Origin of the sequence: Pseudozobellia sp. WGM2 (genome assembly GCF_017810075.1) — a bacterium.
Taxonomy (GTDB): Bacteria; Bacteroidota; Bacteroidia; order Flavobacteriales; family Flavobacteriaceae; genus JADNYK01.
Genome location: NZ_JADNYK010000012.1, coordinates 1 through 57,671, shown reverse-complemented (window position 1 = coordinate 57,671; position 57,671 = coordinate 1). Strand labels below are relative to the sequence as shown.

Annotated in this window: 48 protein-coding genes (1 of these 48 running past the window's edge); 15 read left to right on the top strand and 33 right to left on the bottom strand. The window is 39.4% G+C overall.

From position 1 onward, the window contains the following. The 4 genes in view from alaS to IV512_RS19260 are tightly spaced (at most 17 nt apart) and all read left to right on the top strand, a layout consistent with a single transcriptional unit that may run on beyond the window. On the top strand, positions 1-825 hold the end of the coding sequence (gene alaS / locus IV512_RS19275) for an alanine--tRNA ligase (RefSeq protein WP_209406328.1). The gene continues 1,791 nt to the left of window position 1, outside the view; the window shows 825 of its 2,616 coding nt (coding positions 1,792-2,616); its start codon lies beyond the left edge, outside the window; the stop codon is at positions 823-825. 17 nt (positions 826-842) lie between these two features. Further along, positions 843-1,712, top strand: a complete 870-nt coding sequence (locus tag IV512_RS19270) for a tetratricopeptide repeat protein (RefSeq protein WP_209406326.1) — start codon at positions 843-845, stop codon at positions 1,710-1,712. Between the two features lie 7 nt (positions 1,713-1,719). After that, positions 1,720-2,709: a GSCFA domain-containing protein gene (locus tag IV512_RS19265; protein ID WP_209406324.1), complete on the top strand. Its 990-nt coding sequence runs from the start codon at positions 1,720-1,722 to the stop codon at positions 2,707-2,709. Further along, entirely contained in the window at positions 2,706-3,320 is a 615-nt protein-coding gene (locus tag IV512_RS19260; RefSeq protein WP_209406322.1) for a DUF4230 domain-containing protein, read from the top strand. The genes IV512_RS19265 and IV512_RS19260 overlap by 4 nt, the downstream gene beginning before the upstream one ends. 3 nt (positions 3,321-3,323) lie before the next feature. Here IV512_RS19260 and IV512_RS19255 read toward each other — a convergent pair whose 3' ends face one another. The 4 genes from IV512_RS19255 to IV512_RS19240 all read right to left on the bottom strand — a co-directional run bounded on the left by IV512_RS19255 (position 3,324) and on the right by IV512_RS19240 (position 7,333). Further along, the gene (locus IV512_RS19255) at positions 3,324-4,586 is read right to left on the bottom strand and encodes an acetylxylan esterase (protein WP_245224971.1); all 1,263 of its coding nucleotides are present in this window, start codon (positions 4,584-4,586) and stop codon (positions 3,324-3,326) included. 52 nt (positions 4,587-4,638) lie between these two features. Beyond that, the gene (locus IV512_RS19250; protein ID WP_209406320.1) at positions 4,639-6,405 is read right to left on the bottom strand and encodes an aromatic amino acid hydroxylase; all 1,767 of its coding nucleotides are present in this window, start codon (positions 6,403-6,405) and stop codon (positions 4,639-4,641) included. A gap of 131 nt (positions 6,406-6,536) precedes the next feature. Continuing rightward, complete coding sequence (locus tag IV512_RS19245) at positions 6,537-7,106, bottom strand: DUF4136 domain-containing protein (protein WP_100869556.1); 570 nt, start codon at positions 7,104-7,106, stop codon at positions 6,537-6,539. A 71-nt stretch (positions 7,107-7,177) separates the two neighbouring features. Further along, on the bottom strand, positions 7,178-7,333 hold the full coding sequence (locus IV512_RS19240) for a DUF5522 domain-containing protein (RefSeq protein ID WP_209406318.1): 156 nt from the start codon (positions 7,331-7,333) through the stop codon (positions 7,178-7,180). A gap of 280 nt (positions 7,334-7,613) precedes the next feature. On the opposite strand from IV512_RS19240, the gene IV512_RS19235 reads away from it, so the two are divergent. The 4 genes from IV512_RS19235 to hemL are packed head-to-tail and all read left to right on the top strand — an operon-like array spanning position 7,614 to position 11,037. Further along, a complete protein-coding gene (locus tag IV512_RS19235) occupies positions 7,614-7,955 on the top strand; it encodes a hypothetical protein (protein WP_209406316.1) in 342 nt (113 codons plus the stop codon). After that, positions 7,956-8,861, top strand: coding sequence for a 1-aminocyclopropane-1-carboxylate deaminase/D-cysteine desulfhydrase (locus tag IV512_RS19230; RefSeq protein ID WP_209406314.1), 906 nt, complete (start codon positions 7,956-7,958; stop codon positions 8,859-8,861). After that, positions 8,852-9,709, top strand: a complete 858-nt coding sequence (locus tag IV512_RS19225) for a glucosaminidase domain-containing protein (protein WP_209406312.1) — start codon at positions 8,852-8,854, stop codon at positions 9,707-9,709. Before IV512_RS19230 ends, IV512_RS19225 begins: the two co-directional genes overlap by 10 nt. 47 nt (positions 9,710-9,756) lie before the next feature. Beyond that, a complete protein-coding gene (gene hemL, locus IV512_RS19220) occupies positions 9,757-11,037 on the top strand; it encodes a glutamate-1-semialdehyde 2,1-aminomutase (RefSeq protein ID WP_209406310.1) in 1,281 nt (426 codons plus the stop codon). Positions 11,038-11,046: 9 nt separating this feature from the next. On the opposite strand, the gene IV512_RS19215 is transcribed toward hemL, so the two are convergent. The 11 genes from IV512_RS19215 to IV512_RS19165 all read right to left on the bottom strand — a co-directional run bounded on the left by IV512_RS19215 (position 11,047) and on the right by IV512_RS19165 (position 21,950). Beyond that, a complete protein-coding gene (locus IV512_RS19215) occupies positions 11,047-12,213 on the bottom strand; it encodes a S9 family peptidase (protein WP_209406308.1) in 1,167 nt (388 codons plus the stop codon). Positions 12,214-12,217: 4 nt separating this feature from the next. Then, positions 12,218-13,720 carry a PD40 domain-containing protein gene (locus IV512_RS19210; RefSeq protein ID WP_209406306.1) on the bottom strand — a complete coding sequence of 501 codons (1,503 nt, stop codon included), beginning with the start codon at positions 13,718-13,720 and terminating at the stop codon, positions 12,218-12,220. Positions 13,721-13,967: 247 nt separating this feature from the next. After that, positions 13,968-15,014 carry an ACR3 family arsenite efflux transporter gene (gene arsB / locus IV512_RS19205; RefSeq protein ID WP_209406304.1) on the bottom strand — a complete coding sequence of 349 codons (1,047 nt, stop codon included), beginning with the start codon at positions 15,012-15,014 and terminating at the stop codon, positions 13,968-13,970. Positions 15,015-15,016: 2 nt separating this feature from the next. Continuing rightward, positions 15,017-15,634, bottom strand: coding sequence for a low molecular weight phosphatase family protein (locus IV512_RS19200; protein ID WP_209406302.1), 618 nt, complete (start codon positions 15,632-15,634; stop codon positions 15,017-15,019). Positions 15,635-15,654: 20 nt separating this feature from the next. Continuing rightward, complete coding sequence (locus IV512_RS19195; RefSeq protein ID WP_209406300.1) at positions 15,655-16,119, bottom strand: DUF6428 family protein; 465 nt, start codon at positions 16,117-16,119, stop codon at positions 15,655-15,657. A 61-nt stretch (positions 16,120-16,180) separates the two neighbouring features. Further along, on the bottom strand, positions 16,181-16,513 hold the full coding sequence (locus IV512_RS19190) for a helix-turn-helix transcriptional regulator (RefSeq protein ID WP_100869546.1): 333 nt from the start codon (positions 16,511-16,513) through the stop codon (positions 16,181-16,183). Positions 16,514-16,868: 355 nt separating this feature from the next. Beyond that, entirely contained in the window at positions 16,869-17,288 is a 420-nt protein-coding gene (locus IV512_RS19185; protein WP_209406298.1) for an META domain-containing protein, read from the bottom strand. A 121-nt stretch (positions 17,289-17,409) separates the two neighbouring features. Then, positions 17,410-18,282, bottom strand: coding sequence for a polysaccharide deacetylase family protein (locus IV512_RS19180; protein ID WP_209406296.1), 873 nt, complete (start codon positions 18,280-18,282; stop codon positions 17,410-17,412). A 154-nt stretch (positions 18,283-18,436) separates the two neighbouring features. Further along, on the bottom strand, positions 18,437-18,886 hold the full coding sequence (locus IV512_RS19175; RefSeq protein WP_209406294.1) for a hypothetical protein: 450 nt from the start codon (positions 18,884-18,886) through the stop codon (positions 18,437-18,439). A 167-nt stretch (positions 18,887-19,053) separates the two neighbouring features. Then, complete coding sequence (locus tag IV512_RS19170) at positions 19,054-19,206, bottom strand: hypothetical protein (RefSeq protein WP_157813154.1); 153 nt, start codon at positions 19,204-19,206, stop codon at positions 19,054-19,056. A gap of 254 nt (positions 19,207-19,460) precedes the next feature. Further along, positions 19,461-21,950, bottom strand: a complete 2,490-nt coding sequence (locus IV512_RS19165; protein ID WP_209406292.1) for a zinc-dependent metalloprotease — start codon at positions 21,948-21,950, stop codon at positions 19,461-19,463. A 571-nt stretch (positions 21,951-22,521) separates the two neighbouring features. On the opposite strand from IV512_RS19165, the gene IV512_RS19160 reads away from it, so the two are divergent. Continuing rightward, positions 22,522-22,926, top strand: coding sequence for a hypothetical protein (locus IV512_RS19160; protein WP_209406290.1), 405 nt, complete (start codon positions 22,522-22,524; stop codon positions 22,924-22,926). Between the two features lie 78 nt (positions 22,927-23,004). On the opposite strand, the gene IV512_RS19155 is transcribed toward IV512_RS19160, so the two are convergent. The 10 genes from IV512_RS19155 to IV512_RS19110 all read right to left on the bottom strand — a co-directional run bounded on the left by IV512_RS19155 (position 23,005) and on the right by IV512_RS19110 (position 42,247). Beyond that, complete coding sequence (locus IV512_RS19155) at positions 23,005-24,435, bottom strand: DASS family sodium-coupled anion symporter (protein ID WP_209406288.1); 1,431 nt, start codon at positions 24,433-24,435, stop codon at positions 23,005-23,007. Between the two features lie 78 nt (positions 24,436-24,513). Continuing rightward, positions 24,514-25,908: a c-type cytochrome domain-containing protein gene (locus tag IV512_RS19150; protein WP_245224969.1), complete on the bottom strand. Its 1,395-nt coding sequence runs from the start codon at positions 25,906-25,908 to the stop codon at positions 24,514-24,516. Further along, complete coding sequence (locus IV512_RS19145; RefSeq protein WP_209406287.1) at positions 25,905-26,795, bottom strand: sugar phosphate isomerase/epimerase; 891 nt, start codon at positions 26,793-26,795, stop codon at positions 25,905-25,907. Before IV512_RS19145 ends, IV512_RS19150 begins: the two co-directional genes overlap by 4 nt. A gap of 24 nt (positions 26,796-26,819) precedes the next feature. Next, positions 26,820-28,352: a DUF1501 domain-containing protein gene (locus tag IV512_RS19140; protein WP_371743327.1), complete on the bottom strand. Its 1,533-nt coding sequence runs from the start codon at positions 28,350-28,352 to the stop codon at positions 26,820-26,822. An 11-nt stretch (positions 28,353-28,363) separates the two neighbouring features. After that, a complete protein-coding gene (locus IV512_RS19135; protein ID WP_209406285.1) occupies positions 28,364-31,108 on the bottom strand; it encodes a PSD1 and planctomycete cytochrome C domain-containing protein in 2,745 nt (914 codons plus the stop codon). A gap of 118 nt (positions 31,109-31,226) precedes the next feature. Next, complete coding sequence (locus tag IV512_RS19130) at positions 31,227-34,604, bottom strand: VCBS repeat-containing protein (RefSeq protein WP_209406283.1); 3,378 nt, start codon at positions 34,602-34,604, stop codon at positions 31,227-31,229. Between the two features lie 112 nt (positions 34,605-34,716). Beyond that, positions 34,717-36,243 carry a RagB/SusD family nutrient uptake outer membrane protein gene (locus IV512_RS19125; RefSeq protein WP_209406281.1) on the bottom strand — a complete coding sequence of 509 codons (1,527 nt, stop codon included), beginning with the start codon at positions 36,241-36,243 and terminating at the stop codon, positions 34,717-34,719. Positions 36,244-36,274: 31 nt separating this feature from the next. Next, positions 36,275-39,337: a TonB-dependent receptor gene (locus IV512_RS19120; protein ID WP_209406279.1), complete on the bottom strand. Its 3,063-nt coding sequence runs from the start codon at positions 39,335-39,337 to the stop codon at positions 36,275-36,277. Between the two features lie 432 nt (positions 39,338-39,769). Beyond that, entirely contained in the window at positions 39,770-41,461 is a 1,692-nt protein-coding gene (lysS, locus tag IV512_RS19115; protein WP_209406277.1) for a lysine--tRNA ligase, read from the bottom strand. Between the two features lie 39 nt (positions 41,462-41,500). After that, positions 41,501-42,247, bottom strand: coding sequence for an SGNH/GDSL hydrolase family protein (locus tag IV512_RS19110; protein ID WP_209406275.1), 747 nt, complete (start codon positions 42,245-42,247; stop codon positions 41,501-41,503). Positions 42,248-42,377: 130 nt separating this feature from the next. On the opposite strand from IV512_RS19110, the gene IV512_RS19105 reads away from it, so the two are divergent. Genes IV512_RS19105 through lipB form a run of 3 tightly spaced genes read left to right on the top strand, consistent with a single transcriptional unit; the run spans position 42,378 to position 44,026 of the window. After that, entirely contained in the window at positions 42,378-42,533 is a 156-nt protein-coding gene (locus IV512_RS19105) for a YqaE/Pmp3 family membrane protein (protein ID WP_100869533.1), read from the top strand. 11 nt (positions 42,534-42,544) lie between these two features. Next, positions 42,545-43,282 carry a hypothetical protein gene (locus IV512_RS19100; protein WP_209406273.1) on the top strand — a complete coding sequence of 246 codons (738 nt, stop codon included), beginning with the start codon at positions 42,545-42,547 and terminating at the stop codon, positions 43,280-43,282. Between the two features lie 27 nt (positions 43,283-43,309). Next, complete coding sequence (gene lipB, locus IV512_RS19095) at positions 43,310-44,026, top strand: lipoyl(octanoyl) transferase LipB (protein WP_209406271.1); 717 nt, start codon at positions 43,310-43,312, stop codon at positions 44,024-44,026. A gap of 22 nt (positions 44,027-44,048) precedes the next feature. On the opposite strand, the gene IV512_RS19090 is transcribed toward lipB, so the two are convergent. The 3 genes from IV512_RS19090 to IV512_RS19080 all read right to left on the bottom strand — a co-directional run bounded on the left by IV512_RS19090 (position 44,049) and on the right by IV512_RS19080 (position 46,745). Next, on the bottom strand, positions 44,049-45,359 hold the full coding sequence (locus IV512_RS19090) for a kelch repeat-containing protein (RefSeq protein ID WP_209406270.1): 1,311 nt from the start codon (positions 45,357-45,359) through the stop codon (positions 44,049-44,051). A 189-nt stretch (positions 45,360-45,548) separates the two neighbouring features. Beyond that, positions 45,549-45,914, bottom strand: a complete 366-nt coding sequence (locus IV512_RS19085) for a hypothetical protein (RefSeq protein WP_209406268.1) — start codon at positions 45,912-45,914, stop codon at positions 45,549-45,551. A gap of 144 nt (positions 45,915-46,058) precedes the next feature. Continuing rightward, positions 46,059-46,745 (bottom strand): collagen-like protein, encoded by a 687-nt coding sequence (locus IV512_RS19080; RefSeq protein WP_209406266.1) that lies wholly within the window; start codon positions 46,743-46,745, stop codon positions 46,059-46,061. Positions 46,746-47,219: 474 nt separating this feature from the next. On the opposite strand from IV512_RS19080, the gene IV512_RS19075 reads away from it, so the two are divergent. Continuing rightward, positions 47,220-47,789 (top strand): RNA polymerase sigma factor, encoded by a 570-nt coding sequence (locus IV512_RS19075; protein ID WP_209406264.1) that lies wholly within the window; start codon positions 47,220-47,222, stop codon positions 47,787-47,789. Positions 47,790-47,791: 2 nt separating this feature from the next. Continuing rightward, positions 47,792-48,529 carry a tol-pal system YbgF family protein gene (locus IV512_RS19070; RefSeq protein ID WP_209406262.1) on the top strand — a complete coding sequence of 246 codons (738 nt, stop codon included), beginning with the start codon at positions 47,792-47,794 and terminating at the stop codon, positions 48,527-48,529. On the opposite strand, the gene IV512_RS19065 is transcribed toward IV512_RS19070, so the two are convergent. From IV512_RS19065 to IV512_RS19045, 5 genes are all read right to left on the bottom strand, one after another. Next, entirely contained in the window at positions 48,521-51,304 is a 2,784-nt protein-coding gene (locus IV512_RS19065; protein ID WP_209406260.1) for a CHAT domain-containing protein, read from the bottom strand. The two genes, IV512_RS19070 and IV512_RS19065, sit on opposite strands and share 9 nt — an antisense overlap. Before the next feature lie 60 nt (positions 51,305-51,364). Further along, positions 51,365-51,985, bottom strand: a complete 621-nt coding sequence (locus tag IV512_RS19060) for a hypothetical protein (RefSeq protein ID WP_209406258.1) — start codon at positions 51,983-51,985, stop codon at positions 51,365-51,367. Between the two features lie 35 nt (positions 51,986-52,020). Then, positions 52,021-52,713, bottom strand: a complete 693-nt coding sequence (locus tag IV512_RS19055; protein ID WP_209406256.1) for a hypothetical protein — start codon at positions 52,711-52,713, stop codon at positions 52,021-52,023. A 40-nt stretch (positions 52,714-52,753) separates the two neighbouring features. Then, positions 52,754-54,106 (bottom strand): OmpA family protein, encoded by a 1,353-nt coding sequence (locus IV512_RS19050; RefSeq protein WP_209406254.1) that lies wholly within the window; start codon positions 54,104-54,106, stop codon positions 52,754-52,756. A gap of 237 nt (positions 54,107-54,343) precedes the next feature. Then, the gene (locus tag IV512_RS19045) at positions 54,344-54,943 is read right to left on the bottom strand and encodes a ribonuclease HII (protein ID WP_209406252.1); all 600 of its coding nucleotides are present in this window, start codon (positions 54,941-54,943) and stop codon (positions 54,344-54,346) included. Between the two features lie 138 nt (positions 54,944-55,081). On the opposite strand from IV512_RS19045, the gene IV512_RS19040 reads away from it, so the two are divergent. Then, positions 55,082-57,082, top strand: a complete 2,001-nt coding sequence (locus IV512_RS19040; RefSeq protein ID WP_209406250.1) for a putative porin — start codon at positions 55,082-55,084, stop codon at positions 57,080-57,082. The last annotated feature ends 589 nt before the right edge of the window (positions 57,083-57,671 follow it).

Sequence of the window (57,671 nt, the reverse complement as noted above, 5' to 3'; positions counted from 1 at the left end):
TCGCATTTTTCTAAATTAACCGTCGACGAACTACATGAAGTAGAAAATTTTGTCAATGCAAGAATCGAAGGGCAGTTGCCATTTGTTGAAAACCGGAGCGTGCCCATGCAAAAAGCACTTGAAGAAGGCGCAATGGCATTGTTTGGTGAGAAATATGGTGACACGGTACGAACGGTGAGATTCGGACAATCTATGGAACTTTGCGGAGGTACCCATGTCAAGAACACAGGTGATATATGGCATTTCAAAATTAAATCAGAAGGGGCCGTCGCGGCAGGTATTCGAAGAATTGAAGCTATTACTTCAGATGCGGTAAAAGATTTTTTCGAGGAAAATAATAAGACCTTACTTGAAATAAAAGAGGTGCTGAACAATGCGCAAGACCCCGTAAAATCTGTGTCCTCTTTGCAGGAGGAAAATGCTAAACTGAAAAAGGAAGTTGAAAACTTGCTCAAGGAAAAGGCTAAAAATCTAAAAGGCGATTTACAGAACGAACTACAAGAGGTAAACGGAGTTCAGTTTTTGGCCAAGAAAATTGATTTGGATGCCGCGGGAATCAAAGACCTTTCCTTTGAAATGGGACAGAACCAAGACAATCTCTTTCTTCTCTTTGGTACGGAACAAAACGGAAAAGCATTATTGTCTTGCTACATTTCTAAAGAGCTAGTGGCTTCAAAAGATTTGAATGCAGGAACCATTGTGAGGGAGCTGGGGAAATTCATTCAAGGCGGTGGTGGTGGCCAACCTTTTTTCGCTACCGCCGGTGGCAAGAACCCGAGTGGTATAGTTGAAGCACTTGAAAAGGCCAAGGGTTATATTTCGTAAACAACTAAACAAAAAACATGATGAAAAAGCTGATTTTAATCTTATTGGTTTTTTCATCATGTGTGGATAGATTCACGAAGACTGAAAATCTATCTAAGACCACTGAACCGCAACCAAGGACCGAACTGACCCAACTCGAAAAAAATAAGATTGATAGCCTCTGGAAGAGAGCAAATAGGGTAGGGTTACATTCCGTTGAAAGGCAGTTGATATTAGACTCTATTCTTCAAATCAAGCCAGACTCCGCCTATTTCTGGCAACAAAAGGCAATGCCGCTTTATAAGGCAAGAAAATACTCTTTGGGGAAGCCTTTTTTAGAGAAAGCCGTAAAATATGATTCTGCAAGGTATTTGCCTTACAGCGCTTTTATGAAATGCTTGTTCTCCAAAGAATACGAAGAGTCCATCGCCGAATTTAATGAAGTGAAAAGAAAGTTCGGTGATAGCTATGTAATGGATCATACCTATAACTTTTATATGGGTCTTGACTATCTTCAGCTTAATCAATTTTCAAAAGCAAAGGAATTTTTGGAAAAAAGTAAAAATCAGCAATTCGAAGATTTTCCTAATGATCCACCCCATGAAGCCTGCCATTATATGGATTGGTTCTATTTGGGAATCGCAGAATTTGAACTTAAGAATTACCGAAAAGCAATTGCTTGTTTCGACGAATCGCTAAAAGTATATGAAAAATTTGCAGATGCAAAGTATTACAAAGCCATATGTCTTTATCAGCTTGGTGAAGAAGATGAAGCCAAAGACTTGGTGAAAATAGCCCGTTCAGAGGCTAGCAATACGATAAATGAAGACCAAGTGATATATGAGATATATCCGTATCAAATTTTTCATAGGTTGAGTCGGCATTCTCGAATAGACCCGGAAAACTAAAGAACGAATGAAACTTCAGACTCAAATACCATTAAAAAAAACTGAAAACCCAATCGATTATAAGAGTCGATTATTGCTATTGGGTTCTTGTTTTTCGGATAATATGGGAAGCAAGTTTGATTATTTTAAATTTCAACAGCTTCAAAACCCTTTCGGGATTTTATTTCATCCAGTGGCCATTGAAAATTTACTAGACCGTACGATTCACAAAAAAGGCTATACCGAAGAAGAAATATTCTTTCTAAACGACCGCTGGCAATGCTTTGATGCCCATTCTGATTTAAATAGTGACGACCCTGCTTCTTTGTTGAAGAAATTGAACCAAGGGTTGAAATCTACCTATGAAAATCTTCAAAATACAAGTCATATTTTTATAACATTGGGTACGGCTTGGGTGTACCATAATCTTGGTGCCGATAGGGTAGTGGCCAACTGCCATAAAGTACCTCAATCAGAATTTTCAAAACACTTGCTAAGCGTTGACAAAGTTTCTCAATGTTTAAGACGAATACTTCAGCTTGTTCAATCGGTCAACCCAAATGCGAAAGTAATTTTTACCGTTTCCCCGGTGCGTCATTTAAAGAATGGATTTGTAGAGAACCAAAGAAGTAAAGCGCATTTGATTTCGGCGGTACACGATATTTTGCATGAAGGTGCTCTGTATTTTCCATCGTACGAAATACAGATGGATGAGCTGAGGGATTACCGCTTTTATAAAGAAGATATGGTACACCCGAATCAATTGGCCATAGATTATATTTGGGAAAAGTTTAAGGAAGTTTATATTTCTGAGGATGTCTTCAAGATAATGGATGAAGTTGATTCCATTCAAAAAGGACTACTGCATCGGCCCTTTCAACCCGATTCGGAACAGCACCGTAAATTCTTGAGAAATTTAGGAAACAAGATAGAGCGGCTACAAAATCAGTTTCCATTTATGAGTTTTTGGGCGTCTGCGTTTTTGATTATTATTTTCTATTGTAACTTCATCTTATGAAAAAAATCTTCTTAGGAGTTGTTATAACATTGGCTGCCGTTTTCATTTTTCGTTCTTGCACCGAAGATAAAAAAGAGCGTTCCATCCTTCAGGAAAACTCGATGCTGATACAGCAGCAGATAGATAATGTTTCAAAGCTAGTCGTTACAGAAGGTCACTTTGCCGAGGTATATAATTACAAAGATTCTAAAATGCTCTTTGGGCCTTTAATTTCAGCACAGAAAAAAGCTTTGGTAGTGGTGAATGCCGATGTAACAGTGGCTTATGACTTAAGCCAGATTGAATTTGAGGTCGATGAAGAAACGAAGACTTTGCGTATAAAAAGTATTCCCGAGCCAGAGGTGAAAATCAATCCAGATTTTGAGTATTATGATGTGACCTCCGATTATTTGAATATGTTCGAAGCATCCGACTATAACAAAATAAAGAAGAACGTAACGGCCTCGCTTATGAAAAAGGTCGAAGCTTCGTCTTTAAAGGCTAATGCCCAAAACCGATTGTTGAGCGAGTTGCAAAAGTTCTACATTCTCACAAACTCTATGGGCTGGACTTTAATCTACAAAAACGAGGTAATCGACCAAAACCTGCCAGAGGTGCTTCTCAAAGATTAAATTTTATTTGGTGAATGTTTTTGCCCAAACAATATATTGCTCCCAATCGTAATCGGTAACATCGTGTTTGCCATTTCGTATGTGGTAGGCCACGGTTTTTTGAATGGGTTGTTCAACATCAGGCATGTTCGTTGCGGTGACCCCTTCTTTACCGTATAACTCATATACTTTTGATGCATAGTGCGTGGACAAAAATTCGCCTTTTGGGTCGGCCCATTGGTCTTCAACAGCACTTGCTACGTACAAAGGTCGTGGAGCCATTAAGGCCAATAACTGATGTTGATCCACCGGTAATGTGCGTTCGTTGTCATTGTATTTTTTAAAGCTGTCGGCAAACCAATGCGGGAAGGAAGTGTTGATGCGCTCTACAGTTTCACCGAACTTTCTTTTCGACAGGGCTGCCCCGCCGCAACCAGAATCGTTACTTATTACGCCCGCAAACCTTTTATCGGTAGCACCGGCCCACAATGCCGCTTTGCCCAAGCGTGAATGCCCGAATACGATTACATCTGAGATATTACCATCATTTTCAAGATAGTCCATGGCCTTGCTTAAACCGAAGGCCCATGCGGCAATGCTTCCCCATTCATTGGTTTTAGGTTTATCTTGCCCTTCTTGGTAAAAAAGTTGGTGTACACCATCTGAAAAATCATTTTTGTCTGGGTCAACCTCTCCATAATATATAGTGGCAAGTCCGTAACCATTGTCCAACATTTTTTCTATGGCCCAACGGTGGGTTCTTACACTTCTCGTGTTTTCGCTGGCTTTGTTGTCGGTAATTCCGAAGGTTTTGTTATTTGACACCCAAGCTTCCGTAATCGGTACTTTAGGGTCTGTGGTTACCGTGTGGTTTCCATAAAAGTTATACCCTAAAAATACGGGAGCCGTGGGGTTGCCTTTGGGTAAGTAAATGAGCATATTATAGGTGATGGTACGCTTGTTTTTCTTCAAACTTATAGCGACCTGTTTCCGCCGGGCCTTGCCCCCATAGGCATCGTTGCTCTCTTCTAGAAGTTTAAAAGAGTATTCATCTAAGCGATCGGGTACTTTGCCATAAACCTGTTTTTCAAAGAATTGAAGTATTTCAAACCTTCGGTTTTCTTCCCACTGCTGTTGGGTTTCTATTGCGTTCCCACTAAAGGAGGTCAATAGGTCGGGCAGTTGAAATTTGGGCACTTTAGTTTCGTCGTAATTGTAACTTTCTTCTGGTTGGGCAAGGGCCATGGCGCTGAGGAATAAGAGGGCGAAAAAAAAATGGTTTTTCATGGTGTTCGGTTTGGCAATTTGATTTCCTTTAAATCTGGTCTATACTTCTCGGTCATTCTATTTGCTCAGCTTGAAATACTTCATTCGCTAAGTTCAGGCCATCATCGATGAGGTGACCTAATTTTGGACTGTTTAATTTCACGGTTTCTAGATGCTCGGCTATATCTTTGGCAAAACCATCATCTCCGTTAATTCGTGCCAATTCATAGAGTTCTATCGATAAGAGCCAGTCTTTTGGGTAGTGTTCCCGTACCGCGTCAAACACTTTATGTCGAGAAATAGTGGTGTTTTTGCCTTCCCTAAAATGTCGTATTTGCTCGTAGTATTGTTCTAATAGAGACTGTTCTATCATTTTATCGGCTTTTTCGGAGGAGTCCGAAATCGAATGGGAGACCAGGTCAAAACTGTTAAGGTCAGCTATGCCATGAAATGCCGATACTATTTCTTGGCCCACGGCCATACTATACAGTTCTTCATTTTTAGATTCGAACAGTATATTTTCTTTATGCGTAACCACACAATTTTTAAAGGTAACCAGAATAATTTCTCCTTGAAGATTACGGGTTCCAGTAATAATCTCACCTGATATCTTAATATGGCCTACAAACTCTAAGGATACTGTTTGACCTTCGAATATATTATAAGCCTTTAAATCTCTAGGGCTCATGTCTTCGATAGCAATGTTGATGCCTTTGAGCTTTCCTAGAGGGGAGCCAAAGCCATTAGCGTGTCGGTTGGTACTATGCCCAACCAATTCTTTCTCATGAAAGGCTAAAGCTGTTTTTCCCTTAGTTTGAAAATACACGGGTTTGCCCTCATGTTCAATCACGCTTTCAAAATTACCTGAAATTTGCAAACCGGTACTGAGTTCAATAGTGCCCAGCTCTTTAGATTCAATTAGTTTTTTGATGCCGCTCAGGCCTCCCGTTCTTAATGCCATAGTATTGGCGAAATCTTCTAAAACCTGACTTAAAAATGCAAAATCGGGGGTGACAAAAAGTTGAGGTTGGGGTTTGGTAATATCGAAGGGAGTATAGGCAGCTTCAATGCTGTAAGGTACCTTTTTCACCTTGTCGGTCATGCACCAAGCACTTTCTCCGATAGATGATAGAAGTCCGGCACCATAGATTTTCGGCTTATCAGTAGTGCCGATTAATCCGTATTCAACAGTCCACCAATGCAAATTACGAATCAGGGCAATCTCACTGGGTTCGCCCATATTTTGCTGTAATTCTTCAATTCGTTTCTCTGCCTCTTCAATTTCCGTTTGAGGTGTTCCCGATGCTTCTTTGATGATAGACAGATGTCTTACCGCTTCATAAAGTTCAAAGTCTTTGGCATTGGAAATGGCCTTGCATCCTATTTCTCCGAACCTTCTTAAATATTCTGCGTATTCCGGATTGGCAATTATAGGCGCGTGCCCTGCACCTTCATGAATAATATCCGGTGCTGGTGTGTATTCGATATTTTCAAGCTGTCGAATATCCGAAGCAATGACCAAAACATTATAGGCTTGAAACTCCATAAAAGCGGAAGGAGGTATGAACCCATCAACAGCGACGGCTGCCCAACCGATTTCTTTGAGAATACGGTTCATGCCATACATATTCGGAATATGGTCAATGGAGATGCCCGTTTTTTTCAATCCCTCTAGATAAGAGTTATGAGCTACTTTACTAAGGTAGTCCACATTCTTTCGCATAACGTAGCGCCACACGGCTTGGTTTATTGCCGTGTAGTTGCCATAATTCTGTGGTTTAATGTATTGCCTTAAATGTTTAGGCAATTTATCTAAAACAGGATTACTTTCGTATGACATAAAAAGGGTCTTTCTACAAAGTTACAAAATGCGGTTTAGTCGGTAAGTTAGGCTGAAATTTACTATTGATGTTACAAAAAAAAGCCCTTCTTTATATTAAGAAAGGCTTTATGTTTTTCAAGGCTGCAAAATTATCGGGCAGCCATAGTATTTGGTGGATATTGCATTAATATCTCAGAAACAAATTCTTTTATACGCGCTTCTTTCTTTTCGATATTGCTAATATTACCAAGGTTGCCAACACCTTTACCTTGCCATACCAATTCTTTGCTATTGGCATCGATAAGGTCTATGTACAATGAACCTTCGGTACGGGTAGAAACATTGTTGCCTCCCCAGCCTGGGCCCCAACCGGCACCCCAATAGTATGGGCTCCAGCCCCAACCGAAACCTCCGCCCCAGTAATTATTATAAATATCGACCTGTTCTTTTTCTTTAGTGAATATGCTTACGAGAATATCGGGGTTTTCAGATTTGACAAAGCCTCTTTTGCCCATTTCAGATTCAATGGCGCGAAGAATTCGCTTTTTGTCCAAATCTGAAATTTGCGCCTTATCGATACCTGTTTTATAAAAAGCATACGAATTATAGGTGTTGAAATCGGCTTCTTTATCGTAATCGGAAAGTACTTGTACAGACGAACAAGAGCTTAGGAAGAGTAGAATAAGCATCGGGACCGCCAAAATTTTAATCTTTTTCATATTTTTTTATTTGGAGTTAAGAAATGTATGTTTAAAATAGTCTCAAATATCGTGCCGAAGGCCTTGGTTTATCAGATGCCTTTCTTGATGTCGAAACCATAGGGGCAGTGTCTGCAGCCGCTTTCACAGCAATAGCCTCTTTTGAGCAAGTACTGTGCCGTAAAAACTTTGTATCCTTGTTCAGAAAAATAATAGTCGCCCTCTTCTAAGGGAATGATTTTTTTCATCCTTCGATTTTCTTTTCAATAGCACTGTTATTATAATCAAATAAAAAGTTATTTCATTGGTTCTGTGGCCACAACCCAGCTTTTGGTTAGCTGCATAATTACCTTTGAAGTTACTTCAAATTGTTAATAACAGCCAAAGTTAGTTGTAAAAAACATACATTTTATAGTTGTTTATGGTGTTTTTAACGAGTAAATGCAATTGTTGGCAACAAATTTGAGTTAAGAGGCATGGCGGTGTATTAACAATTAAATTTGTTTACCTCCGTTTAAACCTTAGATTATGATCTTAGTTTTTAAACATTTTTTTTATAAGAACTATGTAGGGCTTTCCCTATGGCCCTTTATCTTTCTAAAGCACGATAGATTGAAAGAAGACATTGTTTTAATCAATCATGAGCGTATACACCTTAAACAGCAGCAAGAACTGTTGATTGTTTTCTTCTATATTTTTTATATCGCCGAGTGGCTCGTACGTACGGTTTTATATTTCGATAGCTACAAAGCCTATCAGAACATAAGTTTTGAGCGAGAGGCGTATGAGAATGAAAAGAACCTTGATTATACTACACAGCGTAGACCTTTGGCCTTTATTAAATATCTTTGGGGCACAGAATATGCCTAGTTGAAAGCCATTACCGATAAAATACCACTTTCTATTGCTGAGAAAAAAAAGGTCTCTTTGTTTCTACGTCGAGAAGACTTGCTACATCCACAGATTTCTGGTAATAAGTTTAGAAAACTCAAATACAATTTAGAGGCGGCCAAGGCGAAAGGCCACGAAACTTTATTAACGTTCGGTGGAGCCTTTTCGAATCATATTGCTGCCACGGCCTATGCGGGCAAGTTTCATAACTTGAAGACTATTGGTGTTATTCGCGGGGAAGAATTGTTGGAAAATTGGCATGAAAATCAAACATTAGAACTGGCCCATGAACAGGGCATGCAATTTAAGTTTGTTACCAGAGAGGCTTATCGAAAGAAAAACGATGTTTCATTTATCGATGGTCTAAAATCAGAGTTGGGTGAATTTTACTTGCTTCCCGAAGGTGGTACTAATTCACTTGCCGTTAAAGGATGTGAAGAAATATTGAACGTTGAAGATAAAAACTTTGATTATGTCGCCTGTGCTGTCGGAACTGGAGGTACTATTGCCGGAATCAGTAATTCAGCTGTTGATACTCAAAAGGTTTTGGGATTTCCTGCACTTAAAGGAGATTTTTTAAAAGAAGATATTTGTAAATTTGCCACAAAGGAAAACTGGAGTCTGTGTTCAGATTACCATTTTGGTGGTTATGCCAAGGTGACTACTCAGTTAATCAATTTTATTAATGAGTTTAAAAAGGCAACCTCAATTCCTTTAGATCCTATATATACTGGCAAAATGATGTTTGGTATATTAGATTTGATTAAACTGGACTATTTCCCTCCTGGCTCTAAAATTTTAGCCATTCACACAGGCGGTTTACAGGGTGTAAAGGGAATGAACGAGAACTTGAAAAAGAAAAATCTTCCATTGATATGCGTGTAGCACGTAGACTTCTACTATTGTCCGTTCTGGGCATTTTTTTTATAGGATGTAAAACAAAACGCACGGTTTCTCAGAACAGAGAACGTGAACGACCCAAACCTATGGTCGTTGAGACCAAAGAGGAGGTAAGGAAGGTAGATGACGGACTTTACATTATGCCCGAGGATACGGGAGAATTTATACGATTTGATATTTCTTCCCCAGAAGAGTATGTTCGTACGTTTTCTGAAATTGCCCAAATGGAAATGAAAGCTTACGGTATTCCTGCTAGTATCACGTTGGCACAAGGGCTTTTAGAAAGTGGTATTGGTAAAGGAGCGCTTGCATTAAAGACCAATAACCATTTTGGCATTAAATGCCATACCGGTTGGCAAGGCGATTACGATTTTCATGATGATGATGAAAAAGGGGAATGTTTTCGTAAATACAATCATCCGATGTATTCTTATCGTGACCATAGCATTTTCTTGAAAAACCGCTCTCGATATGCATTTTTGTTCGATTACCCCTCAGATGATTATAAACGATGGGCAAAAGGCCTCAGGCAGGCCGGTTACGCGACCGATAAGCGCTATCCCCAAAAATTGATAGCATTGATAGAACGCCATGAACTATATCGGTATGATAAGGCTGTGCTCGGTGAAGGCTATGGCAAACAAAGCCATGAATCAGTTGTAGTAAAAGCAGCACCTGACTTTCACATTGTACAACAAGGTGATACTCTATATTCGCTTTCCAAGAAATATGCTGTTTCCGTTGATGAACTGATGCGGTGGAACTATATGTACGACACCAATATTTCCGTTGGTCAAAAACTTACCGTTAAAACTGAGAACTATAACAAGTGACCGGCCCAGTGATCACTTTTAGTTAACTAACAAACAAAATTTTATCTATGATTTATAAGAGAAGTAGTGCCCTTTTTGCAGAGGCCCAAAAATATATTCCTGGTGGTGTAAATTCACCCGTACGTGCATTTAAGGCTGTTGGTGGTGATCCAATTTTTGTAAAGGAAGCAAAAGGAGCATACCTCTATGATGAAGATGGTAACCGTTTAATCGATTATATCGCTTCTTGGGGTCCACTGATTTTGGGTCATGCCTACGAACCCGTCATAAATGCGGTAATCGAAAAGGCTAAAAAGGGAACTTCTTTCGGGATGCCTACGGAAATAGAAACCGAATTAGCGAAACTGGCAGTGTCTATGGTACCGAATATCGATAAGATTCGTTTCGTGAATAGTGGTACGGAGGCCTGTATGAGTGCTATTCGTTTGGCTCGAGGTTATACCGGTAAAGATAAAATCATCAAGTTTGCAGGTTGCTATCACGGCCATTCTGATTCGTTCTTGATTCAGGCGGGTAGTGGAGCCGTCACTTTTGGCAGCCCGAACAGCCCAGGGGTTACTCAAGGTACGGCAAAAGATACTTTGTTGGCCAAGTATAATGATTTGCAGAGTGTTCGTGAGTTGGTCAGAGCCAATGATGGTGAGATCGCTGCAATTATAATTGAACCTGTAGCGGGCAATATGGGTTGTATAATTCCTAAGGATGAGTTTATAAACGGACTTCGTCAGATTTGTACCGAAGAGGGAATTCTATTGATTTTTGATGAGGTGATGACTGGTTTCCGATTAGGGAAGGGCGGTGCACAAGAAGCGTTAGGGGTCGATGCCGATATTCTTTGTTTTGGTAAAGTAATTGGGGGCGGATTACCCGTTGGTGCTTTCGCTGCCCGAGCCGATATCATGTCGCACTTGGCACCTGAAGGCCCCGTTTATCAAGCCGGTACTTTAAGCGGAAACCCATTGGCCATGGCCGCCGGGCTGGCCATGTTGACAGAACTCAACGGTACCCCTGAAGTATTCGAAAGCCTTGATAAAAAAACAGCTTATCTGCACGAAGGCTTTGATACGGTACTAAAAGAAAAAGGGTTGCCTTACCAAATCAACCGATTCGGCAGCATGATTTCAGTGCATTTTACCGAAGATCCAGTAGTAGATTTTGAAACTTCGGCAAAAGGAAACAACGACACTTTCAAGAAGTATTTTCATGGTATGCTTGAGCAAGGCATTTACTTGCCACCAAGTGCTTTCGAAAGCTATTTCTTGAATGATGCAATAAGCTATTCCGATTTAGACGTTACCATTGATGCACTAAAGAAACTAGATTTGTAAAAGCTGTTGCTAAGGTTGAATTTTCAAATAATCCATAACGGCGTCGTTACCATTTAATGCCGTATCGGGCATAGGGTTTTTTGAAGTGAAAACCTTGAGTTCTTCGGCAGGTAATATGGTGACGAAATCTTCTTGGTATCCTTCAGCGTAAGGTATGTTTCCCATACTTAAATTCAGGTGGTGACCAAAGAAGTTATATGCTGCCGTTCGCTTAGAGTAGCCATAATCATGTTTCTCGGTCGGAAGATGAACATTTTCCACCTTATGCTCCGCGTCGTACAAAGCGTATACTTTTTGAATGTATGGGTATTCGACTCGAGGGGTATTACGAGTCCAATCTGCACCATCGGAAACCAGTAACATTGGGCGTGGTGCGCAAAGGGCGGCTATTTCAACATTACTGGTCTGATGGTTTTTACTTTTATGGATGGGCATTCCGCTTTCACAAACACATCCTCCAAAGAAATGCGCCGAAACCTGAACGACCGGGGCAGAAGCTTTAATGCGGTCATCGATGGCGGTAAGTACAAAGGTTTGGGTGCCACCGCCAGAACCACCGGTCATGCCAATTCTATCGGCATCGATATCGGGTCTTGATAGCAAATAATCCAAAACCCTTTGGCTGTTATACGTTTGTAGTAAAAGAGCTATTGGCATTTTGTGCTCTACCTGTTTGCTTTCTCCATAACCGACCATGTCGTAGGCAAAAACAATGGCCCCCATTCGGGCCAGTACCGCCGCCCTTTTTTGAATATAGTGCGTAAATCGTTTATCGGGAAAGTGACCATGCGGAGAGAGTATGCCGGCAAATGTGCTCTTATCTGAAATTGGCCGATAAAGATTACCTGTTACATAGAAACCCGGAAAACTTTCAATTGCAATATTCTCTACGGTATACCCGTCCATTTCCCTTTTGTTATTTATAATTGTATTAAGGTTTCCTTCTACTTTTGGCATTTTATCTAACTGTAGCCCCTCGATGATACCTGATTTTATTTGGGCGGCACGAGTTTCCCAAGTGGTAAGGTCGTTCCATTCAGAAGCAAACTTTTTAAGCATCAGGTTGCCTTCATCCTCGGTCCAATAGCGACCCATACAAAGCATATTTTCTTGGGCATAAAAACTTCCCGTAAAGAGAAAAAGAAAGGTTAGCGCTATAGTAAACTTGATTTTCATAAGGCTATTCAACTTTAGTATTACTTACAAATGCAATGTGTTTACCGTCTGGTGACCAGCTGGGTACATTAATGGTTCCTTGACCTCCGTACAGATAGGCAATTACTTTTATACGCCCACCATCAACTGGCATTGTTCTTAAATAAACTTGTTTGTAAAAGGGGTGGGCACTTGCATCTACTTCTGGTAAGTAGGATAGAAAAACAATCGATTTGCCATCGGGCGAAATATGTGGGAACCAATTTTGAAGGTGGTCGTCGGTCAGCTGCTCTTGTTCGCTACCATCGGGTTTCATCCGCCAAAGTTCCATAGAACCGGTTCTGGCTGAGTTAAAATAAATGTATTTGCCATCAGGGCTGTATTCCGAACCGTCATCTAACGTAGATTCATTGGTCAATTTTATTTCTTCGCTACCACCGTCGGAAGCAATTTTGTAAATATCGTAAACGCTATTTCTTCCTCCCGTAAAAGTGAGCCACTTCCCGTCAGGTGACCAGCCGTGCAAATAACTTGGGCCTGTAGGGGTTATTCTTTTTGGCTTTCCCCCATCTACAGGCAAGGTATAAATTAAAGACCCATATTCTTCTTCTCCGCTGGCACTACTGATGCCGAGCATTTTTCCGTCAAAAGAAAGTACATGGTCATTATTGTTGCTTTGAACGAAATCGGTATTCAGTTGGACTACTTTTCCGTTCGCTAAATCATAGTTGAAGATGAGCCCTTCACTATTGTAAATTAGGGTTTTGTTATCTGGAGTCCAATTCGGAGCTTGAATGGAATTGGTAACCGTGTGAAGTATTTTTCGTGTACCCGTGGCAACGTCCATCCGTTCTAAATGGCTTCCGAGATAATCTTGATAGGGAATAAGGTCAGTAGGTGCCGGTAGAACAATACGTACATTTTCAAAGTTGGCTTTCTCGACTACATCTGCATTATGTGAGCAAACGAAAAGACCCGAATACACCTCTTCGGGAAATTCAAAGTGCGGAATTTCGACCGTCCAAAATGGGTCACCATATTTAGCAACACTTAATAGAAAGGAACTTTCTCTTCTTTCCAACTGAATAATATCGGGCATTTTAACGGGCGAAGTGACCTCTTCCACTTGTTTACCATTTTCTTTGCGAAACTGAATGGAGGTGAGACCATCACCATGTACGGTTGCACAGACCATTGCAGAACCAGTATCAAGACCGGTACGCACCATCCAACCCAATTTTCGATGAGGGTCTACACCATGACCGATGAATTTCGCCCGGGTTCGTAGAATGAAATCTCCGTTAAGTTTTTTATAAGCGTAGTGAAATTCATCTTTGTCAAACCAGATGTTGGCTCCAGAACCTGAAAGTTCATAGGTTCGCGATTCACTATCATAGGTAGTTGATCCCTTATGTTTAACGGCACCCACATCACCGGTGTTATTAAAAATACCTGAGATATTTTGTGCATTGACAAATACGGCCATACAACAAAAAAGTATGGTCTGAAGCGATTTCTTGGTATGCATTTTCCCTTTAGTTTAGTGGTTGAGTACAAGGTAGCATGGTAATTATGCAGAACCTCAGTGTGTTAAGTAACAACTAAAGATAAGGGATTGTAGTTAAAGTTTTGGTATAAAATATTTTCAGTCCGGTCGAGCTTGTGCCCAACCATACTATTAGTATGTGGCCTTTAAGTTGACTTGGGTTAAGATTTTCAAAATAAAAAAGGGCAGATCTTTACGACCTGCCCAATTCTGTTCTCCATAAAATGAATTATACTATCACATTTTTATAATATTTTTTTCGCAACCAGAATGAAACCTTTACCAAAAGAATAAGCGCTGGAACTTCTACTAACGGACCTATTACACCGGCAAAGGCCTGACCTGAATTAAGCCCGAAAACAGCTATGGCTACTGCAATTGCGAGTTCAAAATTGTTGCCTGCCGCGGTAAATGCAACTGACGCTGTTTTATCATACTCGGTGCCTGTAGCCTTGGTAACAAAGAACCCAATGATGAACATTAACGTAAAATAAATCAATAGTGGAACTGCTATGATCAAAACATCAAGAGGAATCTGAACAATAAGCTCCCCTTTGAGCGAGAACATGATTACAATAGTGAAAAGCAAGGCTATAAGGGTCATAGGTGAAACCGCAGGAATAAATTTAGTCGTGTACCATTCTTCACCTTTAAGCTTGACCAAAATTAACCTACTTAGAATGCCCAGTAGAAAAGGTAAACCTAGATAGATGGCCACACTTTCGGCAATTGTTCCTATGGAAATGTCAACAATAGCTCCTTCGAACCCAAAATAAGGTGGAAGTACGGTAATAAAAATGTAGGCATAAAAGCTATAGGCAAATACTTGAAAAATGCTGTTCAAGGCCACCAGACCTGCACCATATTCACTACTGCCTTCAGCAAGGTCGTTCCACACCAAGACCATGGCTATGCAACGGGCCAAACCTATTAAGATTAGACCGACCATATATTCCGGGTAATCCCTAAGAAAAGTGATGGCCAAAAGAAACATGAGTACTGGCCCTATAATCCAATTTAGCAATAAGGAAATGGATAAGATTTTGGTGTTCCGAAAAACTTTAGGAAGTAAGGCGTAATTCACCTTAGCCAATGGCGGGTACATCATTAATATCAGCCCTATGGCTATAGGTATATTCGTCGATCCACTACTAAATGAATTAATAAATTCGGGAAACGTTGGAGAAAAATACCCGATACCAACACCAACAGCCATGGCGAAAAATATCCATAAAGTTAGATTTCTATCGAGAAAACTCAATTTTTTTTCAGCCATAGTTACGATTGAATTTGAGAGAATACATAAAACAACTCCGTAGCAATTTGAATACTTCGTTCTTCATACTTCTCAGCCTGTTGGGGAGTGTTGTCGAAAGCCTTAGGGTCTTCAAATGTTATTGGAATTCGCTTTTCTGCCCCTGCAATAAATGGACAGCCACCATCGGCCTGCGAACAAGTCATAATAGCTGCAAATTGAGAAGTAGGATTGAATTCACTATCCAATTTTTTTGAAAAACCTATAACAGGATGTTCATTCTCTGAATATTTAATGCTATAAATAGGATTTTCGGTTTCTGAAATTTTAGAAACCTCAAAACCGGTATTCGCAAGCGTTTTGGCTACCATAGGAAAAAGAGCTGTACTTTCAGTTCCACCAGAATAGCAAAAAACATTTCGAACATCGAAGTGATAGGCTAAAGTCTGTGCCCAAATTTGTGATAGATGACTTCTGCGAGAGTTGTGGGTACAGATGAAATTAATGCGAATATCTTCTTTCGTGTCTACTTTTTGTTGAATGAATTCAACAAGCGGTTGTAGTGTTTTTTTACGTTCTTCAGAGATGGTTTCAACGTTCAAAGCTGAAATGGTGTTCTCTATATTTTGATATAATGACATCTAAATAATTGTATTATTGATTAGCAGCATCCACTGCCTGGAGTACAAGTATTGGCAGCCTGTGTTTCGATAACTTTCAACTCAGGTTGTTCGGGAATGCCACAGTTTTCTTTTGCCAAGCAGTCGGTTTGCTTGGTGGTCAAAAGAAAGTTTGTGCCGTCAAAATCCAACCCGAATTTTTCAATGGTACGACCTTGGTATTCTACCTCTATCTCTAAGTCGCCAATGTTTAATTTGTTTTGAGACAATTCTATAATATCTACTAATTTTTCGGGATGAAGTCTATGATCGTAATCGTTGGCATTCCATAATTGAAAATTAACGACCTCTTCGTTTCTGACCGTACCTCCGCAGTCAATAAAGTTTTTGGTTACTTTACCTACCTCGGTTACATGAAAATGTCGGGGAACCAATTCACCGTTCGGTAATTTAAAGGCAATTTTTTCTAGCTGCTTAAGGGTTTCTTTAATTTCAGATAAATTCATAGTAGTCTTCGTTTTATTTAATCTTAATATTGCAATTTTACGATTAATGGAACCAAATTTTTTAACAACAGTTCTGATTGCTCGTAATGTCTTGATTTAAAAATTCTAACATCGTTTCCTTCATACTACTCCAATTCTCTACAGCTATACAATAACATACACTGGTACCTTCAACATTACCTTTTATAAGGCCCAAATGTTTAAGTTCTTTTAGATGTTGGGATATTGTGGGTTGGGCCAAGCCAATTTCGCTGACCAAATCTCCACAGAAACAGGTTTTGAGTTTGAACAAATATTGTAGAATTGCCACCCGGGCCGGATGCCCGAAAACCTTGGCGAACAATGCTATTTCGTTTTGTTCATCAGTGAACATTTCAGTTTTGGCTAATCCCATCTCTTTAATTATTACATTGCAATATTACGATTAAATAATATAGCATCCAAATTTGTGTTTTTTAATTAACTTTTCAGCTCTCTATTCAATGTTATACGTGGTAAAGATTCAAGGTTGAACTGCCTATCTATTTTATTCCACCAATTATAAGCGTTCTCTTTGGTCAGGGTATTTATGGCCTCTTGGGCGAACTTGTTTTTGAGGTCCGCAAGAAACTAAATAGTGATTTTTTTATAAGATAGATTCGTTTTAATCAAGATGGCTAAGCTATGAAAGACTGCTTGCTTTAGCTCGTATTATTTTATTTCTATTTCAGAGGGTGGGTTTCTTCTTCAAAATCTATGGCATATTAAAACTAGTTGGCTTTTTTAAAACGCATTACGGGTATTTCGTTCATAAGCAGTTGTAATTTACCTTCTTCATCAAAACCATAGGCATTGATTTTTTTCATCATGTTCAAAAATACTTTTTCGCCTTCACCGCAATACATCAAGGTCGAAGGGCCAGGTTCGCCAAAAGAGATGGCATTACCATTGAGGTTAAAAGGCGCCGAGTACCCGTTACAACTGCTATTGCCTACTACTGTATTATTTTCTGAATTGAAGTTTATAATAGGTTTTTTATTCGGATAAAGTGCATGAAAGGCAATACGAGGGCCCGATATATACTCAAGCTCCCATGTAGCGTTATAAAAATCTATATTGGGTATTTTGTTTTGAGATTTACATGAGAACAAAATAATGGGTATTATTAGAATTATATATTTAATCTTCATTTGAATAAATTTATAGTTGTGATTTATCATTTTATTGAACATGGAATGGGAAAAACAACAAACATGCCATGTTAGAACTATCTTAGTAACTACATACCATTAGAAGAAAGTTTATCGGAATTTAAGTGTTGTTTTGAATTAAGTATTTGATTTCTTTCCAGGTAATCAACTTTATGTCATTTTTCTTTAATAACGCACGGCTTTTTTCGGTTGTGAAAAAATCAAGGTCAATTTGACGCCACTCTGAGCCAAAATTTGGATGGTTAATGGTTACGCCTTTCATTTCATCGTCATTAAAGGCCGGGTGAATTAAAATTAAATTAACCCCATACCCCATATTTTCAATAGACTTCTTATAATAATCGTACAGTTCTCCATTCTCAAAATATTTAAATTCACCAAAGTAAGTATGGTCTATGGTGTAATCACTATCACTCAGGTTCGTCTTGGGGTCTAGACCTACCATTTGCAACAATTGTTTGTTGAGAAAAACAGGTAAATTAAATTGTTCACCTAGATTTTTATAGATTTTGAAGAATTCAGGGTGAGCCCCCACGCTGTACATATGCGAATCTAGATGGGTCGGTTCAAGTCCGAATTCAAGTGCTTTTTTTATTTGTGCCTCAAGTTCTTTAGCAATATCTGCTGCAGAAGCATTTTGTCTAAGTTTCTCCCGCGATTTATAAAAGTGACCATTTTCATCAACAAGACTGGGCACTTGGGATACAGGTAACACTGGTCCGAATTTGTAGTTTTCCCATTCACAGGTAAGGGTTAAATGAATTCCGTAATCGTATTGGGGGTTATTTTTTGCATAAAGGGCCATTTCATAATACCATGGGCAAGGTACCATAATACTATACGAATTCACAAAACCGTCTTCTAGGGTTTTAATTGTCGCCCTGTTCTCTGAGTGCGATAGCCCCGCATCGTCGGCATGAATAATGAGAAGTTTAGTGTTTTTCGGGTAACCTAATTTTTTCAATAAATCCATTTCAGTATAAGATAATGTTTGGATAGAACCAATGTTTCGAAGATACTCAAATTGAGATTTTAAACACTCGTTCCACCTAATGCATGCTGTAAAGTTTTCATAAAAAAAGCCACTCTAAATTGAGTGGCTTTTTATATTCTGCAGTTAAATAGAATTACTTTCTTGAGTGACGTTCTTTTCTTTTATCACGTCTTTTACCTGATTTTTTCTTTTTATGCATGTTCATTTTTTGCCATTTTTGATACTGCTCTTCGGAAAGCACATTTTTCATCTCGGCTTTGTGAGCTATCATCTGGTCCAATTTTTCATTTTGCATAGCATAGCGTTCATCAGCTGTCGGTTTTTTCACCTCACCTTTTTCTTTTGCAGCTTTTCGCTCTTCCATTTTGGCTTTTCTCATTTTGGCATGCTCCAAATTAAGGGCCATAACTTTAGATTGCTGATTTTTGTCAAGGTCAAGTGCCAATGTGAGCTTTTTGGTCTGTAACGTTGCGGCCTGTTCAGGACTAAGTTCTTTCATGTGACCTCTTTCTGGGTTATCACCTTTTTGAGCCATGGCGGTTACGCCAACCATACATAGTAGTATTACAATAACTTTCTTCATTTTTCTATTTTTATAAATTAACACCTATATGACCGTTCAATATCTCTTTGGTTTAATGGGCTATTTTAAATTATATATTTTTTAACAGCCTATGATTTCATTTTCGGGCACAAAAAAAGGGTGTGAAATCACACCCTAATAAGTAGGTTTGTTCGAATTTAATATTGTTAATCTATCGCCTCAACATTTGAAATTTGTTCCACATCCGCAGATGCCATTTCAGAAGCTTGGGGTGCTTCAGTGTTGGTTTCGTTATAATAAATAATCGATGCAAGAATAAATGCGGCTAAGTATATTGAACTTTTAAATCTTTCAGACATGGGACGTGTGTTTTTGATTTCTGGTACTAAAGTATATAAAACTTAAGCTCAAAAACGCGAGTTGTTGCGTAAGACGTACTTTGTGTGGTCAAACACCACTAAAATGTTGTTAGGGTATTTCTTACACCGATTGATTTTGTATTTCATCGATGAACGAACATAACCGGATATTAGTATGAGGCCTAGTTTTATAGGCGTACGTTATATCTATGAGCATATAGCGTCTAAGACATACATCTGCCTATTATACATCCTTAATTTGGATTCAAGATTAAATCTATGCGTTTCTCAACATCTTGCAAATGATACTTGCTCATGCTATCTGAAGTTCTATTGATAGCATTTTTTACCATTCGCTGTAGGATTACCAATTCAGCTCTTGCTATCGACCGAATATCAGATTGACTTGTATTTACGACCGTTGATTTTTGATAACCGTCATAGGCCGGCTGCTTTTTCTGATTTTCGGCGGTCATTAAATAGGCCAATCGATCAACGTGCGCTTTTTGTAGGTTACGCCTATAGGTATCTATAGTTTTTCCTGTATTGAGTTCAGACCAGATTCCAGTTCTAAGGTCATCCATCATTTGGGTCAGTCGATAAGCTTCGGCACCGTTGGCGGTCTCATTTTCTAGTATTCGCTGCAATTTTCCTAGGCTTAGAATATTGTCTAAGGTACGTACCTGCATGGTTCGCACCTGTTCTAAAAAACCAGAATACTGAATCTTATTAAAGATATTCTGGTCTAACAACCACTCAGGAGTACTAAAAAGCTCTTGCTGTAAGAAGCTCATACAGTTTTCTTGATGTTCTTTTGCTACAGGAATATATACGGCACCTTCTTGGTCATAGGTTTTTTGAAGCTCGTATACCCCACCGATGTTATTGGAAACATGCCCCATGTATCTGTTGAATTGCGCAATTACTTGACCGTATAGTTTTTCTAGGTCCTCATAGGTTTTTCCTTCTTCTTGGGTCCATAGAATGAGGTTGGGTACAATTCGTTTTAAGTTTTCGATACCGTAGGAGCTTGCTTTGATAGCGTCATCGCCCAGATCTTCGGTTTGGGAACTGGGGTCTACTATGTCGCCAACTTGTTGATGACCGAATCGATAAAGCGGATCACCGGCATGTTCCATAATCCATTCATCTAATACCGATTCTTCTTCTTTCGCAGATTTATCTAGAATAGGGTGGTATCCCCACTTGATGGCATATTTGTCATAGATGCCTATATCTGGCATTAGGGCAACATCACCATCTTCGGGTTGGGCTACGTAGTTGAAACGGGCATAATCCATTATAGAAGGTGCCGTACCGTACTTTTTGGTGAAAGATACAGAACGTAATGAATCGACCGGGTAGGCAACGCTGCTTCCCATATTATGGGGTAAACCTAGGGTGTGACCCACTTCATGAGCAGATACGAACCGAATCAGTCGCCCCATGATCTCATCTTTAAATGCTAATTTTTGGGCTTCAGGGTTGATAGCAGCCGTTTGAACGAAAAACCAGTTACGCAATAAGGTCATTACATTATGGTACCAGTTAATATCCGACTCCAATATTTCACCGCTTCGGGGGTCACTAACATGTGGGCCGTTCGCATTGGGAATTGGGGATGCTAAATAGCGAACCACCGAATAACGTACGTCTTCCGGTGACCATTCGGGGTCTTCTTCAGGTGTCGGGGGATCCTTCGCAAGAATGGCATTCTTAAAACCAGCTTCTTCAAAAGCAACTTGCCAATCTTCGATACCCTGCTTGATATAGGGAATCCATTTTTTAGGGGTGGCTCGGTCTACATAATATACTATCGGTTTTTTGGGCTCGACCAATTCTCCATTTTTGAATTTCTCTCTATCTTCTTCCTTAACTTCTAAACGCCATCGGTCTAGAAATTTTACCGTCTTGCTTTCTTGTACATCGAGGCCGTAATCTGTTTGTCCGCTTGTGAACCAACCGACTCGTTCGTCAAAATATCGGCGTTTCATGGGAGTTTCAGGAAGTAACACCATTGAGTTATTGATTTCAACCGATATTGAACCTAGGCTTCCGTTACTCGGTGGTTTTTTTGCCAAATAGGTTTTAACATGGCGAGCCTCTACGTTCAAGGGGTAACTTTTTATACTTTCAATATAGCTTCTGGCCTCATCTAATCGAGATACCTTATAGCGTTCTCTATATCCCTCGGGCATACCTAAGGCCATTACATCTTTCTCAAGAAAATCATTGACCTGAATAACTGTCGCCGGTTTCAGAGAATCTTTTTTAAACGCTTTAATGTCAAAAGCATGAAGCACGGGTTCAAAATTTGAATTGACGACAGCCTCATGCACGGGTAGTGAATCAGCTGCATAGACGTTATAACTTACCACGCGCAATAGAACCTTGGTCGGTTTTTTCTCCCACCGAAGCACTTTAGTGTTTATTTTACCTCCGCCAAAACCGATGCCTGTAGCAGTTTTAGAGATTCTACTTACCATCAACATTTCTTTGTTGAAGAGTGAATCTGGTATTTCGTAGAAATGATCTTCATCGACAACATGAACATCAAAGAGGCCCTTATCGGTCTTTGCTTCTTTAGTAATGACCTTTTTATAAGGTTTTATTTTGTCGTCTTTGTCCTCACCTTTTTTCTCTGATTTTTCGCTCTTGCTCTTTTTGAAAATTTGAGCTTCTACAGTTGTAAAATTAATAGTAAAAAGGAATAAAGTCAGTTTGAAGATGATGGATTTTAGCATGCCTGATTTTTGTTTGGTCTTACAATCGTGCTTAGAATAAAAGGAATTCAAAGAACTGAAAAAAACCTTTAATTTTTTGTTAACTAAATCATAAGCCGAGTTTTCTTCACAACGGTTTTCTGATTAATTAACAGATTGTAGATTTGTTTTATCATCTATGTGGTAACGAAAGTTACTTTGTTTTGTAACATCGAGTAGTTTTATTAGTCTTATATATAAATAATTATCATTTAAATTATTTGAATTAGTCGGGATAATGCCGCTGCTTGCAGCGGCATTATTTTTTTGTTTAGTGGCCAAATGACTCCTAAATACGATAAAATGGTGAAGGCTAATATGTTAATGGCTATAAGAGATTGAAAAGTTCAAATTTTTGCAAATAAAAATTGAAGCGTTTTTTTGCCAAGGTTGTACTTCTCGAAATGTTAAATTGTGAAGATGTTATATTAAATGAGCTTAAACTAAGAATTAGTCAATTTGACATATATGAGGCATCTTTCTTGTAAAATGAGAATGCAATATTGAAACTATACAGCGTTATATAGACTCATACAACAAACCTACAAATGTTATGAACACAAAGAGTTTTAAAGTAACGATGTTATTGGGTCTTAGTTTGGTAAACGCAATATTTGCATCTGACCCAGCAAGTGAACGAGACGATTTAATTATTAGTTCGGTACCTTATATAGAAGAAGATACTGAATTCGACCTCGGTTTCGATACAGCAGATTATTTGCCAGAAGATTTCAATCCCTACAAGATATATGTAGATTTAGATTCTATCGAATTTATCGAAGAAGAAAATGAACTTGATATTAAAACCCAAAAATATCTACCGGACGATTTTAATGCTTATGCGTACCCTACGGATGTTGAAGCATTTGACTATATCGATGCCGCTGATGATATTATAGATTTTGATACAAAAAAACATCTACCAGAGGGTTTTGACCCGTATATAAGGAAGAATTAATAAGCTCCCTATATTTGAATAAGCTAACCATAGGCCCCTTCTGCAAAGTTGGGGCTTTGTTATTTATGTAGGTAAAGTTTAAAAGAGTAGGGGTAGAACAAATTGAAATATCAGAACCAGTATGACAATGGCTATGATGTTGAGTATTACTCCAACACGGGCCATTTCGCTCACCTTTACATATCCGCTTGCGAAAACTATTGCATTAGGTGGCGTGGCCATAGGTAGCATAAAAGCACAACTACTGGCAATAGTTACCGGAATGAGTAAATAAAGAATAGGAAGGTCAAGACCGATGGCGATACCTGCAACTACCGGGGCGAGTACGGCAATTAGAGCCACATTGCTCATTAACTCGGTCATAAATAGCATCAAGGTTATCAATAATATGGCAGTAAACAGAATACTGATATTACTCTCACCAATTGCACCCGATACCATATCTACAATACCGCTTACCGACATTCCTTTTGCCAACGCGAGCCCCCCACCAAAAAGTATTAAGATGCCCCATGCCAGTTTTTCAGTGTCTTTCCACGTAATAATAAAATCTCCTTTTTTCATGTTATAAGGAATGGAAAACATGGCAATAGCGGCCATTATACTGATCATGGTATCGTTAAGTTTCAACGCCGGAAAAACCCCGTTGATTACCGTTCTGAAAATCCATAAAAAGACGGTCACCCCAAAAATGGAAAGTACCATCTTCTCTTTTCCGCTCATAGGGCCTAGTTTTTTAAGTTCTTCATTAATGACTTCCTTAGATGCTGCAAACTTCAATTGTTTGTTGGGATACATCCACTTTACCAGCACCAAGTAACTGATCCATATCATTAAGGCGGAAAAGGGAACGCCGAGTACCATCCATTTTAAAAATGAAATCTCGATATTATATTCATTTTCCAATAGGCCGATCATAACTGAATTGGGCGGTGTGCCGATTACTGTTGCCACGCCTCCGGCATTGGCCGAAAAAGCAATGCCCAGCATAACACTAAGAGCAAAATTTCTGTCATCTTTTGTAAACCCATCGGCATCATTTACCAACAGCCCGATGACAGACATAGCAATGGGTAACATTACTACGGTTGTTGCTGTGTTGCTGATCCACATACTTAAAGAAGCAGTGGCAATCATAAAACCCAGTACTACTTTATTCGGCGTTGTGCCCGTTATTTTAATGATATTCAGTGCAATACGTTTGTGAAGATTAACCTTCTCGAGGGCTAAGGCCAGTACAAAACCACCAAAGAACAAAAAAATGATAGGGCTACCATAATTAGCACCTACATCACCGATATCCATTATTTTTAGAATGGGAAAGAGCAGCAATGGTAACAGGGCGGTAACGGAGATGGATACCGCTTCGGTAATCCACCAGGTGACCATCCAAACTGCGATGGCGATGACACTGTCTCCCTTGTCGGAAATCATATCAAATGGTAGGCTGAGAATGGTGAAGAACAATATCGGGCCCAAGAAGAGTCCTGCTTTTTTGCTTAGCTCCATAGATGGAATTTATTTGCCCTAAACTATGTTATTTCTTTTGTATTTGAAAGCGAAGGCCCAGTTTGCAGATGATTTTTATTAATATATAATAGAATCTGAGGCTATTGCAGGTAATTGGTAATCACCGTAATCAATACTGACCTTACCGTTATTCAAACTTTTGGCCCCAGTTGGGTCCACTTGCGTTTTGTAGAGGTAGATTTTATTCAAGTTCTTGAAATTTAAGAATACGTCAAGTTTTTGTTGAAAATCGCTTCCGGTAAGGTTGATTGTTTTTAGGTGTTCGAGATTTTCTAGCAAGCTAATTTTTTCACCAGTGATCTTAGTGTAATCCAATTTTAAAATTGTAAGGTTAGGTAAGGTACCCAGCATTTCAAAAATGGCGTCGGTCACTTGGGTGCCGCCCAAATCTAAACGTGATATTTGATTTTTAATGGGAACGAGAATTTCAAAATCTCCATCACTAAAACTAGATTGGTTGATGCATGAAACACTTAAAAAGTTGGTAGACTCGCTTATAGGATCAACATAAACCCCTATGGCTTTTATAGCTTTGATACTATCTTGAGAAGCTTTGGGGATTTCGATATCAGGGTGGTCAACGTCATGTTTATTCGGAAAAAATGAGACGAACAGTTCTTTAGGTAATTTTGATTTTTGAATTGAGCCTTCAAATGGGTGTCCGGCATCTACCCAGGCACCCACTAGTTTTATTTCTTCTTTGGTGGGTTGGGTCTTACCTTCAGGCGGCATGTGATTATCATCTTCTATGGGCAGAACCATTCGTGAAAATAACTCACTATGTTCAGTATCTTGGGCAACAAGAACTTCTCCGTTTTCACCTCCGTTGATGATGGCTTCGGCGGAGTGAAGCATTAACTCTCCCTTTGCTTTTTTAGGATTATGGCAACTAACACATTTGTTGTTCAGAATGGGTTGTATAACCTCTTCATATATTAGGGCATCTTGCCAATTCTCTTCGGTAAGGGTTATTTCCTTTTCCTCAAAGGTGTCATAACCCAAGGCCGATTTGATAGAGTTGGGTAATGGTTCTACCAGGTAATCTTCTCCATGGGTAATATTTCCTCCTTGGTGGCCCGTAAATGAAATCAATACAAAAAAGATGATGGATAACCCGATAACTGGTACCTTCGAAATAAATGCAACTAGGTTCAGCTGTTTAAACTTTGCATACATTAAAAACGAAAATAAGGCCGTAGCAATACCTGACCATAAATGCCATTTCACCGTTTCAAACGAATAGCCTTCGCCAATGTATTGCAAATAACCTGTGATGCAGGCCAACGTCGCCGCAATTCCTGCACATAGATAGGTGAAGGCAATTACTTCAGAATATTGATTTTGTTTGCGATCGTACCATTGCAATAGTAAGCCCAAGATTATAAACCCAATAGGCAGATGCACGACCAAGGGGTGAAGCCGCCCTAGAAGTTGTTGCAGAACATCAATCATTTGCTAGCCAATATATTCAAGCGTTCTTTCAAAAGTTTCATCATATAGGTGTTGGCTTCCCATTGATTACCGATGGGTAGTTTTGTATAAGGTAAGGTGGGCATATAGTCAGCGGGGCCAAATTCTGTGGTAATGGTATAATAATCTTTTGTTTCCCATTTTTTCCTGATTATTTTCTCCCATATATCGAGATGTCGGTCTACAGCTTTTTTCCATTCAGGTGCTTGAGGATCGTTAACTTGTGGGCCTTCAGCATGACCAATTCTAGCATGAATGTGAGATGAACGGTCGATAATTTGTTCTAATTCTGAATCTTGTGCCTGTAATAATGACTCATGAACGACCATCCAATGACTAATATCTAAAGTAAGTTTTAATTCCGGAATGGCAGAAAGGTATTTCTGGGTGTCTGGGAGGTTGAAGCTGAAACGCCCTCTGTGTGTTTCATGGTAAATAGGAATGTCATTTTGCCGGGCAATTTTGTTCGCAGCATCGATAAAGGCCTTATTCTGCTCAAATGTGAAAAAATCGCTGCCGGTGTGACAGTTGATATAGGCCGGTTTCCAAGCGACTATATTCTTGAAGTTTTCGGAATAGGCTTTCAAACTTTCTTGAATAGGAATGGATTTGTTAGTGCCGTTTAAAAACCCCACTTGCAGATTGTACTTTTTTAATGCGGTTTTTAGGGCTGTCGCTTCCTTTTCATCCGTAGGAAACCAAGTTTCTAGACCGTCATAACCTGCTGCTTTTGTTTTTTCGCAGAAGGCATCCCAAGATATCGAACGCCCCCAATCGGTTTGAAAAAACAATAGTTTTTTCTTTTCTGATTGAGCATAAAAGTTATTGCATAACACCATTAGAATGGCGTATAGTAAGTGTTTTTTCATATGGGTTGGGTTGGTGGTTCTAGGCTAAGCTAAGATTTCTTTTATAATTTCGCCCTCAACATCGGTAAGACGAAATGGCCTGCCCTGAAATTCATAGGTAAATTCTTCATGGTCGAAACCTAAAAGATGTAAAATGGTGGCATGCACATCATGAACGGACACGCGACCATCAATACCAGAGAAACCAATATCATCAGTTAGTCCGTGAGATGCTCCTTTCTTGATGCCGCCACCGGCCATCCACATGGTAAAGGCGTCTCCGTGGTGATCACGGCCCTTATAAGCCATTTCTTTATTGCCCCGATTTTCTTGCATGGGTGTTCTACCAAATTCACCACCCCAAACAATTAGAGTATCATCTAACAGACCCCGTTGTTTTAAATCAAGAATCAGTGCGGTCATGGGTCTATCAATTTCACGGCATTTATTACGCAAGCCTAGGTCGACTGAACCTTCGCGCACATTTCCGTGGGTATCCCATCCCCAATCGAACAGCTGTACAAAACGTACTCCGTCTTCCACCAGTTTCCTGGCTAAAAGGCAATTGTTCGCAAATGATTCTTTGCCCTGTTCAACCCCGTACATTTGTTTTATGTGTTCTGGTTCGTTGTTGATGTTCATTACTTCAGGAACGGCAATCTGCATTCGATATGCCATCTCATACTGATTGATTCTGGCCAATATTTCGGGGTCGGCATATTTAACGTATTCTTCTTTATTGATTTCGTTTATAGCATCAATGGTGCTTTTCTTTAGATTTCTTGAAATACCGTCAGGATCGTCAATATAAAGCACCGGGTCACCTTTAGAACGGCACTGCACCCCTTGATAAACGGAAGGCAAGAAGCCACTGCCCCAAACGCTTTTTCCGGCATCGGGAGTGTTTCCTCCGGATGTCAAGACTACGAAACCAGGTAGATTTTGATTTTCTGATCCAAGGCCATAGGTGGCCCACGAGCCAATACTCGGCCTGCCTAACCTAGGGCTGCCCGTATGCATGAACAACTGTGCGGGCCCATGATTGAATTGGTCGGTATGCACCGCTTTCAAAAATGCAACTTCGTCGACTACACTTTTGAAGTGTGGGAGAAAATTGGAGACCCAATTGCCTGACTCGCCTTCTTGTTTAAAATCAGCTTGAGGACCCATTAATTTGGGAGTTCCTTTAATAAAAGCGAACTTTTTGCCTTCTAAGAGCGATTGCGGGCAATCTTCTCCGTCATATTTTTGAAGCTCTGGTTTGTAATCGAACATTTCTAATTGTGATGGCGCGCCCGCCATATGCAAGTAAATTACAGACTTTACCTTAGGGCCGTAATGTGGTGCTAATGTTGACAGAGGGTTCAGGTCTCTCTCTGACAAGCCACTGGCTAAGCCGCTATTCGTCTTAGGTTTTGATGGGCTCAATGGATCACATCCCATAAATATAGAACTTAAAGCCAAGCCCCCCATACCTTGGGCACAACTCTTAATGAAATGTCGGCGTGTTTTAGCCTGTGTTTCTCGTTCGAGCTTTTCTCTAAGCAATCGATTTACAATGTCTGAGTTGTGTTTCACAGTTTTGTCTATTAGGCTTTTGTAAGAAATTCATCTAAATTCATAATAGCATTGGCCACCACGGTCAAGGCACTTAGTTCAGGGGAGGGCTTGTCATCAAAATGAAGGAATAATTCCGAAGATTCAGGACTCTCTTTAAACTCCGATAGCGAACTGTTGTAAAGTTCTTTTAAAGTTTTAAGTGATGTCGATTCAATTCTTTTAAAGGTAGCTTTTAAGTATGCATTTGAAATGCTTTTATCTATATCGGAAACCACTCTCGTGTTTTTTGCCAACTGATAAGAGGCCTCTAGATACACCGGGTCATTTAAAGTCACCAAGGCCTGCAATGGGGTATTGGTGACCGTTCTTCTTATAGTACAAACCTCACGGCTTCCTGCATCAAATGTCAAGAAAGAAGGGTAGGGGCTTGTTCGTTTCAAGTAGGTATAAATACCTCTGCGGTAACGGTCTTCCCCTTTACTTTCTATCCATTTTGCACCGTTATATACAGTTTGCCAAACCCCATCGGGTTGCGGTGGCATTACCCCAGGGCCATACATTTTATCGCTTAACAACCCCGCTACGGCCAGAGCCTGGTCTCTAATTTGTTCAGCTCCCAATCTTATTCTTGGTCCACGGGCGTAAAGCTCGTTTTCAGGGTCTATGCGATACATGTCTGAGGTACTCTCGGAACTTTGCCGATAGGTGCCCGACATTGTAATTTCTTTGATTAATGTTTTAATGCTCCAATTCATCTCGTTCATGAAACGAAGCGAGAGCCAATCTAATAATGCAGGGTGTGATGGCGGCTCAGATTGGGATCCGATATCTTCAACCGTAGAAACGATTCCACGGCCAAAAATTTGATGCCATACCCGGTTGACCAAAGTCCGTGCGGTTAACGGATTTTTTTTATCTACAATCCATTTTGAGAGCCCTAAACGATTATCAGGCCAATTTTCGTCCCATGCATTAAGGCTTTTGGGAACACCCGGTTCTACGGTGTCGGTTTTTGTCAACCAACTGCCCCTGTCGAATAATTGAGTAGTACGTTTCATATACTCCGGGTTTTCCGCCATTATTGGTACCGTCAACGGATTAACATTTAGCAATTCAATAAAAGCTTCGTTTATTGCCGACCAGCCAGGCTGTTCTCTTGCAGGCAAATCAGGTATAAAACCGACCCAGTATAAATTAAGTATATTGACTTCTTCGGCAACCGCATTATTCTGGGTCTCGATATAGATATCGGTTTTTTCGGTGATTTTCTTTATTGGGAACTGAAGCGTAGTATTTTCTTTGACCTTATTAATATTAAACTCACCTAAAATAGCACCATCAGCATCACCTTTTCTAATAATCATTTTCGTACCATTATAATGAGACCGCAAGTTGAGATATACATAACTAGCCTCATCGGTATATGCATTTTCTATTATGCAATTGCCGCCATCCCAAAACACGACAGAGGCATGGTCATCATATACACTGTTCTTAAAATCTGAAAAGAAGTGAGACTTATATACCGGTTCGGTGTATTGAAGAAAGTCTTTGTATTTCTTGGTTAACTTTTCATCTGCATGTTTAGACGTCCACTCAACCACTTTATCCACTTTTTTCTGTTGTTCGGGAGTGTACATTTTCAAGACTGGAGATTCGTTGGGCGTATCTTCATCCCTTGAATTATTGAAGAAAGCCATGAGGTTATAATACTCTTTGTGCTTGAAAGGGTCATAAGGGTGGCTATGGCATTGTACACAACCCATAGTAGTACTCTGCCAAACTTCAAAGGTTGTGTTCACACGATCGATTACAGTGGCCACCCGATATTCTTCATCATCGGTACCACCTTCATCATTGTTCATGGTGTTTCTGTGAAATGCCGTTGCTATAAGTTGATCAGTTGAGGGTTGAGGTAGCAGGTCGCCGGCCAATTGTTCTGTGGTAAATTGGTCATAAGGCATGTTTGAATTGAAAGCATCAATTACCCAATCACGGTATTTCCAAATCTCGCGGCCCATGTCTTTTTCGTACCCCTTTGAATCTGCATAACGAGCCAAATCAAGCCACCAAGTCGCCCATTTTTCCCCATATGTTTGTTGAGATAAAAGTGAATCGACCAACATTTCATAAGACAGTTCATTAGCTTCAAATTTGTTGAGTAGTTCTGGGGATGGGGGCAGGCCGGTAATATCAAGGGCCAATCTTCGGGCAATAATATTCTTTTCTGCGGGAGCATTGGGTTGTAATTCGTTATCGGAAAGCTTTACAAGAATAAAGTTGTCGATATCATTCTTTAGAAATTCTGTAGATTCATTGGGTACAAAACTGGCTTCTGATATTATTTTTGGTACTTCTACTTTTTCTGGAAGCGAATATGCCCAATGTTCACCCCATTCAGCACCTTGATCAATCCAACGGGTCAGTAACTCTATCTCCTCATCAGGTAGCTTAGTACCTTCGTAGGGCATGCGTAGTTCGGGGTTTTCTTCATGAAGTCTTTTAATCATTTCACTACCTGAAGCGTTACCTTTGACAATCGCTGGTTGACCCGATTCTGTGTTTGCAAAAGCTTCCTCTTCGAAAAGCAAACTGAAGCCTCCGCTCTTTTTTATACCACCATGGCAAGAGATACATCTTTTGTTCAATATCGGCTTTATCTGAGTGCTGAAATCGACACGATTGGCATCTTGGCAGGAGTGCAGTAGGCCTATTGAAACCATAACACCCGCTGCCGTGAATATTCGAAAAATAATATTGATCCTTTTTTTCATTTGTAATAAGATAAGCAATATTCAAGCGCAAAAGCACCCCAGAAAAATAGATGGATTAAAGTTAAGAAATTATAGGCGGTTTTAAAGAGTAACTTAATCGTATAGACCTAACAATACTTTACTTTGATGAAGGATACATCTGATTGAAATAGACCTCGGCAGGTGCATTGTTCTTCACGAAAATAAGAGATTTTTGCATTTTGTTTATTAGATTGATCGGCTCTATGTGCCTCACCTCCCCTTGAATTAATAAACCACTTTTCTCAGGTGTTACAGTTTTGAAATTCCCCATGCCATCGCCCTCAAGTAATAAACCATAAGATGCGTCGTTTCGTGGAGTTTCGACCTCCGCAGCATAATTGTTGCCTGCAATGAGTATATCTAGATTTCCGTTATTAGTATAATCGTCTATGGCGATATCATTAACGGAGGAAATCTGGGCAAGCATAGGTAATTCGGTTTTTTTAAATTTTCCGCCCTTGTTTTCAAAGTAGCAGGTCGCAAAATTATTAGCTTTATAGTTCACGGCTTGGCTCAGTTTTTCCTTACCAAATACTTCGGCCATGGTGGCCTTTCCGAAACTATCGTAGGTTGGAAACTTATCTTTGATAAATGGCATTTGATCAGAAGAGCATTGCCGGCCCCTTAGCGGATATAACTCTTCTTGATCGTGGTAACCCAATACAATGTCTATGCTACCTGAATCATCAAAATCGGCGGCATAGACCTCAAATGGTTTTGCAGTGTTTGCCTTGTATTTATAGTTCAGGCCGAGATTACCTGCAACGAGATCCATGTCACCATCCCCATCAAAATCAGCGGAGGAAATGCAGTTCCACCATCCTGTCTCATTATGAAGATTAGCATCTGAGGTTACATCTTGAAAACCGTCATTCATGTTTTTCAAAATTTTAGGCGTCATCCATTCTCCAACAATGATAAGGTCGCTACGGGTATCGTTATCAATATCGGCCCAGATTGCATCGCTGACCATACCAAAGTCTTGTAACATGGGCGCTATTTCTTTTGTAACATCATTAAAAGCGATTTTTTCTTTTGAACTGACATTCATTAAGAGTTGACTGTCGGCGGAATAAGGATATTTGCCTGGCACCTGTCTTCCACCAACGAAAAGATCTATATCACCATCGCCATCGAAATCAAAAGGCACAACACAACTTCCGCTAACAGAAGAAACGGGTAATGAATTCTTCTGTAACCTAAAAATACCTCCTTCATTTTTAAATAGTTGGTCTCTATAACTTTCCGGATTTTCTGATTCATTGCTACCATTGACCACATATAAATCTAAATCTCCATCGTCATCGGCATCAAAAAAATGAGCGGCCACATTTTCTTTATGCTCGGCAAAACGAAAGTCATTTTGAATACTTTCCTCAAATGTGCCTGATTCTCTTTGCAAGTATAAACTTGGCGTTGTACCCATTGACTGCCCTAAGAAAAAATCATCGGTGCCGTCACCGTTAACATCACCAATGGCAAAGCCCGGGCCGAACTGTGACATTTTATGAGGTAGAAGACTTTCCCGTTTAAAATCGTTAAATTCATTTTCAATATGTTCAATATCTAAAACACCATTGAACGGAATAAAGGTGGGGTTGAAATCTTTTTTTGCTATACCCTCAGCTCTTGCATTTTTATATTCCAAAGTTATTTGTTGATTAGATTCGATATTAGTCATTCGCTGTTTACGGCCGTCAGACCATGTTACCTCTAGCGTATCAATCAGCGTTACTTTTCCAAGGCCAAAATGCATGGCATTGCCAACGGCTGATTGAAACCCTCTAGTGTTGTAATGTTCTCGAAGCTGTTGTTTATTTTTTATTTTAATAGATACTCTTGTGCCAATGCCATTTAAATTACTTTTGTTCCCTTTTAGATTAACTTTTAGATAATTAGCCAATTTTTTTTCCACACTGTTATTCTTATATACAAAGGCTAGGGTATCAGAATTATTGAGCACTAAGTCAAGGTCACCATCATTATCGAGGTCGCTATAGGCCGCCCCATTGGAGCAACTTGGCAACGAAAGACCCCATTCTTCACTTTGGTCGGAAAATTTGAGGTTGCCCATATTTCTGTATACATAATTAACTTCTCTACGTGATGGCATTTTAGAGATCAAATCTCTCAGTACGGTCTTTTTATCGAGATTTGGGTTACTAATTATTTCCGCTTCCTTATTACGCCGATAGGTGTTAAAGTCATTGTTTCTAAAATCACGTTTAATACCGTTTGAAACGAAAAGGTCTTGAAGACCATCATTATCCAAATCCATGAATAGGGGGCCCCAACCCCAACCCGTATTTGATACCCCGGCAAGCTGACCGATATCGGAAAACTTAGGTCGCATGCCATAATCAATACCTGTATTAAGCTGCAATGTATTGTACATATACTGATAGTGTAGGCCTTGATTCACATGCGCATAGAATTTATCGGGGTTCATGCCCGACATGCTTGTTTTTATACCATAGTTGTCTTCTGCCACCATATCTAATGTTACTATATCGAGAAGGCCATCGTTATTGAAATCGGAAATATCGTTCCCCATTGAATAGTTCGAGATATGACCAGTAGTTTGTTTTATACTTTCGGTAAAGGTGCCGTCGGTATTGTTAAGGTATATATAATCATGTTCGCTGTAATCATTGCCGATATAGAGATCTGGCCAACCATCGTTGTTTAGGTCACCTACGGAAATACCTAAGCCATAACCTATAGGGTTTTGATAAATACCGGCCGACTCGGAGACATCTACGAATTTTCCGTTATCATTTTTAAAAAGAATGTCACCCACCAAAGGTGCTTTTTGAGATTTTAATTCTTCAAAACTTCCTTTCACACCCACATAAACATTATGATTAAGCAGATACATGTCCAGGTCACCATCTTTATCATAATCGAAAAATGCAGCCTGGGTCGAGTAACCTTGATAATCCAAGCCATATATAGAGGCTTCTTCTTCAAAAACAGGTATGCCGTTGACTATACCCTGATTAACAAAAAGTTCATTTTTGCTTAGACTTTTATCGGAAAATCTTCCGGCGCGACAGACATAGATATCTAAAAGACCATCATTGTTGATATCAATAGTCGTAACTCCGGTCGACCATCCTTTTGATCCCCCAGCACCAGATTTCACGGTAACGTCTTCGAACTTAAGATTTCCTTTGTTGAGGTATATTTTATTCTGACCTAGATTAGAAGCAAAATAAAGATCTGGAAGGCCGTCGTTATCAAAATCACCGATTGCCACACCTGCACCGTTGAGATAGTATTCAAAAAGAATACTGTTCATCGATTCGTTCTCGGGTAGGTCGTTACTGAAATTTACATTAGAATATGAGGCAGGAACAAGTGATAATAAAGATAATTCATCTTGGTGAGGTCGATCGGTTTTCGAAGTACAGGATAAAACCAAACTTATAAAAAGGCTACTAATACAGAAGCGGAAGTACTGTCGTATATTCATCTAAATAAATATTAAGCTTCGAAGGTTAAATTAGCGATAAATGAAAGGATTGCAAAAAAAGAAAGAGGTCGTTTGATGCGACCCCTTTTTGTTTTTCACCAAAAGACTATGACTATTTCCAAAGTGCATTCTGCTCTATGAGCGTATTGGCATTTACCTCTTGATTAGGAATAGGCAGCACCGCATCTTTGCGACCGTCGACATCGGCTGCACGATTGGTATATGTGTTGACATAGTCGGCAATATATTCCACACCGGCCCTTTTTAGAGTAATAAAGGTCTGTCCTTCAAAAGCAAATTCCCAAGCTCTTTCTTGAACTATGGCGTCTTTAAGGTCTTGTTTGGACAATCCGGATAGAGGCGGCAGAGACGCTCTGGCCCTAACAGTGTTTATACCTAAATAGGCATCGCCTTGTCCACTTTCGTTAGCCGCTTCTGAATGCGCCAACATAACGTCGGATAGCCTAAGTGCTGGAAAGTTTCTCTCCGTATTATCCCAGCTAGATGGTTCCGTCTCCAAGTATTTAACAACATAGGCGCTTCTATACGTTCTTTCAGTACTTCCGCTTCCCACAAAATTAGACTTGGCATTAGGGTCCCAAGTTACCTGATCGTTTACGTTTCGAGAATAGTATGATTCTACAAAAGTACCTGGTATACGTGCATCTTCATCATCATAGGTCATTCTAAACTCTGGTTCTCCCCAAATCCAGGCGTCTGCCCATCCGGCCGCTGCAGCGGTCTGATTCTCAGCATCAGGTCCGGCCCAGTCTGTTGGTGAAAAATGTGCCAAAAAATTCGAATTCTTGTTAGGGTCGGCAGCATAGCTAAACTGAATTTCGAACAGCCGTTCGCCCATATTCTCATGTTCAACATCAAAATTAAATGAGAAATCATCAAATAGGGTCAAGCCCGAATTATCGATAACATTTTCAGCCGCATCACGAGCTTCATTGAACTGCCCTGTTTCAAGATACGTCTTCGAAAGAAATCCTAGAGCGGCCCATTTAGTAGCTCGACCAAGATCCCCACCGGAATAAGAAGGAGGTAATGCAGCCGACGCATCGATGAAATCGGCAATTGCTTGATTTAAGGCTCGTTGTTTGCCGTCTTCATTACTTGCTGCCGCATCAAATGATGTTGTTGGTTCTGTATATACAGGTATATCATCGAAATAAACTGCCAAGTGGTAATAGAAATAGCCCCTCAGAAATTTTGCTTCCCCTATTATTCTACTCTTTTTCGTCTCATCCATTTCTATGTCAGGAACGTTGGTAATTATATTATTGGCATCATTAATCGCCTTATAAGATATGTCCCAATAAGAGGCTAAAACACCATCGCCAGGTGTCAAGGCTCCAGAGGCATAATTCAAGGGCTGTTTTTCGTATCCGGTCGAATATCCCAATATGCAGTCAAAACAAAATCTGGCATACATGGTATTGAACCATTCGCGACCTAAGTTGTCATAAGCTCCATTAAGAGCTGTGAGGGCATCGTTTTCTGATTTGTAGAAAGCGTTGGAACTGCTAAAGTCAGGATTTTCATCAAGGTCTGAGCAACTTGCCGCAATTAAACAAATAGCTGCAAAACCTAGTAGCCACTTGCTTTTTTTAGTCAAATTTTTAATCAATTTCATAATATTTTTTTTATAAAGATTCTAATACTACTTAAAACTTTAAATTAACTCCCAATGTAAATGTCTTTGCTCTTGGGTAGGCATCGTAATCGTCGGCCCTATTGAGGTTGTCCTGTCCAGAATTATTTACTTCCGGATCATAACCTGAATAGTCTGTGATAACAAAAAGATTTTGGGCACTGACATAAACTCTTGCAGCCTCTAACCCCCTTATTTCAGGTAGATTATAACCTAGAGATACGTTCTGTAACCTAATATACGACCCATCCTCAATAAAAAATGAAGAATTCCTAAAAAAATCGGCGAACTCCCTATTTGCATCTATTATCGGTCTTGAGGCGTCCGTATTTGAAGGTGTCCATGCATCTTCAAAGGCTACGGAGTATTGATTATAGTTGCCAACCCCATCTGCATGTTCCGCAGCTTGCAAGTTTCTTACTTGATTACCCTGAGAGCCCTGAATGAAGATGTCAAGATCGAAATTTTTGTACGATAGATTTTGTGATAAGCCCCAAGTGAAGTCGGGGTTGGGGTCACCGATGATGCTTTCATCATCTCCAGTTATTTCACCATCACCATCTAAATCGGCATATCGTACATAACCGGGCTTATCAAACCCAAAGGAAGCGTTGGCGGCAATCTCTTCTTCACTTTGCCATATTCCTATTGCCGTAAGGCCTTTCCATACTCCTATAGGTTCGCCGATATCCACCCAACTTCCCCTGATCCCTAAATGGCCGCTAGGGCTGGCGCTGTTAAAAGGAGCGGAATCTCCTAAATCTGTAATTTCATTGCGTACGAAGGATATGTTGGCATTAATGTCCCATTTAAAATTATCTGAGCTCGCAATAACTCCGTTAACAGCGAATTCATAACCGGTATTCTCTAGAGCCCCGGAATTTTTCAATGCATTGGTGAATCCGATACTTGAGGGAAGAGCTACCTCCAATAGCAGGTCGTCGGTTTTAATTTTATAATAGTCTGCAACGAAAGAAAGTCTATTGTTTAAGAAACTTATGTCGAGACCGACATCGAACTGACCGGTTTTTTCCCATTTTAGATCATCGTTAGCGATACGGTTTATGCGGAGGCCGGGCACCAGTTGGCCGGCAAGAATATAATTGGCTAAATCTAGAGATGCAAGTGAGCGGTAGGGTGGTATTTCAGAGTTTCCCGTAAGGCCGTAACTCAACCTAAGTTTCATATCGCTGATCGCATCTAAATTCTCCATGAATGACTCTTGCTTTAGCTTCCAAGCAACTGCTGCCGACCCAAAATTGGCCCATTTATTATTTGCTCCGAATCTCGAAGAACCGTCTCGTCTAAAAGTACCGGTAATCAGATATTTGTCTAATATGCTGAAGTTTAACCGACCTAGTATAGATTCCAATTTCCATTCTATGCGATCAGATTGTGGTCTTAAAGGTTCAAGTCCATCTTCAAGCTGATTGGCATCTTCATCATCTATGGTAAAATTCATACTTGAGGCTTCGGTGTACTTGTTGGTTTCAGTTTGGTACGTGTAACCAGCTAGGGCATCCATGCGAATAGCATCGCTCAGTTCACTAGAATACGATAGGGTGTTCTCGCTCAGTATATTTGTAAGACTTCTTGACGCTTCTATTTTTTGAATATTATTTTGTCTACCCAAACGGGTATCAAGTGAATAATAGGTACTTCTATTGGTGTTCAATATATCAAAACCAAAACTGGTTTTCGCCTTTAGCCCTTTGAGAAGCTCATATTGTACGAACGTATTGGATAGCATACGGTTGGTTTTATCCGTATCTCTTGCCTCAGCCGATTCGGCTATGGGGTTGATATCAAAACGTCCATCATAAAGAAAGAAATTGTAATTGCCATCTGGGGTAAAAGGTGCCTCTGTTGGGTCACTACCGATAGCGGTAATGGTGAGCCCCCCCGGCCCGCCACGGTCTGTACTCTGGGCATTCGTAATACCTCTAGAGAATGTATTTCTGGTGCCCAAGACAAGTTTGCCGTCAAAACCTTTAGAATCTATATTTGCGCGTATACTGTTTCTTCCAAAATCGGAATTTAAAACGATTCCTTCGTTTTTGAACGTGCCGACGGTAAAGGCATATTTAGTATTTTCACTGCCTCCTGTGAAAGAAAGTTGATGATTAGAAATACCACCAGTTCTAAAAATTTCATCTTGCCAGTAGGTGCCTCGGCCTAAGGATTGGGGATCAGGGTAAGGTTCTGTAATACCTCTAGATGCCGCCCGAAGATTTTGATATAGAGCATAATCGGTAGCATTGAGTACATCTAGCCTTTTCGCAGGTTGCTGTAAGCTATATGATCCATCATACGAAATTTTCAGTTTTCCTGAAGTACCTGCTTTTGTAGTAATCAATACAACACCATTAGAACCTCTGGATCCATAGATTGCTGTGCCACTGGCATCCTTTAAAACCTCTATTGACTCGATGTCATTTGGGTTCAGGGTAGCAAGTACGTTAGTAGGCCTACGGTTTCCCCCAGCCCCTGCAGAACTGTTATCGGGATATATCGGAAAACCATCGATGACATATAAAGGTTCGCTACCGCTGCTTATCGAATTGGCCCCACGCACCCTAATGCTCAGACCGCCTCCAGGTGCAGCAGATGTCTGTGAAACTTGCACACCAGCGGCCCTACCTTGTATACCTTGATCTATTGAAGTAACAGGAAATTCTTTAAGTTTTTCACCATCTACGGAAGAAACCGATCCCGTGAGGTCGCTCTTTCTAACCGTACCATAACCAACCACCACCACTTCATCTAATTTTTGGGAGTCGGCCTTCAGGTTAACATTTATTGTCTCTTTACCGTCTACCGCCAATTCTTGCGTTAAATAGCCCACATAGCTGAATACCAGAATACCATCTGAGGCGACATTACTGATAGTATAATTACCGTCAAAGTCAGTAGTTACGCCGTTTGTGGTACCTTTTTCAACAATGTTTACCCCAGGCAGAGGGCCTTGGTCATCTGAGAGTGTTCCCGAGATACTAATTTCTTGGGCGTGTGCGAAAATCCCGAATAACGAGAAAAAAAGCACCCATAAGATTTGATTTCTGTAGTTAGTTTTCATAAAAAAATCGAGTATTGAGTTGTTAAATTCTGATTTTGAAGGGTTTTAATTAAGATTACGTTAATTTTACATTAGTTTATTTGTGTGAATATTACCCTTTTTTTTGGAATCTTAAAATTTTCCCAAAAAAAAATAAGAAAGCAAATGTGCAGATTGTCGACTGGCTTGTAATATCAGTGCACTGGTAAGTGCAAAAAACTCTTCTCAATCTAAACTGAAAATTATAGCAGTCTGAAGTGATGATTATAGGTAATTATTTTTGTGTGACAATGCCCATAAGTTTATCATCTGCCGATAATTTGGGTCGCTGTTGCCACAGAATTGTAACACAGAACTCCACTTTGTTTTCGAGTAAGTTTAAAGATAAATTGAAGGCATTAAAAAAACAGAGGCCATATGGCCTCTGTTTTAATATATAATAGTCAATAGAAATTATGCTTTCAACTCCACAGATTTCTTTGCTCCCTCAACATTTACTTTGATTAAACCATGTTTAGAAAGGGCTTTCATAGACTTGTCCCATTTCTTACCGCTGAGTCCGGCTTGAGATTTTAGCTCGTTCAAATCCATGTTTCCTACAGGTTTTAATAGCTCGACAATAGCTTTTTCTTCATCGGTAAGTTCTACCTGCTTTTTCTCAGGTCTCATTTGCGGGAAGAACAACACCTCTTGAATAGAAGAATTATTGGTCATCAACATGACCAAACGGTCGATACCGATACCGATACCAGAAGTTGGGGGCATACCATACTCAAGTGCCCGTAAAAAATCTTGATCAATGAACATAGCCTCATCATCTCCCTTTTCAGAAAGTTTTAATTGCTCTTCAAACCGTTCTCGTTGGTCTATCGGGTCATTCAACTCTGAGTATGCATTCGCCAATTCTTTACCATTTACCATGAGTTCGAACCTTTCTGTCAAAGCAGGGTTGTCACGATGTTCTTTCGTCAGCGGACTCATCTCTTTCGGATAGTCGGTAATGAAAGTGGGCTGTACGTAATTATGTTCACATTTCTCACCAAAGATTTCATCTATCAACTTACCGATGCCCATGGTATCATCTACTTCGATACCAAGATTTTTGGCGGTTTCGCGAAGTTCGCTTTCCTCCATTCCGGATACATCGATACCGGTATGAATTTTAATGGCTTCCAAAATAGGAACTCTAGGGTAGGGAGCCTTAAATTCAATTTCGTGCTTCCCGACAGTTACTTTTGTGCTTCCCGTCGCTTCAACTGCTATTTTCTCCAGTAGTTGTTCCGTGGTGTCCATCATCCAATGGTAATCTTTATAAGCGACATAAAGTTCCATTACAGTAAATTCAGGGTTGTGGGTACGATCCATTCCCTCATTACGAAAATCCTTAGAAAATTCATATACACCGTCGAAGCCACCGACGATGAGTCGTTTTAAATAGAGCTCATTGGCAATACGTAAATATAGAGGTATATTTAATGCATTGTGATGCGTCAAAAATGGTCTCGCCAAAGCACCACCAGGTATGGGTTGTAAAATCGGAGTTTCAACCTCGAGATAACCCTTGTCATTGTAAAACTGACGTATGGTGTTCGTGATTTTTGTACGCTTGATGAAAGTTTCCTTCACCTTGGGATTCACCACTAAATCAACATAACGCTGTCGATATCGTTGCTCAGGGTCGTTGAATTCATCGAATACTTTACCTTCCGCATCTTTTTTGGGCAACGGCAACGGTCTTAAAGACTTGCTCAAAAGGGAGAAGTTTTTTACCAATACCGTTTTCTCACCAACTTGTGTAGTGAAAAGTTCACCTTCGACCCCTATAATATCGCCGATGTCGAGTAATTTCTTATAAACATCGTTGTAAAAGGTCTTATCATCATCGGGGCAAATCTCATCACGGTTAAAATAAACCTGAATACGACCTTCGCTATCTTGTAACTCTGCGAAGGAGGCCTTACCTTGAATTCTTCGAGACATCAACCTTCCGGAAAGAATAACTTTTTTCCCTTCTGAATACTCTTCTTTTGCACTCTTTGAGGTGGTATTAACGGGATATAGTGCAGCGGGATAAGGGTCGATACCTACTGCCCTCAATTTGTTCAATTTTTCCCTTCTAATTAATTCTTGTTCCGAAAGTTGCATATGCTTCTGAATTGAGCCTGCAAATATAGGTACAATACACTAATTTTTCAATTGAGAAATGATTATTGGGCCCATGCGTTCAACGAATAATTTATAGGCCTTGGCAGATGGGTGCAAATTGTCGGAAGCAACCAAATCTTCGTCTTCTAAACCGCGTCTGGTAATATCGGTAATATTAATAAATTTAACGCCATGTTTATCGGCTAATTGTTGGGCATACGCGTTATATTCATCTATTTCTTTCGAAATTTTTTGCACATCCCAAGCCTGACCAAATGGGGTATAGCCCCAATCAGGTATGGAAATAATAACCAGCCTTTCCGTATTTTCATTTGCTAAATTAAGTGAGCGTTCAAAGAGTTCACTAAATTCTTTTTTATACTTAGAAAACCGTTCGCCTTGATATTGATTGTTCACCCCGATTAATAGAGTAACCAAATCATAGGGTGGTGTGGTGTCGGTATAGTCAAGTGCATCTAAAAGATTGTCGGTTCGCCAACCTGAAGTCGCAATAATTTCAGTCCGCACCTCCGCATCCAATTGATTTTTTAATACAGTACTTAATTGCGATGGAAAATTAGAATCGGGCGGTACACTTGCCCCAATGGTATAACTATCGCCCAATGCCAAGTATTTTACTGTGCCATCGATACTTTCTAAGGTTTTGGACTGCGGAACTTCTTTTTCGTAAGATTCTTGTGGTGCGATTGTTCTTTTACTGCAACTAGTGAATGATACAAGTGCTAAACAGATGATAATATAGATGGTGTGGCTTAGGTTCTTCATAATACTATTTACGAAAATTTCAGGTCATGGTTTTATTAAGGTTACCATGTAACAAAATAGGTAAATTCGCGTCTTATGAATAGCCCAACCTTTTAGTGGTGGGTTCATCAATCAAATCAATCGATTCATTATGAGTTTTTTTAGAGTTTTATTGGCTATTTTATTTCCGCCTTTGTCCGTTATCGGAAAAGGTTGCGGGTCTTTTCTTATTGTTCTACTTTTGACCTTTTGTGGCTGGGTGCCCGGTGTTATAGCCGCATTGGTAATTTTGAACAACCCCAATTAGAACTAAATTTAATGAACTTACTAAAATTGATGGCTGTAGTTATTACTATAGCCTTTTTTACGGCGTGTAACTTCACCGAAGAAATACATTTTAACGAAGATGGAACAGGTAAGATGAACATTGGTTTTGATGGGGGAGAAATGCTCCAAATGTTACCTTCAACAGATTCTACCAAACTGGAAGAAGTTAAAGATTCTACTTTGGTTTTTAAAGATTTGCTTCGGGACAAAAAGGATAGTATAGCTCAATTGTCTCCTGCACAGCAGGCCCAACTAAAAAAGTTAGAGCCCTTTAGCCTTCATATGTTGGTCAATACCGAAGAAGGAATCATGAATTTTGATATGTTCACCAATTTTAAGGACGTTTCCGAAATTAACGATGCTTTTAACGCTTTTCAAAGTGCAAGTAGTATCGGTCCTGTGGCTGGAGGGAAGCCCATGCCCAAGAATTCAGCCAACGAAGCTACAGAGGTTAGCTATAGTTTTAAAAAGAAAAAATTTAAACGCTCCACAGCCATTGTCGACCAAGACTCGTTCAAGCAAAGTATAGATAGCCTATCAAGTGCCGAAATGTTCTTATCCGGTTCTACCTATACCTTTAAATATCATTTTCCAAAACAGATAAAATCTACCAACTTGGAGGAAGCCACATTTTCGATGGACGGAAAAACCATGATTTACAAGGTTAATTTTTTGGAAATGCTCAAAGACCCAGAGTCTATATTGATCGAGGTAGAATTGGAAAATTAGGCCACTACCTTTTCATATCTTTGTATCATGAACAAAAAGGTCTTTTTACAGGATTTGGGATTAAAGGATTATAAGGAAACTTGGGACTACCAAGAGGATCTTTTTAAGAACACGGTAGATTTAAAAATAAAGAACCGTAGAGGGCAAGCCAATAAACCCACGCCTAACCATTTTTTGTTCGTTGAGCACCCTCATGTTTATACACTGGGTAAGAGTGGTGATTATGCTAATCTTTTGATTAGCGAAGAAGAACTAGCTGCAAAAAACGCAAAGTTTTATAAAATCAACAGGGGAGGAGATATTACCTATCACGGACCAGGGCAAATAGTAGGCTACCCTATTTTAGATTTGGATAATTTCTTTACCGATATTCATAAATACCTCCGTTTTTTGGAAGAAATGGTCATTCTCACATTGGCTGAATATGGATTAAAAGCAGAACGCTCAGAAGGTGAAACAGGGGTTTGGTTGGATGTGGGCACCCCGTTCGCTAGAAAAATCTGCGCTATGGGCGTACGTGCCAGCCGCTGGGTAACCATGCACGGGTTTGCTTTAAACGTAAATGCAGATTTAGGGTATTTTGATTTAATGATTCCCTGTGGCATAAAGGACAAGGCCGTTACTTCTTTGAATGTTGAATTAGGAAAACAAGAAGTAGACCTGAACGAAGTAAAAGAAAAGTTGCTGAAACATTTTGAAAGTCTCTTTGAGGCAGAGTTGATAAAAGAAAAAACCTCGGTGTGAGCCGAGGTTTTTTCCTTTAATCTTAATCAAAAGCCCATGCATCGTTCATGTAGCCATCTTCACTTGAATAGCCTCCAATGACCCATAATTTGTTGTCAAAAACAGCGGTGGTGTGCGATGATCTTCCCGAAAAAGGGGCCGTACTAGTAGCCTCGGTCCAGGTAAACCCATCGGCGCTGTACCAAACGTCATTTTTGCGTGTTCTATCATTTCCTCCAATGACCCATAATTTGTTGTCAAAAACAGCGGTGGTATGCCCGCGTCTTCCCGAGAAAGGGGCAGCACTGGTAGCCTCGGTCCAGGTAAGCCCATCGTTACTGTACCAAACGTCGTTTTTATAGGTTCCATCATATCCCCCAATGACCCATAATTTGTTGTCAAAAACAGCGGTGGTGTGCCCAGATCTTCCCGAAAAGGGGGGCGCACTGGTAGCCTCGGTCCAGGTAAGCCCATCGTTACTGTACCAAACGTCGTTTTTATAGGTTCCATCATATCCCCCAATGACCCACAGCTTGTTGTCAAAAACAGCGGTGGTGTGCCCATATCTTCGCGAGAAAGGGGCATCTGCCGTAGCTTCGGTCCAGGTAATGCCATCGTTGCTGTACCAAATGTCGTTTTTAAAGGTTACGTCATAACCTCCAATGACCCATAATTTGTTATCAAAAACAGCGGTGGTGTGTCTAATTCTTTCGGAAAAAGGGGCCGCATTGGTAGCCTCGGTCCAGGTAAGACCATCTGCGCTATACCAAACGTCATTTTTATTTGTATCGTCATAACCACCAATGACCCACATCTTGTTGTCAAAAACAGCGGTGGTATGATTAGACCTTCCCGAGAAAGCAGCAGCAGCGGTTACTGGGGTGTTGTCAAATTTTAGCCCCCTTACGCTAAATTCGTTAACCGTGCTGTTTGCCGTGGCATTTTCGGGATCCTTGGCCACCACTTTCCAGTAATAGGTTTGATAGGTATGCAGGCGCTCTGTTACTTCAAAAGAGGTACTAGTAAGGTCTGCCGTGTATAGTTCAGTAGGGTCCTCTTCTTTGCCCAAATACAGGTCGTAGGTGATTGCATCACCATCTGGGTCTGTAGCTGTCTGCCAACTAAAAGTAGGGTATACGTCTACACCAACGGCACCGGCCGTTACCCCGATCAAATTAAATGGCTCGGGTGCGCGGTTGGCAGGTTCTTCTTCTTCGCTAGGTTTTTCCTCCTCTTTGGGTTGTTCTTCCGCAGCCGGGGGTGGAGCTTCTGGCCCATCGTCTTTGGAACAAGCGGCGTTTAGTAGAAACATACCTAACAGTAGAACGAGGTAGAATGTTGTTGGTGTTTTCATAATATTTTTTTAGGGTGATACGTTTAGTTTCACTTTAATGGTAGCCGAAAGTAAAGGTTAACATTAGGGTGTAAAAAAACTCAGTTTGAGCCGAGGTTTTGCGTCTTTTGGGAGTAAAAAAAAGCTGGCTTTTGACGTTTCTTTAAAGAGGCTCGCTAACAGATTCGGATCTTTACTTATGTTTTACGATCAGTTTTTAGAATCTTCTGATTTAGCATCGCCTAACATCTTACTGAACTTTGTCTTAAGTTCTTCTTTCTTCGTGGGGTCATTGCCTAAATCAATTATTTCGTATTGTTCAGTAAGGGACTGCTTCATTTCATCTGACATATCCATGTTTTCTATCAATTCAAGATAGTTGGTCGCATCGCCTACCGGGTTATCCGCTCCCGCTCCCATCAGATTAAAAACTTCACCTAAGACCTTTGTCTGCTCGTCTAGAAGGTTCATTTGTTTAGTGGTATCTGTTTTTGATTTGTCTTGAGTTTGCTGCGCTTGGCAAAATGTAGTTAAACCAAGGGTGACTATTGTAAGTGTTATTTTAATTGTTTTCATTAGTTTTTGTTTAGTGTTAAAGAATATTACTCATAGCTTTCTTTACAACGTTTTATAAAAACGTTTCTCTTGGATAGAATTTGCACGGAAAGATAAAAGTGGATATAAACCTCAAACCAGGATCAACATTTATGTTTTATCTGCTTAATATGCTATACCATAATAATCACAAACAGCGTAGTAATCATTTATATCGATTCCATTATTTGAAAGTTCTTTTTTAGTGTATTCAAAAGAGTTTTTAATTGATGGTGAACCTGCATTTTTACCAGTTGCTGTATTGGATGGAATAATTACATATCGAAAACGGACTCCTTTATTTTCTGGGTTTAAAGCATCTGGTTCCCAGAGATACTCTCGTGGACTTAAATTGCGATCATAACTATTTATGTTCACATATACCTTAGAAAATGTAGGTCTTATATCAATAGTGATGGACTTGTCTATTGTTTGTCCGTCAACATGATAGCGATAGTAGGGAATGAGGTAAACATGGGAATAAGATGAATTATTTTCATATTGATCATAATAATAAACCAGTAGTACATCTTCATTTACGTTGTAATTACTTAGTGGTAGGGGTAAGGTCTTATGGCTATCACTACTACTCGTAAAATCTGATTCAGTGGGTTGGAACCAATCGGAGGCTACTACATTGGCATTACCGTCTTTACCATCAACTCCATCTTCACCATCTTGCCCAGGTTCTCCTTGTATTCCTTGTTCCCCTTGCAGTCCGTCTGACCCTGGGTCACCATCTTTTGAACATCCAATGGCCAAAAGGCCAATACCTAGAAAAATGCAGGTTAAAAATTTTAATGTAGTTTTCATAATATGTAGAATTTGTTTACGGCTTTTAATGAAACCAGAAATAAAGGTTAACGACCTCGTATAATTTCTTTTTAAAAGAGGTTGTGATTTTTGGGGTATGCTCATTTAGTGAGGTAAAACCAGCTTTTAAATTGCAATTGAATTTTCCATACTGGTTCGGATACTTTTAATTGTTTCAGTTGGATTTTTTTAATATTGAAACAGTATAGTCATGAGTAAGAATAGGGTAATGACGAAGGCTGTTATGAATATCCACTTTAACAATTCTAGTTTTTCGTAAGTGTTCATAATTTTCATTTTTCGGTTCATTATTTAATATGAAAACTTAGAAAGAGGTTAACATGACTGCTACTTTTTATTTTTTAATTGCTACTATATCCTTTCTGAAATTATTAGCTCGTTTTCAGGGTGGGCAAACAAAAAATGTTAAATTAGATGCCACCGCTGTTAACCTTCTCATTAGATTCACATTAAATGGAAAATGAATTAGCTGAAATATCGCTTGATGATTTACGCAAAGGCTCCGATAGGGTTCTTCGAAAGGTTTATGAAGACAATCGTGCAAAGTTCTTGAACTTTGCCAAGCGCTATCATCTTTCAGAAGAAGAAAATGTAGATGTCTATCAAGATGCTTATATCGTTTTTTACGAAAATGTTATGACCGGAAAGCTAGAAAATTTGACCAGCAGCATTTCAACTTATCTGTTCTCTATAGGTAAGTATTTAATTTTTGATAGAATGAGAAAGAATAAAAAATCGATTTCCGGTAGCTATGACCTTTCTAGAGTAAGTGAATCTGATGAACAAATTAGTGCATTTGAACTTGATGGCTCTAATTTAACCCAAGAACAAAAGTTGCTGAAAGAACATTTTAAGACTTTGGGTGGTAAGTGTCAAGAATTACTGACCCTTTTTTACTATCGAGGCTTTACAATACAAGAAATTATGAAAGCCGGAAATTATAATAGCGAAAATGTAGTCAAGGCCGCAAAATCGCGTTGCATGAAGAATTTAAAAGAACGAATCCAAGAAAACACCTACTAATCATGGATAAGGAACTATTATTATACAATTACTTTTCAGGTCAACTAACCGTTGAGCAGAAAATACTCTTTGAAGAACTTCTGAAAACGGATGTAAGTTTCAAACAACAATTCGATTTTGAAAAAGACCTTAAACAGGTCATTCGTAATACGGAAAAGGATGTTCTCAAAGAAAAATTGGCCAGGTTCGAAAAGGAAATTTCATCGGAAGCTCCGGTTCGTACTCTACCCCACACAAACTATAGAAAATGGGCAATAGCAGCCTCAATTGCCTTATTGGTCGGTTTAAGTTGGTTAGGGTACAACAATTTATCCGGACCCAATTATAACGATTTGTTCGAAGAGAACTTTAGAGCGTACCCCAATACAGTCTTCGAAATATCTAGAGGGGAATCTGTTGAGACCATTGAAAGAAGTGCTTTTTCGCAATATGAGTTAGGAAATTATAAGGATGCTTTGGCCGGTTTCGAAAAAATACCTTCGGCAGATAGAAGCGATTATTTAGACTTCTACATTGGAATGTCTTATCTGAATTTGGAGCAATATTCCAAAGCCCAAGATTTTCTTCAGAAGGCGGCTGAGAGCGAATCAAAACTGAAAGCTGAAGCACATTGGTATCTTGCAATGATTTCGTTAAAAACTAAAAATAAGGAACAAGCCTTGCGGTGGCTAGAAATTCTTGTTAATCAATTCGATTACCAAAAAGAGAGGGCGCAAGAAATAATTGAAGCCTTAAACTGAGGCTGCTCTATGGCGTTTGAAATATAGATATCCAAAAAATAATAGCAATAGAATGCCGAGGCAAGCATACGGCATCCATGTATTAATAATAGATGGTTTAAGAGGGGCCGTATTACCACTGATAATATATCCTGCCCAATAATAGGGGTGTACCCGCGCATTGTCCTCATTGTTTTCTAAAAAATGTAGTTTGGCTTTTCTGAGGGCTTCGTCTTTACTGTTAGCCAGAGACAATTCTTTATAGAATTGACCCATAATTTCTGATGATGCTGCATCGTTTATTTTCCATAGCGTGCTACTAATGCTTTGTGCTCCGCCATAGAAAAAGGCGCGTGACAAACCTAGAAACCCCTCGCCTTTTTGCAGTGGCCCTATAGTGGTTTCACATGCGCTCAATGTAATTAAGTTTGCTTTGGTATTCAGGTTATATAAATCGGCCGTAAAAAGAAGGTTGTTGTTCATTTTATCTCCAGACTGGGTGAAAGCCAAATAGGAATATTCTGGAAAAGCATCATCAAAAACGGCGTGCGTTGCAAGATGTAATAGACCGTAGTCGTTTAACTCTTCTTTAAAATGTCGAAGGGTGGCCTGTTGATCTACATAGGTTTTTCCCTCAAAGGATTGAATAATATTGTTTACCTCTGCTTTATTATGTGGAAGGGGAAATAATCCTGAGCGTTCTACCTCTATTTTAGAATTGCCTTCAAAAGTAGGGGCAAAGGCCAAAAGTTTTGAGTTTTCTATAAGGTCGTCATTGATTTGATTCAATAGAGTGGCCGAGTTAACGTAACTAATAGAGGCATTTTGTATCAAGTAAGAGTCCGAAGATTCATCGATCAGCACCCCAAAGGGTATATAGTTGAGAGGTCCATCTGGTATAATAATCAGTTTTTTCAATACTCTATCGGAGGATAGAATTGGTTTTATAAGTTGCCGGTGTAGCGATTTTGCAAATTGCGTAACTTCATTTAGGTCAGACTTTGAATCGGATATTAAATTTCTAAATTCGAGAATGTCGTCAACCAGGTTTTCCGTCTGCGGTATACGAACAAACGAATTTGTGTCATTAGTGATTAATATGGCATAGATGGCCTCGTCTCCATAAAAATAATTGATTAGTGCTTCCTCATTTGATAGTAACTGCTGTGCTTCCGATAGGTTGATTACCTCCGAATTGTATTTAAGGTCGTAATATTGGGGATGGTCGTTTTCAATTTTTGAAATGAGGTCTCTATGACCTTTTTTTAGTGAGAATATGCGATTCTGAAGGGCTGGGTTTTCTAGGTCTATATTTAATTGCTTTTCTACTTGGGTAATCTCTGCCTTCAATTGTTTTTCTTTATCGAGCAGTTCAGGTGGTATTTTGGCAAACTCGGTGGCTTTCGATGCCAAAAGGGCCTCCATTAATAGTACTGATTTACTTTTCTCGGAATATTGAAAAGCTTTTTCAAGGTATCCTTCGTCTTTGGTTTCGTTAAATAAGATAAAAGCGGCTTTTAGGCCAGATTCGAACAACGGAAACGCTTCTTCGATCAGCAATAACTTGTCCGAATGACTTTTAAAAGTTGGTTTTAGGCTGTCTAACATAGCTATGCCCATTTCAACACTTTTTAAGGCTGCTATGCTTTGGTCGCCAATTTTGTTCAGTGATGACGATTTGTTATTTAAGATTTGTACCACCTTATGTTGATTGACCTCCGAAGGGGTGCCCAATATTTGCTCAAGTGCCGAGTCGTAAGATGCAACGGCCTTTTTATGTTGCCCAAAATGGTCATGCAACAGCCCCGTTTTGTTTAAAATGTGCGCAATTTCCCAATGTTTATGGTCTTCCCATTTCTCTTTGGCATGTAAAAGGGCCTTTTCATAATCTCGTAGGGCTTTCAGATATTCCCCCTTATGTTGTTGGGTTTCTGCGCTTACCTGATAATAACTTGATAGACTCGGGGAGGTTTGGTTCAAAAGGTTTTTGGTGATGTTCAAATAAAACACCGCACTATCAATTTGGGCTAGGTTGTTGTGGTTCTGAACAATATTTAAAATTTTGGGAATACCACTTTCTTCGGCATGTCTCAGAATGTAGTTCAGATTTTTAAGCAAGTACGAGTTAGCTTCTTTATACTGTTTTTTCTTTTTTAGTACTTCGGCAATTAGATCATAATTGTCATAAAGAAATCTTTTCTCATCTGGAAGGTTATGTTTTAAAAACCGGATGTTACGCTCGTAATAATTGTTTGCAAGGTTGAGCTTTCCTTCATCGGCGTACATTTTAGCCAAATAACTATAGGCCGTAGAAGTATACTGCAACTTTTCAGTAGTATATTCAGGGTCATCAGAATCATTGTTTAAATTCAGGGTCTTATCAAATTCGTTTCGGGCCCTATTAAAATCATTGATTAAGAAAAAATATTGTCCTTTGTGATATAATAAATCGTTTTGGTAGAGTATATTTTCGGGCAAACTTTGAAAATAACTTTTTTGAGCCTCAAATAAAGAGTCTAGAACTAGAAGGTTTTTGTGAAGTGCTTGAAAGTCATTTTGGTATTCTGCCATAACGTTTTTCCCGTTTAGGGCATCGGCAACAGATGACCAATCTTGTTCTAAAACGGCGAGGTCATCAATTTTTTCGAAGTAAAAAAGGGCAGAATCTTTGTTCGAATACAAGTGCTCATATCCTTTGTCGAATAAATAATCCATTCGCTTTTCATAACTATCTTTCTGACCAAAAATCAATAGGGGTAGAAGAAGAAAACTTAATGAAACAAAAGTTCTTACCATAAATAAAGCCTTTGAGAATGGATTGATTCTCAAAGGCCAATTTACTAAAATATGCTGAGCTTATTTCTCTACTTGTATAGAATAGCTGTCCGCTTGTTTCAGGTTATTTAAACGCTGTATGTTGATTACGGCTCCATCTGATATCGAATTTGTAATATTTACCTTTTTGTACATCAGCATGCCTTTCGAGCCTGATATTTCATAAAGATTACCCTCTGTTTTACCTAGTTCGGCCCCATTCTCATCATTTATTACAAGGTCTACTTCATTTAAGTTGTATGATAATATGTATTCTAGACCAACAGGAATAACGCTTGGTTTCGGTGGTCTTGGCCCAATTGGGTTTCTTCTTCCTAGTTTTCCGGTCAAATCATCGAATACAACAACGCCTTCAGCAGTTTCGCTTGCGTCTTCTAAACTTGATACTGTTTCTTCAAATTCCTTTTCAATTTCAGGTGTTCCTTGGTTATTACCTATAATTTCTTTTAGATATTTGACACGGTTTTGTAATGAGTCAATTCTGATTTCGAGTGCATATTTGTAGAGATCGCCTTCAAACATATAATTAGATTCGGTTAGTTCGATTTCTTCAACAGTATTATCATTGTTCCAATACCATAGTTTTGAACAAGATGTCATTGCAATGGTTACTATTAGTAATAAGGTGATTTTTGTTTTCATGATCTTTAAATATTAAGTGTTGGTTATTAATTTATTTATTTAGAATATTTAGTAAGCTGCATACTACTCATTAAATCACCATTGCCTTTATAAGTCTCTTGCTTGACCATGCCCACACCTTCGGCCAACCACTGGCGACTCGGGAAAGTATGTGTGGTACCCATAGTTTTAGATTCGGTATCTGAATAGATAACATAACAGGTGAAATCGCCAGCGGGGGTAGTGACGGTTTCTTCTTTTTCTACCTTTCGATTGATCATGTTCACCTCAATTTTCATATTCATACCAGCCATATTGATGGCCATATTTACATTCGCATCATCAAGATTTTGACCTGTGCTCAAATCATTGGGTATTTCGATATCGGTGCCGGTTATTTCATATTCCATATCACCGAATTGGTCGAGCATTTTTTGGGGCATTATAGAATTGTAATCTATTTTAATGCCGTTACCGATGCAGGTGAAGTTATAATCTGACTCAAATACCTCCTTACCCTTCTTATCTGTAAAACTCATATGCATTGTGGCTTCGGTACCTTCGCCGGAATTCGCTACCCCTATAATTTTATAATCCATCTTACCATCGGTTTTCCCTTTTTTATCGTACATAGTGTATTGAAAAGATACTCCCTCCTCCAATGGGTAATACTTGCTACAACTATCTTGAGCTTTGGAAACGGTTAAGGTAAATGTGAATAATGCGATTAATAAAAATGTCTTTTTCATGATAGGTTAAATAATTAAAGATTCTATTTTTTAATTTAAATTATTGTTTGATGAATTCTACACGTCGATTTAGGGCTTTGCCATCTGGCGTGTTATTGTCTCCTACAGGTTCTGATTCTCCCTTGCCGGCTACGCTCAATTTTTTTGAAGAAACATTATATATATTGACTAAGGCATCTTTTACCGCTTCTGCTCTTTTTTCAGAAAGAGCCATATTAGCGCCGTCGTCTCCATCACCATCCGTATGACCAACAATTTTGAGGTTTATAGAGTCGTCTTGTTGTAAAACTTGATATATCTGCCGAATAATACCCATTGACTGAGGCTGAATATTGGCCGATCCACTATCGAAAAGAATGCCATTGGTTGAGATTTTTCCATCGGCCAATAGTTTTCTGCGTAAGTCAACACCGCCTTTGGCAATTTTAATGTTGCTTATATAAATAGACTCTTTGTCGGTGTCTATACCTCTAAGCATAAATTTAATACCTTGCATCTTTATACCTTGTGGCAACAAACGCGGAACATCAACATATTTGCTTTCGTTAAGCCATAACCTAAATCTTTGCCCGTTTACGGCTATTGAAACGCGGTGCTTCTGTTTTACTGTACTACGTACATCGGCCTGGGTTTCATTATAGAAACCTCTTTTTCCGGAAATATTATTTTCAATCACGAAGCCCCTTTCAATAAATTGACAGAACGAGTACTCTACCTTGCCCCAATTTTGCCCTTTCTCGAAGGTGTTGTTATCGACCACTGTAATGCCCAGATACGAATGAGATGAAGTTTTTTTGTCTATGCCAGATCCTACTACGTCAAACTCTAAAGTGAATTCATCAGGTAGATTTGTAATGTCTGGTATATAGAAAGATCTGCTGCCGGGTAATAATTTAAGCCATTTATTTTCATGTCCCTCGATGTTTACCAAGTCACCACCGGCGTTGGTATTCCATCTCGATGGAAAATCGCCAACAAATTCATGTGAAAAATCATCGACAAATAGGGGTGCATCTCCGGGTACAAAATCGAACTTGCTATATACGCTAAGTGATTCAGGGTCGTTGGAACTAGATGGAGGTGAACCATTAGTTTGTTTGGATTTTGAATCTTGATCGGTTTGGTGGTCTTGACTGTCTGGCGATGGACTGGTATTTGGTACTGGGTTTTGTCTTTTGTTACTGCCCTTTGCTCCAGGTTCGAAAATACTGTCTAACGCTTGGTCGGTTTTTTCAGCGGTTTCTTGTTCAACGCGACGTTCAACAGTTCTTTCGGCGGCTCTTTCGGCGGCTTTACCCAGTTTTTTAAGAAATTGTGCATTCGCATTTGACGCCAGTAAAAAAATGGCGGCCAATGTCAGTGCTGATTTAAAGAAGCTTAAATTAAATTTCATTGTTACATCAGTTTAGTGTTTTGGTTTTTTAGAGAGCGAACCCGACGATTCTTATATTCCCTACTTTATCCTCACTATTTAATGTCAATAACCTTTGAAGGTTAACATCAAAACTAATTCTTAAGTAACATGGCCCAATTAATGTCGTGTTATTGGGCTCTTAAAATTGTATGAATGGTATAAATAGTTGTGTGATTGGTTGTTGGTCAACAACTTTACTTTGTAAGAAAACGGTTTTTAAAGTTTCAATTGTAATTGTTCGGGTAAAAGACGAAAACTTTTACGATGGTATTTTGTTATACCGAATTCGCGTATTGCTTCACGGTGTTCTTTAGTGGGGTAGCCTTTATTTTTTTTCCAATTATACATCGGGTATTCGTCGTGTAGCTTTTCCATATAAGCATCGCGATACGTTTTTGCTAATACTGAAGCTCCTGCGATGCTCATATATTTTCCATCACCTTTAATGATACATTCATGAAGAACATTTTTATAGGGTTTAAATCGGTTTCCATCCACAATAATGAATTGAGGTGTTTCGGTCAGTTGTTCGATGGCTTTGTGCATTGCTAGAATTGATGCGTTAAGGATATTAATTTTATCAATTTCTTGAGGATAGATATGAGCCACGGCAAAGCAACTACAGTCTTTTTCGATTATAGGTCTCAAGAGATTTCGTTTGATATGTGATAGTTGCTTTGAGTCATTAAGCACGTCGTTACTGAAACCTTCGGGTAATATAAGGGCAGCTGCTGTAACTGGCCCCGCAAGACACCCACGACCAGCCTCATCTGTGCCGGCTTCGAATGAGTTCAGTTTGTAAAAAGGTTCTAGCATTTTGTTGACTGTTCTTGTGAATCTGCTTCCAACATACATATAAAAGTTTTAATAATAAAGGTGTGTTGGTACGAGCAATAAACTTTCACATTTAATTACGAACTAAAAAAATTAACTTTACAGCCGTAATCTGCATGAATGAAATATTTTCTTTTTATCCTTTCACTGAATTTTTTCAGCCTACAACTTTATTCGCAAGAAGATTCCATTCCGCCTCGGCGCAAAATAGATACTTCAAGAACTCTAGGGCCTAATCGAGAAATTGGACAAAGGCCAGTTCCGACCGATACTACTGCAAAAAAAATAACAATAAAAGATTATAAGATAATTTCATATCAACGAGATACAATCTACTTAGATACTACGTTGACCATTCAAAAGGAATATAAATACAATTTTCTGAGGAAAGATGATTTTGAATTGATGCCTTTTGCAAACGTTGGTCAACCATATAATGAGTTGGGGGTCGATTTAAGAAGTTCTAGCCTATACCCTCATCTTGGTGCATCTGCACTTCATACCAATTATATAGAACTGGAAGATATCAAATACTATAATGTGGCCACACCCATGTCAGATTTGTTCTTTAAAACTACATTTGAACAAGGGCAGTTGTTAGATGCATCATTGGCCTTTAATACTTCTCGACGCTTAAACTTTTCAATAGCATTTAAGGGGTTCCGGTCTTTGGGCAAATATCAGTTCAATCAAGCCGAATCGGGCAACTTTAGAACGACCACCAATTATATTACGGCGAACGGGCGATATAGTCTAAGGGCCCATATTGCTGCTCAAGATATCGACGTTCAAGCCAATGGCGGACTCACAAGTGAAGAGGTGCAGTTTGAAAGTAACGACCCTGAATTCTCAAATAGGGTCAAGATCGATGTGCGATTCAATGATGCAATGAACAGAATCTTGGGTAAGCGTTATTATCTAGATCACCTGTACAAATTGGTCAAAAAGGATCAAGATTCTAGTAGGGCAGAGAAGACTTCTTTGGGGATCGGTCATGAGTTCAACTATGAAACTAAATATCATAGTTTTAATCAAACAGCCGCAGACACTTATTTTGGTGATGCTATTTTAACCGCCATTTCCGATAGGGCCAATCTGAAAACTATGTACAATCAAGTAAATGCAGAGTTCTATAATGCTACATTAGGAAGACTTCAAGGCAATATATCTTTATATAACTATAACTATTTTTTCAACAGTATCTTAATTACCGAAGATGGTACGACCATTCCCAATAAATTAAATGGTGAAGAAGTGGCGGTCGGTGCAGAATACGAAAAAAGAATTAAGGGTTTTGACTTCAGGGCAAAAGGAAAATATAACATCTCAGGCGAACTCGGAGGAAATTTTATTCAAGCATCGACTTCTTTCGTATTTAAAGAAAAACACAAACTTTTTGCGGGGGCTCACGTATCTGAACAAATGCCAAACTTCAATTTTTTATTGAACCAAAGCGATTATGTCGATTACAATTGGTTCAATCTGGGCACATTTGAAAAAGAACAGGTATATGGCCTAAACGTAGGCTTCGAGTCAGAGGTCTGGGGTAATCTTTCTTTAAACTATACTACAGTGGGTAACTATACCTATTTCGGCACCAATGCAGAAGCAACGGCCGAATTAGATGGTGAGAGCTCTATTTTACGCCCCATGCAAGAGAGCAATGTTCTAAATCACACGAAATTAAAATATAATAAAGAGCTCAAGTTGGGTAAATTCGCATTGAACAATACGGTAATGTATCAGAACGTATCTCAGGCCAATCAGGTGCTGAACGTTCCTGAACTGGTTACAAGAAATACCTTATACTTCTCTTCCGACGTATTTAAAAAGGCCATGTTCTTACAGACAGGCGTGACCTTAAAATACTTCACTTCTTATAATATGAATGGGTATAACCCTTTGTTAGGTGAGTTTTATTTGCAGAATAATGAAAAGTTAGGGGGCTACCCTATGCTCGATTTCTTCATAAATGCTAAAATTCAGCAAACGCGAATCTATTTAAAGGCCGAACATTTCAATTCTTCCTTCGGTGAGACGAATCAATTCTATTCAGCACCGAGTTATCCATACCGTGATTTTGTTATCCGTTTTGGATTGGTTTGGAATTTCTTTTCATAAAACTTCAATTTTTTTCTTTGATTAAGGTGTTGTAAATCAGGGTATTTGTTCGGGGGTCTAAAAAACCTTTTGCAAAAGGGTTGTACAATCGAAAAAGGGGTGTACATTTGCAGCCCGAAAAACAGGTATTATATTTGTTTTTCGGATTTTGAAAGTTCATTGGAATACTGTTTTTTTTGTGCGCCGTCGGCGGAAATATTTTTTTCGATAAAAACGTTGCGGGTTAAAAAAACAGTTGTACATTTGCAGCCCGAAAAACAGCAAGCTGTTTTAGGGAAAAGAGGCTCATTTGCATACTGGTTTTTGGGAAATGTTTTTTCGAAAAAAAATCGAAAAAACGTTGCGAGTTAAAAAAACAGTTGTAAATTTGCACCCGCTTTGAGAGACATACGGCATTTGGATGCCGGGTCGACAAGGGGCGGAGAGGGCCAAAGCCCTCGGGAATTAGAGGAAAAGTTCATTGACATACTGTAGAGACGATAGCGAGCCTAAAAGGCGAGCTACCATATAAGTATTTTGGAATAAAAGAATAGAACACAGATAGAGAGACGGGGCCGGGAGGACTTTATCGGCGTTGGCGCGAAATTAT

Coding starts and splice junctions, on each gene's coding strand:
- IV512_RS19270 (WP_209406326.1), top strand. CDS start 843: ATGATGAAAAAGCTGATTTTAATCTTATTGGTTTTTTCATCATGTGTG.
- IV512_RS19265 (WP_209406324.1), top strand. CDS start 1,720: ATGAAACTTCAGACTCAAATACCATTAAAAAAAACTGAAAACCCAATC.
- IV512_RS19260 (WP_209406322.1), top strand. CDS start 2,706: ATGAAAAAAATCTTCTTAGGAGTTGTTATAACATTGGCTGCCGTTTTC.
- IV512_RS19255 (WP_245224971.1), bottom strand. CDS start 4,586: ATGAAAAACCATTTTTTTTTCGCCCTCTTATTCCTCAGCGCCATGGCC.
- IV512_RS19250 (WP_209406320.1), bottom strand. CDS start 6,405: ATGTCATACGAAAGTAATCCTGTTTTAGATAAATTGCCTAAACATTTA.
- IV512_RS19245 (WP_100869556.1), bottom strand. CDS start 7,106: ATGAAAAAGATTAAAATTTTGGCGGTCCCGATGCTTATTCTACTCTTC.
- IV512_RS19240 (WP_209406318.1), bottom strand. CDS start 7,333: ATGAAAAAAATCATTCCCTTAGAAGAGGGCGACTATTATTTTTCTGAA.
- IV512_RS19235 (WP_209406316.1), top strand. CDS start 7,614: ATGATCTTAGTTTTTAAACATTTTTTTTATAAGAACTATGTAGGGCTT.
- IV512_RS19225 (WP_209406312.1), top strand. CDS start 8,852: ATGCGTGTAGCACGTAGACTTCTACTATTGTCCGTTCTGGGCATTTTT.
- hemL (WP_209406310.1), top strand. CDS start 9,757: ATGATTTATAAGAGAAGTAGTGCCCTTTTTGCAGAGGCCCAAAAATAT.
- IV512_RS19215 (WP_209406308.1), bottom strand. CDS start 12,213: ATGAAAATCAAGTTTACTATAGCGCTAACCTTTCTTTTTCTCTTTACG.
- IV512_RS19210 (WP_209406306.1), bottom strand. CDS start 13,720: ATGCATACCAAGAAATCGCTTCAGACCATACTTTTTTGTTGTATGGCC.
- arsB (WP_209406304.1), bottom strand. CDS start 15,014: ATGGCTGAAAAAAAATTGAGTTTTCTCGATAGAAATCTAACTTTATGG.
- IV512_RS19200 (WP_209406302.1), bottom strand. CDS start 15,634: ATGTCATTATATCAAAATATAGAGAACACCATTTCAGCTTTGAACGTT.
- IV512_RS19195 (WP_209406300.1), bottom strand. CDS start 16,119: ATGAATTTATCTGAAATTAAAGAAACCCTTAAGCAGCTAGAAAAAATT.
- IV512_RS19190 (WP_100869546.1), bottom strand. CDS start 16,513: ATGGGATTAGCCAAAACTGAAATGTTCACTGATGAACAAAACGAAATA.
- IV512_RS19185 (WP_209406298.1), bottom strand. CDS start 17,288: ATGAAGATTAAATATATAATTCTAATAATACCCATTATTTTGTTCTCA.
- IV512_RS19180 (WP_209406296.1), bottom strand. CDS start 18,282: ATGGATTTATTGAAAAAATTAGGTTACCCGAAAAACACTAAACTTCTC.
- IV512_RS19175 (WP_209406294.1), bottom strand. CDS start 18,886: ATGAAGAAAGTTATTGTAATACTACTATGTATGGTTGGCGTAACCGCC.
- IV512_RS19170 (WP_157813154.1), bottom strand. CDS start 19,206: ATGTCTGAAAGATTTAAAAGTTCAATATACTTAGCCGCATTTATTCTT.
- IV512_RS19165 (WP_209406292.1), bottom strand. CDS start 21,950: ATGCTAAAATCCATCATCTTCAAACTGACTTTATTCCTTTTTACTATT.
- IV512_RS19160 (WP_209406290.1), top strand. CDS start 22,522: ATGAACACAAAGAGTTTTAAAGTAACGATGTTATTGGGTCTTAGTTTG.
- IV512_RS19155 (WP_209406288.1), bottom strand. CDS start 24,435: ATGGAGCTAAGCAAAAAAGCAGGACTCTTCTTGGGCCCGATATTGTTC.
- IV512_RS19150 (WP_245224969.1), bottom strand. CDS start 25,908: ATGATTGATGTTCTGCAACAACTTCTAGGGCGGCTTCACCCCTTGGTC.
- IV512_RS19145 (WP_209406287.1), bottom strand. CDS start 26,795: ATGAAAAAACACTTACTATACGCCATTCTAATGGTGTTATGCAATAAC.
- IV512_RS19135 (WP_209406285.1), bottom strand. CDS start 31,108: ATGAAAAAAAGGATCAATATTATTTTTCGAATATTCACGGCAGCGGGT.
- IV512_RS19130 (WP_209406283.1), bottom strand. CDS start 34,604: ATGAATATACGACAGTACTTCCGCTTCTGTATTAGTAGCCTTTTTATA.
- IV512_RS19125 (WP_209406281.1), bottom strand. CDS start 36,243: ATGAAATTGATTAAAAATTTGACTAAAAAAAGCAAGTGGCTACTAGGT.
- IV512_RS19120 (WP_209406279.1), bottom strand. CDS start 39,337: ATGAAAACTAACTACAGAAATCAAATCTTATGGGTGCTTTTTTTCTCG.
- lysS (WP_209406277.1), bottom strand. CDS start 41,461: ATGCAACTTTCGGAACAAGAATTAATTAGAAGGGAAAAATTGAACAAA.
- IV512_RS19110 (WP_209406275.1), bottom strand. CDS start 42,247: ATGAAGAACCTAAGCCACACCATCTATATTATCATCTGTTTAGCACTT.
- IV512_RS19105 (WP_100869533.1), top strand. CDS start 42,378: ATGAGTTTTTTTAGAGTTTTATTGGCTATTTTATTTCCGCCTTTGTCC.
- IV512_RS19100 (WP_209406273.1), top strand. CDS start 42,545: ATGAACTTACTAAAATTGATGGCTGTAGTTATTACTATAGCCTTTTTT.
- lipB (WP_209406271.1), top strand. CDS start 43,310: ATGAACAAAAAGGTCTTTTTACAGGATTTGGGATTAAAGGATTATAAG.
- IV512_RS19090 (WP_209406270.1), bottom strand. CDS start 45,359: ATGAAAACACCAACAACATTCTACCTCGTTCTACTGTTAGGTATGTTT.
- IV512_RS19085 (WP_209406268.1), bottom strand. CDS start 45,914: ATGAAAACAATTAAAATAACACTTACAATAGTCACCCTTGGTTTAACT.
- IV512_RS19080 (WP_209406266.1), bottom strand. CDS start 46,745: ATGAAAACTACATTAAAATTTTTAACCTGCATTTTTCTAGGTATTGGC.
- IV512_RS19075 (WP_209406264.1), top strand. CDS start 47,220: ATGGAAAATGAATTAGCTGAAATATCGCTTGATGATTTACGCAAAGGC.
- IV512_RS19070 (WP_209406262.1), top strand. CDS start 47,792: ATGGATAAGGAACTATTATTATACAATTACTTTTCAGGTCAACTAACC.
- IV512_RS19065 (WP_209406260.1), bottom strand. CDS start 51,304: ATGGTAAGAACTTTTGTTTCATTAAGTTTTCTTCTTCTACCCCTATTG.
- IV512_RS19060 (WP_209406258.1), bottom strand. CDS start 51,985: ATGAAAACAAAAATCACCTTATTACTAATAGTAACCATTGCAATGACA.
- IV512_RS19055 (WP_209406256.1), bottom strand. CDS start 52,713: ATGAAAAAGACATTTTTATTAATCGCATTATTCACATTTACCTTAACC.
- IV512_RS19050 (WP_209406254.1), bottom strand. CDS start 54,106: ATGAAATTTAATTTAAGCTTCTTTAAATCAGCACTGACATTGGCCGCC.
- IV512_RS19045 (WP_209406252.1), bottom strand. CDS start 54,943: ATGCTAGAACCTTTTTACAAACTGAACTCATTCGAAGCCGGCACAGAT.
- IV512_RS19040 (WP_209406250.1), top strand. CDS start 55,082: ATGAAATATTTTCTTTTTATCCTTTCACTGAATTTTTTCAGCCTACAA.